Annotated in this window: 59 protein-coding genes, 1 tRNA gene and 2 riboswitches (1 of these 62 running past the window's edge); of the genes, 18 read left to right on the top strand and 42 right to left on the bottom strand. The window is 37.2% G+C overall.

What is annotated here, in order from left to right; all coding sequences use genetic code 11:
* The 6 genes from ACMX9J_RS23775 to ACMX9J_RS23750 form a co-directional block, all read right to left on the bottom strand.
* Positions 1-237: the 5' portion of a carbon-nitrogen hydrolase family protein gene (locus tag ACMX9J_RS23775; protein WP_013055260.1), read on the bottom strand. 1,302 nt of this gene lie to the left of the window's left edge; only the first 237 of its 1,539 coding nucleotides appear in the window; its start codon is at positions 235-237; its stop codon lies off the left edge, out of view.
* 360 nt (positions 238-597) lie between these two features.
* Positions 598-1,368: a L,D-transpeptidase gene (locus tag ACMX9J_RS23770; protein WP_033580668.1), complete on the bottom strand. Its 771-nt coding sequence runs from the start codon at positions 1,366-1,368 to the stop codon at positions 598-600.
* Between the two features lie 189 nt (positions 1,369-1,557).
* On the bottom strand, positions 1,558-2,352 hold the full coding sequence (locus ACMX9J_RS23765; protein ID WP_033580669.1) for a SurA N-terminal domain-containing protein: 795 nt from the start codon (positions 2,350-2,352) through the stop codon (positions 1,558-1,560).
* Positions 2,353-2,611: 259 nt separating this feature from the next.
* Entirely contained in the window at positions 2,612-3,604 is a 993-nt protein-coding gene (locus ACMX9J_RS23760) for a Gfo/Idh/MocA family protein (RefSeq protein WP_028412595.1), read from the bottom strand.
* 168 nt (positions 3,605-3,772) lie between these two features.
* Positions 3,773-4,000, bottom strand: a complete 228-nt coding sequence (locus tag ACMX9J_RS23755; RefSeq protein WP_047751692.1) for a hypothetical protein — start codon at positions 3,998-4,000, stop codon at positions 3,773-3,775.
* A 30-nt stretch (positions 4,001-4,030) separates the two neighbouring features.
* A complete protein-coding gene (locus ACMX9J_RS23750) occupies positions 4,031-4,423 on the bottom strand; it encodes a YhcU family protein (protein WP_013081630.1) in 393 nt (130 codons plus the stop codon).
* Between the two features lie 155 nt (positions 4,424-4,578).
* Here ACMX9J_RS23750 and ACMX9J_RS23745 point away from each other — a divergent pair, with 155 nt between their 5' ends.
* Positions 4,579-5,490 (top strand): RluA family pseudouridine synthase, encoded by a 912-nt coding sequence (locus ACMX9J_RS23745; protein ID WP_047751693.1) that lies wholly within the window; start codon positions 4,579-4,581, stop codon positions 5,488-5,490.
* A 37-nt stretch (positions 5,491-5,527) separates the two neighbouring features.
* On the opposite strand, the gene ACMX9J_RS23740 is transcribed toward ACMX9J_RS23745, so the two are convergent.
* Positions 5,528-7,546 carry a methyl-accepting chemotaxis protein gene (locus ACMX9J_RS23740; protein ID WP_416226273.1) on the bottom strand — a complete coding sequence of 673 codons (2,019 nt, stop codon included), beginning with the start codon at positions 7,544-7,546 and terminating at the stop codon, positions 5,528-5,530.
* Between the two features lie 141 nt (positions 7,547-7,687).
* The gene (locus tag ACMX9J_RS23735) at positions 7,688-8,563 is read right to left on the bottom strand and encodes a cation diffusion facilitator family transporter (protein ID WP_028414323.1); all 876 of its coding nucleotides are present in this window, start codon (positions 8,561-8,563) and stop codon (positions 7,688-7,690) included.
* 332 nt (positions 8,564-8,895) lie between these two features.
* Here ACMX9J_RS23735 and ACMX9J_RS23730 point away from each other — a divergent pair, with 332 nt between their 5' ends.
* Positions 8,896-9,852, top strand: a complete 957-nt coding sequence (locus tag ACMX9J_RS23730) for an L-lactate dehydrogenase (RefSeq protein ID WP_416226272.1) — start codon at positions 8,896-8,898, stop codon at positions 9,850-9,852.
* Positions 9,853-9,914: 62 nt separating this feature from the next.
* Positions 9,915-11,495, top strand: a complete 1,581-nt coding sequence (locus ACMX9J_RS23725; protein ID WP_416226271.1) for a lactate permease LctP family transporter — start codon at positions 9,915-9,917, stop codon at positions 11,493-11,495.
* A 97-nt stretch (positions 11,496-11,592) separates the two neighbouring features.
* Here the strand turns inward: ACMX9J_RS23725 and ACMX9J_RS23720 are convergent, their stop codons facing one another.
* Positions 11,593-12,585: a zinc-binding dehydrogenase gene (locus ACMX9J_RS23720; RefSeq protein WP_154974264.1), complete on the bottom strand. Its 993-nt coding sequence runs from the start codon at positions 12,583-12,585 to the stop codon at positions 11,593-11,595.
* Between the two features lie 414 nt (positions 12,586-12,999).
* Here ACMX9J_RS23720 and ACMX9J_RS23715 point away from each other — a divergent pair, with 414 nt between their 5' ends.
* The gene (locus ACMX9J_RS23715) at positions 13,000-13,530 is read left to right on the top strand and encodes an IseA DL-endopeptidase inhibitor family protein (RefSeq protein WP_033580675.1); all 531 of its coding nucleotides are present in this window, start codon (positions 13,000-13,002) and stop codon (positions 13,528-13,530) included.
* 340 nt (positions 13,531-13,870) lie between these two features.
* Here the strand turns inward: ACMX9J_RS23715 and ACMX9J_RS23710 are convergent, their stop codons facing one another.
* The gene (locus ACMX9J_RS23710) at positions 13,871-14,140 is read right to left on the bottom strand and encodes a hypothetical protein (RefSeq protein ID WP_028414328.1); all 270 of its coding nucleotides are present in this window, start codon (positions 14,138-14,140) and stop codon (positions 13,871-13,873) included.
* A 127-nt stretch (positions 14,141-14,267) separates the two neighbouring features.
* On the opposite strand from ACMX9J_RS23710, the gene ACMX9J_RS23705 reads away from it, so the two are divergent.
* Complete coding sequence (locus ACMX9J_RS23705) at positions 14,268-15,410, top strand: AI-2E family transporter (RefSeq protein ID WP_013081622.1); 1,143 nt, start codon at positions 14,268-14,270, stop codon at positions 15,408-15,410.
* A 35-nt stretch (positions 15,411-15,445) separates the two neighbouring features.
* On the opposite strand, the gene ACMX9J_RS23700 is transcribed toward ACMX9J_RS23705, so the two are convergent.
* Positions 15,446-15,841: an SET domain-containing protein gene (locus tag ACMX9J_RS23700; RefSeq protein WP_028414329.1), complete on the bottom strand. Its 396-nt coding sequence runs from the start codon at positions 15,839-15,841 to the stop codon at positions 15,446-15,448.
* Between the two features lie 335 nt (positions 15,842-16,176).
* Between ACMX9J_RS23700 and rarD the strand changes: the two genes are divergently transcribed.
* Both rarD and ACMX9J_RS23690 read left to right on the top strand, forming a co-directional pair.
* Entirely contained in the window at positions 16,177-17,103 is a 927-nt protein-coding gene (rarD, locus tag ACMX9J_RS23695) for an EamA family transporter RarD (RefSeq protein ID WP_367033225.1), read from the top strand.
* 63 nt (positions 17,104-17,166) lie between these two features.
* Entirely contained in the window at positions 17,167-17,937 is a 771-nt protein-coding gene (locus tag ACMX9J_RS23690) for a TatD family hydrolase (protein WP_367033226.1), read from the top strand.
* Positions 17,938-17,969: 32 nt separating this feature from the next.
* Here ACMX9J_RS23690 and ACMX9J_RS23685 read toward each other — a convergent pair whose 3' ends face one another.
* The gene (locus ACMX9J_RS23685) at positions 17,970-18,107 is read right to left on the bottom strand and encodes a lmo0937 family membrane protein (protein ID WP_013055244.1); all 138 of its coding nucleotides are present in this window, start codon (positions 18,105-18,107) and stop codon (positions 17,970-17,972) included.
* A gap of 188 nt (positions 18,108-18,295) precedes the next feature.
* Here ACMX9J_RS23685 and ACMX9J_RS23680 point away from each other — a divergent pair, with 188 nt between their 5' ends.
* Together ACMX9J_RS23680 and ACMX9J_RS23675 are read left to right on the top strand one after the other, a co-directional pair.
* Positions 18,296-18,739, top strand: coding sequence for a YfmQ family protein (locus ACMX9J_RS23680; protein WP_028414332.1), 444 nt, complete (start codon positions 18,296-18,298; stop codon positions 18,737-18,739).
* 142 nt (positions 18,740-18,881) lie between these two features.
* Positions 18,882-20,183, top strand: coding sequence for a CitMHS family transporter (locus tag ACMX9J_RS23675; RefSeq protein WP_416226270.1), 1,302 nt, complete (start codon positions 18,882-18,884; stop codon positions 20,181-20,183).
* A gap of 314 nt (positions 20,184-20,497) precedes the next feature.
* On the opposite strand, the gene ACMX9J_RS23670 is transcribed toward ACMX9J_RS23675, so the two are convergent.
* The 5 genes from ACMX9J_RS23670 to ACMX9J_RS23650 form a co-directional block, all read right to left on the bottom strand.
* Complete coding sequence (locus ACMX9J_RS23670) at positions 20,498-21,025, bottom strand: GNAT family N-acetyltransferase (protein ID WP_416226269.1); 528 nt, start codon at positions 21,023-21,025, stop codon at positions 20,498-20,500.
* A gap of 69 nt (positions 21,026-21,094) precedes the next feature.
* On the bottom strand, positions 21,095-22,636 hold the full coding sequence (gene nikA, locus ACMX9J_RS23665) for a nickel ABC transporter substrate-binding protein (RefSeq protein ID WP_416226268.1): 1,542 nt from the start codon (positions 22,634-22,636) through the stop codon (positions 21,095-21,097).
* Positions 22,637-22,780: 144 nt separating this feature from the next.
* Positions 22,781-22,971, bottom strand: a riboswitch (cobalamin riboswitch).
* A 2-nt stretch (positions 22,972-22,973) separates the two neighbouring features.
* A complete protein-coding gene (ftsZ, locus tag ACMX9J_RS23660; protein ID WP_014461739.1) occupies positions 22,974-23,978 on the bottom strand; it encodes a cell division protein FtsZ in 1,005 nt (334 codons plus the stop codon).
* A 359-nt stretch (positions 23,979-24,337) separates the two neighbouring features.
* Positions 24,338-24,727: a tautomerase family protein gene (locus tag ACMX9J_RS23655; protein ID WP_028414336.1), complete on the bottom strand. Its 390-nt coding sequence runs from the start codon at positions 24,725-24,727 to the stop codon at positions 24,338-24,340.
* Positions 24,728-24,894: 167 nt separating this feature from the next.
* Complete coding sequence (locus ACMX9J_RS23650; RefSeq protein WP_013081614.1) at positions 24,895-25,053, bottom strand: hypothetical protein; 159 nt, start codon at positions 25,051-25,053, stop codon at positions 24,895-24,897.
* 260 nt (positions 25,054-25,313) lie between these two features.
* Between ACMX9J_RS23650 and ACMX9J_RS23645 the strand changes: the two genes are divergently transcribed.
* Positions 25,314-26,267 carry a TRM11 family SAM-dependent methyltransferase gene (locus ACMX9J_RS23645; RefSeq protein WP_098112827.1) on the top strand — a complete coding sequence of 318 codons (954 nt, stop codon included), beginning with the start codon at positions 25,314-25,316 and terminating at the stop codon, positions 26,265-26,267.
* A 37-nt stretch (positions 26,268-26,304) separates the two neighbouring features.
* On the opposite strand, the gene rluF is transcribed toward ACMX9J_RS23645, so the two are convergent.
* Positions 26,305-27,021: a 23S rRNA pseudouridine(2604) synthase RluF gene (gene rluF, locus ACMX9J_RS23640; protein WP_014461744.1), complete on the bottom strand. Its 717-nt coding sequence runs from the start codon at positions 27,019-27,021 to the stop codon at positions 26,305-26,307.
* Positions 27,022-27,297: 276 nt separating this feature from the next.
* Here rluF and ACMX9J_RS23635 point away from each other — a divergent pair, with 276 nt between their 5' ends.
* Positions 27,298-27,831, top strand: a complete 534-nt coding sequence (locus tag ACMX9J_RS23635) for an MFS transporter (protein WP_258524428.1) — start codon at positions 27,298-27,300, stop codon at positions 27,829-27,831.
* 56 nt (positions 27,832-27,887) lie between these two features.
* On the opposite strand, the gene ACMX9J_RS23630 is transcribed toward ACMX9J_RS23635, so the two are convergent.
* The 4 genes from ACMX9J_RS23630 to ACMX9J_RS23615 form a co-directional block, all read right to left on the bottom strand.
* Positions 27,888-28,235: a hypothetical protein gene (locus ACMX9J_RS23630; protein WP_028414339.1), complete on the bottom strand. Its 348-nt coding sequence runs from the start codon at positions 28,233-28,235 to the stop codon at positions 27,888-27,890.
* Positions 28,236-28,262: 27 nt separating this feature from the next.
* On the bottom strand, positions 28,263-28,508 hold the full coding sequence (locus ACMX9J_RS23625) for a hypothetical protein (RefSeq protein WP_034268084.1): 246 nt from the start codon (positions 28,506-28,508) through the stop codon (positions 28,263-28,265).
* Between the two features lie 69 nt (positions 28,509-28,577).
* Positions 28,578-29,027, bottom strand: coding sequence for a hypothetical protein (locus ACMX9J_RS23620; RefSeq protein WP_028414341.1), 450 nt, complete (start codon positions 29,025-29,027; stop codon positions 28,578-28,580).
* Positions 29,028-29,462: 435 nt separating this feature from the next.
* Positions 29,463-29,951, bottom strand: coding sequence for a QueT transporter family protein (locus ACMX9J_RS23615; RefSeq protein ID WP_028414342.1), 489 nt, complete (start codon positions 29,949-29,951; stop codon positions 29,463-29,465).
* A gap of 9 nt (positions 29,952-29,960) precedes the next feature.
* A riboswitch (PreQ1 riboswitch) is annotated at positions 29,961-30,005 on the bottom strand.
* 195 nt (positions 30,006-30,200) lie between these two features.
* Here ACMX9J_RS23615 and ACMX9J_RS23610 point away from each other — a divergent pair.
* From ACMX9J_RS23610 to ACMX9J_RS23600, 3 genes are all read left to right on the top strand, one after another.
* Complete coding sequence (locus ACMX9J_RS23610; protein WP_034268087.1) at positions 30,201-30,611, top strand: Lrp/AsnC family transcriptional regulator; 411 nt, start codon at positions 30,201-30,203, stop codon at positions 30,609-30,611.
* Positions 30,612-30,994: 383 nt separating this feature from the next.
* Positions 30,995-31,861: a YitT family protein gene (locus tag ACMX9J_RS23605; protein ID WP_028414344.1), complete on the top strand. Its 867-nt coding sequence runs from the start codon at positions 30,995-30,997 to the stop codon at positions 31,859-31,861.
* A gap of 349 nt (positions 31,862-32,210) precedes the next feature.
* Complete coding sequence (locus ACMX9J_RS23600; protein WP_013055227.1) at positions 32,211-32,429, top strand: hypothetical protein; 219 nt, start codon at positions 32,211-32,213, stop codon at positions 32,427-32,429.
* A gap of 243 nt (positions 32,430-32,672) precedes the next feature.
* On the opposite strand, the gene ACMX9J_RS23595 is transcribed toward ACMX9J_RS23600, so the two are convergent.
* The 7 genes from ACMX9J_RS23595 to iolG form a co-directional block, all read right to left on the bottom strand.
* A complete protein-coding gene (locus ACMX9J_RS23595) occupies positions 32,673-33,461 on the bottom strand; it encodes a 5-deoxy-glucuronate isomerase (protein WP_034268093.1) in 789 nt (262 codons plus the stop codon).
* 134 nt (positions 33,462-33,595) lie between these two features.
* Entirely contained in the window at positions 33,596-34,621 is a 1,026-nt protein-coding gene (locus ACMX9J_RS23590; protein ID WP_033580685.1) for a LacI family DNA-binding transcriptional regulator, read from the bottom strand.
* Positions 34,622-34,681: 60 nt separating this feature from the next.
* Entirely contained in the window at positions 34,682-35,578 is an 897-nt protein-coding gene (gene iolE / locus ACMX9J_RS23585) for a myo-inosose-2 dehydratase (RefSeq protein ID WP_028414347.1), read from the bottom strand.
* 84 nt (positions 35,579-35,662) lie between these two features.
* On the bottom strand, positions 35,663-37,597 hold the full coding sequence (iolD, locus tag ACMX9J_RS23580; RefSeq protein ID WP_034268096.1) for a 3D-(3,5/4)-trihydroxycyclohexane-1,2-dione acylhydrolase (decyclizing): 1,935 nt from the start codon (positions 37,595-37,597) through the stop codon (positions 35,663-35,665).
* 112 nt (positions 37,598-37,709) lie between these two features.
* Positions 37,710-39,167: a CoA-acylating methylmalonate-semialdehyde dehydrogenase gene (locus ACMX9J_RS23575; RefSeq protein WP_154992373.1), complete on the bottom strand. Its 1,458-nt coding sequence runs from the start codon at positions 39,165-39,167 to the stop codon at positions 37,710-37,712.
* Between the two features lie 73 nt (positions 39,168-39,240).
* On the bottom strand, positions 39,241-40,248 hold the full coding sequence (gene iolC, locus ACMX9J_RS23570) for a 5-dehydro-2-deoxygluconokinase (protein ID WP_033580687.1): 1,008 nt from the start codon (positions 40,246-40,248) through the stop codon (positions 39,241-39,243).
* A 79-nt stretch (positions 40,249-40,327) separates the two neighbouring features.
* Positions 40,328-41,350: an inositol 2-dehydrogenase gene (gene iolG / locus ACMX9J_RS23565; RefSeq protein ID WP_028414351.1), complete on the bottom strand. Its 1,023-nt coding sequence runs from the start codon at positions 41,348-41,350 to the stop codon at positions 40,328-40,330.
* A 424-nt stretch (positions 41,351-41,774) separates the two neighbouring features.
* Between iolG and ACMX9J_RS23560 the strand changes: the two genes are divergently transcribed.
* On the top strand, positions 41,775-43,055 hold the full coding sequence (locus ACMX9J_RS23560) for an MFS transporter (protein ID WP_033580688.1): 1,281 nt from the start codon (positions 41,775-41,777) through the stop codon (positions 43,053-43,055).
* Positions 43,056-43,116: 61 nt separating this feature from the next.
* Here the strand turns inward: ACMX9J_RS23560 and ACMX9J_RS23555 are convergent, their stop codons facing one another.
* Together ACMX9J_RS23555 and ACMX9J_RS23550 are read right to left on the bottom strand one after the other, a co-directional pair.
* Complete coding sequence (locus ACMX9J_RS23555) at positions 43,117-44,115, bottom strand: LacI family DNA-binding transcriptional regulator (protein ID WP_028414353.1); 999 nt, start codon at positions 44,113-44,115, stop codon at positions 43,117-43,119.
* Positions 44,116-44,252: 137 nt separating this feature from the next.
* Positions 44,253-45,587, bottom strand: coding sequence for a prolyl oligopeptidase family serine peptidase (locus tag ACMX9J_RS23550; protein ID WP_033580689.1), 1,335 nt, complete (start codon positions 45,585-45,587; stop codon positions 44,253-44,255).
* Positions 45,588-45,857: 270 nt separating this feature from the next.
* On the opposite strand from ACMX9J_RS23550, the gene ACMX9J_RS23545 reads away from it, so the two are divergent.
* Entirely contained in the window at positions 45,858-46,067 is a 210-nt protein-coding gene (locus ACMX9J_RS23545) for an alpha/beta-type small acid-soluble spore protein (RefSeq protein ID WP_016762907.1), read from the top strand.
* A 233-nt stretch (positions 46,068-46,300) separates the two neighbouring features.
* Here ACMX9J_RS23545 and ACMX9J_RS23540 read toward each other — a convergent pair whose 3' ends face one another.
* The 4 genes from ACMX9J_RS23540 to ACMX9J_RS23525 all read right to left on the bottom strand — a co-directional run bounded on the left by ACMX9J_RS23540 (position 46,301) and on the right by ACMX9J_RS23525 (position 50,029).
* The gene (locus ACMX9J_RS23540; protein WP_028414355.1) at positions 46,301-46,528 is read right to left on the bottom strand and encodes a hypothetical protein; all 228 of its coding nucleotides are present in this window, start codon (positions 46,526-46,528) and stop codon (positions 46,301-46,303) included.
* A 75-nt stretch (positions 46,529-46,603) separates the two neighbouring features.
* Positions 46,604-47,095 (bottom strand): general stress protein, encoded by a 492-nt coding sequence (locus tag ACMX9J_RS23535; protein ID WP_154990767.1) that lies wholly within the window; start codon positions 47,093-47,095, stop codon positions 46,604-46,606.
* Positions 47,096-47,269: 174 nt separating this feature from the next.
* Positions 47,270-48,721, bottom strand: a complete 1,452-nt coding sequence (gene cls / locus ACMX9J_RS23530; protein WP_028414357.1) for a cardiolipin synthase — start codon at positions 48,719-48,721, stop codon at positions 47,270-47,272.
* Positions 48,722-49,198: 477 nt separating this feature from the next.
* A complete protein-coding gene (locus tag ACMX9J_RS23525) occupies positions 49,199-50,029 on the bottom strand; it encodes a GNAT family N-acetyltransferase (protein ID WP_047751708.1) in 831 nt (276 codons plus the stop codon).
* Between the two features lie 147 nt (positions 50,030-50,176).
* On the opposite strand from ACMX9J_RS23525, the gene ACMX9J_RS23520 reads away from it, so the two are divergent.
* Both ACMX9J_RS23520 and ACMX9J_RS23515 read left to right on the top strand, forming a co-directional pair.
* Positions 50,177-50,350 (top strand): hypothetical protein, encoded by a 174-nt coding sequence (locus ACMX9J_RS23520; protein ID WP_196299074.1) that lies wholly within the window; start codon positions 50,177-50,179, stop codon positions 50,348-50,350.
* A 161-nt stretch (positions 50,351-50,511) separates the two neighbouring features.
* A complete protein-coding gene (locus ACMX9J_RS23515) occupies positions 50,512-51,048 on the top strand; it encodes an SH3 domain-containing protein (RefSeq protein ID WP_416226266.1) in 537 nt (178 codons plus the stop codon).
* Between the two features lie 53 nt (positions 51,049-51,101).
* Here the strand turns inward: ACMX9J_RS23515 and ACMX9J_RS23510 are convergent, their stop codons facing one another.
* From ACMX9J_RS23510 to ACMX9J_RS23480, 7 genes are all read right to left on the bottom strand, one after another.
* On the bottom strand, positions 51,102-51,224 hold the full coding sequence (locus ACMX9J_RS23510) for a YjcZ family sporulation protein (protein ID WP_074682883.1): 123 nt from the start codon (positions 51,222-51,224) through the stop codon (positions 51,102-51,104).
* Positions 51,225-51,453: 229 nt separating this feature from the next.
* The gene (locus ACMX9J_RS23505; RefSeq protein WP_028414360.1) at positions 51,454-52,215 is read right to left on the bottom strand and encodes a M15 family metallopeptidase; all 762 of its coding nucleotides are present in this window, start codon (positions 52,213-52,215) and stop codon (positions 51,454-51,456) included.
* 208 nt (positions 52,216-52,423) lie between these two features.
* Entirely contained in the window at positions 52,424-53,467 is a 1,044-nt protein-coding gene (locus ACMX9J_RS23500; protein WP_416226265.1) for a LysM peptidoglycan-binding domain-containing protein, read from the bottom strand.
* Positions 53,468-53,747: 280 nt separating this feature from the next.
* On the bottom strand, positions 53,748-55,520 hold the full coding sequence (locus ACMX9J_RS23495; RefSeq protein WP_416226264.1) for a PHB depolymerase family esterase: 1,773 nt from the start codon (positions 55,518-55,520) through the stop codon (positions 53,748-53,750).
* Positions 55,521-55,768: 248 nt separating this feature from the next.
* Positions 55,769-56,266: a GNAT family N-acetyltransferase gene (locus ACMX9J_RS23490; RefSeq protein WP_013055206.1), complete on the bottom strand. Its 498-nt coding sequence runs from the start codon at positions 56,264-56,266 to the stop codon at positions 55,769-55,771.
* Positions 56,267-56,850: 584 nt separating this feature from the next.
* Positions 56,851-57,456, bottom strand: coding sequence for a hypothetical protein (locus tag ACMX9J_RS23485; protein ID WP_033580913.1), 606 nt, complete (start codon positions 57,454-57,456; stop codon positions 56,851-56,853).
* A 138-nt stretch (positions 57,457-57,594) separates the two neighbouring features.
* Positions 57,595-57,671: transfer RNA gene (locus ACMX9J_RS23480), tRNA-Met, on the bottom strand.

Below are 57,671 nucleotides of genomic sequence, written 5' to 3'. Positions count from 1 at the left end.
GTACTCATCAAAGTTCACAATCAAGCTTGAACAAGATCCGATAATTTCCCCGTCGTACTCTGCACATATTTGTCCTTCTGGAAAAATGGCCAGATGACTTTCAAGCTGTTCTTTTTTCCACGGATCCATTCCGGGAAATGATAGCTTTTGAAGTGCTAAAATTTCATCTATATCGTCCGGTTTGATGTTACGAATAATCATTTTTTTCTCGAATTTTGATAAGTCTATTGTAGACATACGCTCAAACAACCCTTTCTCTCTCTTCATTAGGCAATTAGTTTCCCTGTTTTTTATTATAATAAACATTATTAAAAATTCAAAAAATGAGGTTGAGACATAACGAAATAAATCCAATCTAAAGACGAAAAAATGGATTAGCTCGTATGGATAGCTTGTGACACCGCTGTTGACTTCCGTGCAAGACTTCGCTTTCCGCGGGCGGCCGCAGGAGTCTTCACCCTCCCATCAACTGCTAGAAGGAACGAAACAGATGAAATCTGCGTTCACCATAATAAAAAAAACGAACCAAGAATCAAAATTCTGATCAATGGTTCGTTTTTCACTTAGGCTAAAATACTTTTGTCCCAGCCTCATTTTCTATTTGCAAATATCTAATTTTATGGATGTTTTTTTATTAGGATAATTTTCAATAAATCCTGGTCCTAAAGAGACTTTAATGCCATCTATTTTATATACATTATAACGTTCACCGCGATTTAACGTACGAATCTTTACCCATTTTCCTTGTTCTTCTTTTAACAAAACCATCGGTGATTGAATCGTTACAAAACCAATTTGGCCTTTTGAGAGCTTTTTCGTTTTACAAAGATTCTGGGCAACTGGAGTACTGCTTATTTTGTATTTATTTTTCATAGCGATTGAATCAAAACTTTGAGAATGAAATTGACCAATAACCACTTTTGTACCGGTTTGAACGCGGTCAAACAGCCAGCGTACCTCTTCATCATACATACGAATGCACCCTGAACTTGCGTAGGTCCCGATAGAACTTGGATTATTATTTCCATGAATAGCGTACGTGGTGCCATACGTTCCGCGCGCATTTAATCCTAGCCAGCGATCACCTAGTGGATTCCTAGGATCTCCTCCCCGAATGTTGTCTTTATAATAAGGCCGGTTTTTAATTTTATTCACAATGCTAAAAGTACCCTCTGGTGTATAACTCATCTGCCTCCCTGTCGCAACTTTGAACGTCTTTACTAATTTTCCTCCATTATAAAAAGCAAGGGTGTTAGTAGATTTATTAATGATAATAAGTTGATTTGACGCCGCAGAAGCATTGCCTGTCAGACCCATCCCTGCGAGTAAAAAAACAAGCCCAACAAAAAAAACAGCCACCTTTTTCATTTATCGACTCCCCCAATTTCTCTTATATCTATATAAGAAAAGTATAGGATGAAAGGCAAACCATCAGAACACTTTTTACCTTATAAGTCAAAATACATTAAAATCTTTCACGCACCCCTTTTTACTGACAAGAAGCAATAAATGTACATAACAAAAAAACGGCCCTTTAAAGGGCCGTTTCATTTGTATTTAAAGCTTCACTTCAACTTTTGCATTTTTCTTAAGTTCTTCAACTTTTTTCTGTAATGCTTCTTGTTTCTTTTGTTGTTCAAGCTGCTGCTTAATTTGAGGCTTTACGTCTTCAAGCTTTGGCATTTGAGATTGTTCTTTACTGCCGCTTGCTTGACTTTGGCTTTGTTTTGCAAATTGATCGTAATAATCTTGAATTTCCTTATCTGTTACTTCAGGTGTTTGGATATCTTTATCTACGTACTGCTGGTATTTAATGCTGTCAGCCAGCTCAGACTTTAATTGTGATTGAGTGATTCCTGCATCTTTTAAAGCCGCTTTGAACTGTTTATCTGTTTTGAACTGCTTTTTCGTTTCTTTTAACTTTTTATTTACTTCTTCATCAGTTGCTTTATAGCCTTTGTTTTCAGCTTCTTGCAATAGCAGCGTTTGACCTACTAAATTGTCAATTGTTTGCTGCTTTACTTGTTTAGCTGCTTCTTTAGAAGTTGGGTCTTGTCCCATTTGTTGGTACTGATTTTGTGATGTAGCCAGGGCTGCATTATATTCTTCACCCGAAACTTTTTTACCGTTTACAACTGCTACGGTTTTCTTTTCATCTACTTTTTGTTTATCTAATTTCTTCTGCATTTCTTTTGCTTGCTTTTCCTGCTTTTCCTGAGCCTCTTTTTGCTTCTCAGTTTGTGCAGTTTTTTGATCATCGTTCTTTGATTGCTTTGCATCATCGTTTGAACCACAAGCTGTTAAAGCTGCAGCAATTAACCCAATGAGCAATGTATACATCAGTTTTCTCATGATTAATCTCCTTTCATAATCCCAAACGATTATTAGCTATTCGAAAAAATCATCTAGGGGGCATTGTATATGATATAGGCGTAAAAAGAAACCATTTAGGCTAATTTTAAACATATGTAATAAGATTGAAACGTTTTGTAATCTTATGAAAGGTAAATGCTTTCGTTTATACGACCTGTCTAATCATAACATTATTTAGTATGATTTACATAATTTGCAGTAAGCTATTCATCGTACATTCTTTTCTTTAAAGCTTTCTTTACATTAAAGATGACAGTATTTGATCACATAATCTCATCGTTTTTACATTGTCGCTCCCACTGGAAAGAGGTTCTTGGTCATTTGTACAACACTCAATAAAATGAGCCATCTCTCCAACAAAACCACGAAGGTAAAGATCTCGATAAGCTCCCGACATCGGTGAAGCAGAAGGTGTAAACACACGATCGTTTTCTTTTAATGATTTCCACGGTAATTCATCAAAAGTCTGGGATTCGTGAATAGTTAATGAATTTATTTCGTCAACAAAAGCAAAGCCATCGTCAAATGTCACTAATAAGTTTTCACTTTCTCGAGACCATGCTGTCATGCCAGTAAAATACAGGCTCCCTACAGTGCCATTGTCAAACTTCAGCGAAATACTATTTGAAATATATTCACCATGATTATTTCTGAACCCTGTCACGTGAACGACTTCGCCGAACAAGTGACGGACGAGATCAACAATATGTATGGCAGCAAGCTTCATAAACTGCTCTTCATCTTTACAAAAAGGGGTACTGTCTACAGCAAATCTTGCTTGAAATGAACGGACACTTCCTAGGCTACCTTCTTCAATTAATTCTTTTAACTTCATATAACAAGGCGCATAGCGCTTCATAAAACCTACCATAACTTTTACGCCAGCTTGCTTAGCAGCATCTGAAATCTCTTTTGCTTCTCTTTCATTCATCCCCAAAGGCTTGTCCACATAAACATTTTGTCCTGCTCGAATGCAATCCAGCACCAAAGCAGGATGATCTTCAGGCTGTGCCACAACCACTACTCCATCGCACTTTTCTTGCTTTAGCATTTTCTTATAATCATCGTACGGCGTACCGCTGCTCCCAAATCGTTGAAGAGCAGTTTTTGATCTTTCGATACTGCGTGTGGAAATTGCTTTAATTTCTGCTCCCGCTTCAATAACAGAGGGGTAAATGTTCGTTGATGCGTGAAAGCCTGCACCGATAAAACATAATTTTGCTTTTGTCATGTTTTCGCTCCTATTTATTTTTTGATGGATTTATACAAGTTTGACCATATCACAAGCTCTTTTTGAATGTCCAATAGAAGTCTGAAATATATGATTAAAAAGAGGCCGGTACAGAACTAAATGAATCCAACCTAAAGACGAACAAATCAGATACATGAACTGAACCGCTTATGACACCGCCGTTGATTTCCATGCAAGGCTTCGCTTTCCGCGGGCGGGCGCTGAGCCTCCTCGTCGCTTGCGCTCCTGCGGGGTCTCATCTGTCCCGCTTTTTCCGCAAGAGTCTTCGCCTTGCCCTTCAATCAACTGCTGGAAGGACGAAACAGATGAAGTTGTATTCACCATAAAAAAAACGAACCACTCATCAAACTTGCTGATCAATAGTTCGTTTTTCACTTAGGCTAAAATACTTTTCTCCCAGCCTCTTTAATTTATGTATGAATTATAAAACGATTCATACGAATACGTAATCAAATTGTTTTCTTTTGCAAAACACTCAATGGAAACAGGAAATAAAAACCCGTATTTTTTTAAAATTGCAATATTTTTTTCGAATTGCTCGCAGTCGCTTTCTTCAATCGGCCGATGTTGAATCGCTTCAATTACGGCAATTATTGTCTGAAGGCTACTAATGACTTGCAATGCTTCATCGAGTAAGCCATTATATAAATGGTCTGTACAATAATCTGGATTTAATAATTCATCAGGATTAAGCTTATCTACAGATACATACCGAGGTAACAAGTCATAGCGAAGCTGTTCAGTCAACTCTTCTATGTAATTCTCCATTTCTGGCGGAGCTGCTTGGGCAATTTTCATGGTTACCCCCCCTTTTTTCTCTTAACTTATGTCTCTTTATTTAGCATAACATAAACATAAAACGAGAACTTCAGGTAGTTATTTCCTCCTAATTATTTACAAGTTCTTTTTAAAGATTAAAGGATATTTACTAGTATGTAAGGAAGGGATTAAATATGAGTATACACGGCCAATGGCTAGAAGATAAAATCGCAAAAAATGATGCAGGGCAAACAATTGAAGATTATTTAAAAACGAAATGGCGTATTCCTAAAAAAACGCTGCATCAGTTTCGGATGAATAAAAATGTGCTTATAAACGGTGAACCTTTACCATGGAGGAACACTCTTAAGGAAAATGATAGAGTGTCACTCCCTTTTTTTGAAGCAGAACCTGATGAAATAACACCTTACAATGTTAATATAGAGATTTTGTTTGAAGATGAACACGTGCTAATTGTAAACAAACCAATAAACCTAAATACTCATCCTTCATCAGAGCAGGACCAAAAAACTCTTTTAAATGCTGTAGCTGCTTATTTTCAAAAAATAGGCCTCAAAACAAAGCCTAGACACGTTCACCGTTTGGACAGCGATACATCAGGTGCTATCTTATTCACGAAGCATTTTGTAGCAAGTTCTGTGTTTGACCAGCTGCTGGCTGAACGTAAAATTAACCGGACTTATGTTGCTCTTGTCCAAGGACTCATGAAACAAGAGCAAGGAATCGTTAATGAACCTATTGGACGCGATCGCCATCACGCTACGAGAAGAAGAGTATCTAGAACGGGACAAGCTGCCAAAACATCTTATCGCGTGTTAAAGCGCAATATGGCAAAAAATGAAACGCTTATTGAACTTTCGCTCGAGACCGGACGCACTCACCAAATACGTGTTCATATGAGTCACATCGGCCATCCATTACTTGGTGATACGCTTTATGGCGGAAAGAGATTAAAAGATCAGCAGCAAGCTTTACATGCCATTAAGCTTTCTTTTATACACCCGTTTACACATCAGCGCGTGTCAGCTGTTGCACCTCCAGATCAGCAGGTTTTTTTACCGTACAGCAACTTGTTTTCCTATTAAATAAAAAAGAGCGCCAATATGTTATTGGCGCTCTTTTTTATTTAATTTTAAATTGACGAATCAAGTTCGCCAATTCTTCACTAATCTCTTGCAAATGTTCAGCCGATTGAGAAACAGTAGAAATAGCTCTAATTTGTTCTTCTGTAGAAGCCGTAATTTCTTCCGTTCCTGCTGCTGATTGCTGTGCAATAGCTGCTATACTTTGAATGGCCGCTACCACGTCTTCCTTATGCTCATCAATGCTGTCCATGCTGCTTGTTACATGTTCGACAGCCGCTGCCACCTGCTCAATGGTAGTAGCAATTTCACGAAAAGCTTGTTCTGTGTCTCCTACCACAAAGTCTTGAGATTTTGAAAGTTCTTCTGTCCGGTTGCATTCTTCACGAGCAGCCGCGACTTCCCCTTGAATCGCTGCAATCGTGTGGCGAACTTGTTCAGTAGCCTGAGAGGACTGTTCAGCAAGTTTTCGTACCTCTTCAGCTACTACCGCAAATCCTTTGCCATGTTCTCCTGCACGAGCTGCTTCAATACTAGCATTTAGTGCAAGTAAATTTGTCTGATCTGAAATGCTATTAATTGTAAAAATAATAGATTCAATTTCTTTCATCTTACTTGTTAACTCTTCCATTACCGTTTGAACACCGTGAATCGTCTGAGATGATTCGGTAGTTTGGTTGCGAAGCAGCTGCATTTGTTTTAAGCCTTTTTCATTGATGGTTACAGCTTCAATCGTCATTTTATTAATCTCGGCGTTTTGTTCAATGACTTCTTCAATTTGTGAAGATAAACTCATCGTTTTGTGATTAGTAGAGTCAGCGTCAGAAGCCTGCTGGGTGGCGCCGCTGGCAATCTCATGGATAGCCCGGCCAATTTCTTCACTGGATGCAGTTGCTTCTTCAGATACAGCACTCAAGTCTTCAACAGACGTTTTTACTGTCTCAACAGACGTCTGAACCGTGCCAATCAATGTTTTCATTTTAGCTACCATATCGTTAAATAAATGAGTAAGTTCACCAATTTCATCTTTTGACTTCGTCTGAACCTGAACTGTTAAATCGCCAGCTGTTACTTTGGCTACTTCGTTTTTCAAGCGGCGAATTGGATTCGTAATGATTCTTGAGAAAAAGATGGTTAACACCACTGATAATAAGATGCCAATTAACGCAATCCAGACAATCACATTCAGTAAATGATGAGCGCTTGAGAGCATTTCATTATAAATAAAGGCGTTTCCTATCTTCCAATTCGTTCCTTCGAGAGTATCATATGCCATCACTCTCTCTTCACCTTGAAAGGTATACTTCATGAAATCTTTATTCCGGTCTGCTTCGTACATTTTTTTCATAAATGGCTGATTCATTAAATTTTTTCCAGCTTCTGTTGGATGAACGAGCGCTGTGCCATTTTGATCAAATAAAAATGCATATCCACCGTGATTTACTTCTGCTTTACCTACAATGTTTTTTAATGCATCTAAGTCTAAATCAGTAGCTATAACGCCCAACACATTTTTAGTATCTGAATCTAAAATAGCCTTTGCAATCGTCACAACCGTCTTTTTCGTTGCTGCATCTTCATATGGATCCGTGTAAATTACTTGATTAGGTAATGCCATTGCTTGTTTGTACCAAACTCTTGAAGTCGGGTCATAACCTGATCCGTACTCTTGCTTAGGAACAGAATACATTCCCTTATTTTTAGTGCCTATGTATTCAAGTGCCAGGTTTGGATATTTTTCTTTAAACTGCGTAAACTCTTTTTGAACCGTATTCCATGTAAAATACGGATTTTTCTCTTGGTTTGTTTGATTTCCTTCCTGCTTAACAAAATTAACAATTACGTCATTTTCACTATACGTCAGCAAAGAACGACTATACATGTCTAAGTACGTATGAATCGTTTCTTTTAACTCTTTCACTTGACTTTGAGACTGAATCTCTACATCTTTTTCTATTTGTGTTTTGGTAAATTGATAAACAGCCCCTGAAACAACTAATAATAAAATAGCTATAAAAATACTAAAAAATACTACGAGCTTTGCACTTAACCTCTTCATTCCCTCACCCTTCTACAAAAATCTTTATATTACTAATAACGGCTTTTCATTTTCATTTTTGAAGAAGTTTTTGTGATTTATTTCAAATTTCTCCAAAAATAAAACCAGCCCATCCTTTCATAACGAAAGAACGTGCTGGTTTTATTTTTGCTTTTCGTATGCATCAGGTTCAATATGAACAAGCGTATCTTTAATCTGATGCTCATCGTTCATCATATGTTCAATTTGATCAGCAATTTCATGGCTTTTAATAACATTTAAATGGGGATCTACTTTAACAGTTACATCAATCACGACTTGATTACCAAGCTTGCGCGCTTTCACATCTTCTACTTCTTTTACACCTTCTACAAGCCCAATGCTTTCTTTGTAGTGCCCTAACTTTTCTTCATCAAATCCGTCCGTTAAGGAGTGAGCCGCTTCTTTAAAAATCTCGATGGCTGTTTTACAAATAATAATTCCCACAGCAAAAGCAGCTACCACGTCCAGCCAGGGCAGGCCGAATTGTGAGCCGAAAATTCCCACAACAGCCCCTATACTCACAAGTGCATCAGACAAATTATCTTTAGCAACCGCATATAAAGACTGGCTATCAAGTTTTTTAGCAAGCTTAATATTATACCGGTAGACACCACCCATAACAGCAGCCGCTCCAAGACCTACCCAAGCAGCCAGTAAATTAGGCGCTTCAGATTTGTCCATAAATAATGACTGACCCGCGTCGACCAATACTTCTAGTCCGATGACCATCATGATAAAAGAAGCAATAAGTGAAGAGATATGTTCCGCTCTGGAATGTCCATAGGGATGATCATTATCGCGAGGTTTTTTAGAGATTTTTAAGCCGACTAAGACGGCAATTGATGCAATAATATCTGTAACATTATTAAGACCGTCGGCTTTTAAAGCAGAGGAAGCGGTGACACCCGCAATAATAAGTTTACATGCTGATAAAAAGATATATGATAAGATACTAACCCAAGCGCCTTTTTGGGCTTGCTCATAGTAGTTCTCCATCCCTTCCACTCCTTTATTCAAAATAAGCAAACTTAGTGTAACAAATGGATTTCGTGTGGGTCTATAGAAACATTATTGGCTGTTAACATACAAATAGAGAATGTTAAACTCTTTAGCTTTCTGCAAAACAAGTTGCCTTTACTCAACACTTTAAACGTTTAAGATCTTTCTAAATGTGGCACTTCATGTAGAAGAACCCTTTTTTAAATCGCCCTGTAAAATTGTTTACTATTTTTTTAAGGGTGTGATTTTTATCACAGCCGAGGGTATTTATTCTTGTTACACTAACATTGTGAAAAACATCACAAAATAAAATTCAAAGGATGATACAAATGAAAACACAATTTACACCAAAGACACGAAAAGTTGCCATTATCGGAACTGGTTTTGTTGGCTCAAGCTACGCTTTTTCAATGGTGAATCAAGGTATTGCCAATGAATTAGTGTTAATCGATATGAACAAAGAAAAAGCAGAAGGCGAAGCACGCGATATCAATCATGGAATGCCATTTGCCACACCGATGAAAATCTGGGCTGGAGATTATAAAGACTGCGCTGATGCTGATTTAGTAGTTATTACAGCGGGCGCTAATCAAGCTCCAGGGGAAACGCGCTTAGATCTAGTTGAAAAAAACGTTAAAATTTTTGAATGCATTGTAAAAGATATTATGAACAGCGGATTTGACGGCATCATTTTAGTGGCAACAAATCCAGTTGATATTCTCGCACACGTTACACAAAAAGTATCAGGATTACCAAACGAACGAGTAATTGGTTCAGGAACGATTCTTGACACAGCTCGCTTCCGCTACTTGTTAAGCGACTATTTCGAAGTAGATTCTCGCAACGTCCACGCTTATATTATGGGGGAACATGGAGATACGGAATTTCCTGTTTGGAGCCACGCGCAAATTGGCGGTGTGAAGCTCGAACATTTTATCAATACTGCTGCTATTGAAAAAGAGCCGGATATGCAGCATCTATTCGAACAAACACGCGATGCGGCTTACCATATTATTAATCGAAAAGGAGCGACTTATTACGGAATTGCGATGGGACTTGTACGCATAACCAAGGCTATTTTAGATGATGAAAATTCTATTTTAACGGTATCTGCTTTATTAGAAGGACAATACGGTATTTCTGATGTGTATATCGGCGTGCCGGCTATCATTAATAAAAACGGCGTGCGCCAAATTATTGAATTGAATTTAACTCCTCACGAACAGCAGCAGCTCGAGCACTCTGCTAGCATTCTTAAGCAAACTCGCGACAGAGCTTTTGTGTAACATCAAAAGATTTTTGCGGGGGACTCCCCCGCTCCCTTGTTTTAAATATGTAGTAGAGGTGTATGAATATGACGTGGACTCAAGTATATAATCCGTTAAATAATATTTGGCTTTCTGCACTAATTGCACTCATCCCCATCATCTTTTTCTTTATTGCTTTAACTCTTTTGAAATTAAAAGGACACATTGCTGCTGGTATTACGGTACTTCTTTCTATGATTATTGCTATTTATTTTTATGATATGCCTGCCTCAATGGTCTTAGGAGCCACAGGCTATGGGTTTTTGTATGCACTTTGGCCCATCAGCTATATTATTATCGGCGCGGTGTTCTTATACAAGCTAACTGTCAAAAGCGGACAGTTTACTACCATTAGGCAATCTATTATTTCAATAACCGATGACCCCCGCTTGCAAATGCTGCTTGTTGCTTTTTCCTTTAATGCTTTTTTAGAAGGAGCAGCAGGATTTGGAGCTCCAATTGCCATTACAGCAGCGCTTCTAGTTGGACTTGGATTCAAACCGTTAAAAGCAGCGGCGCTATGCTTAATTGCTAATACAGCTTCAGGAGCTTTTGGCGCCATGGGGATTCCTGTCATTGTCGCAGGACAAGTATCTGGCATTGATCCAAAAGAAATTGCTCATTTTCTTGGCACGCAGCTTCCGATTATTTCTTTTCTTATCCCTTTTTTACTTGTCTTTATTATGGATGGGATAAAAGGATTAAAAGACGTATGGAAAGCAACGAGCATCACAGCCATTTCCTATGCACTGACGCAGTATTTAACTGTTACATACATCGGCCCTGAACTTCCAAATATCACATCTTCTATTGTGAGTTTGCTTGCTCTTGCTTTTTATATTAAAAGAACAAGCCCGGCAGCAGCTAAAAGCTTCAGCCTGTCACCAAAACAAATTTTAAAGGCTTGGTCTCCTTTTATTCTATTAACGATACTCGTTACGGCTTGGAGCATTTCTTTTGTCAAAACGGCGCTTGAACATCTGAACCTGCTTATTAACGTCCCATTTTTACACAATCACGTAATTAAAGCAGCGCCTTTAGTAAAAGATCCTACGCCTTACGCTGCTGTCTTAAAAATAGACTTATTTGCAGCAACAGGTACGGCAATTCTTATCGCTTGTATCCTTTCAGTTTTCTTGCTTAACGTATCGGCAAAAGTGGCACGGACCACTCTTTTGGAAACCGTAAAAGAACTATCAAGACCTATTATGACGATTATGATGGTCATTGCTTTTGCTTTTATTTCAAATTATTCAGGACAGTCCTCTACACTTGGATTGGCACTCGCTACATCAGCTGCTTATTTTCCATTTTTATCTCCATTTCTTGGCTGGATTGGCGTATTTCTAACGGGGTCTGTCGTATCGAATAATGCGCTGTTCGGCAACTTGCAGCTAACTACTGCTCAGCAAATTAATGTCTTGCCAATTATTCTCGTAGCGGCTAATACTGCCGGCGGCGTAATGGCTAAAATGCTTTCTCCTCAATCAATTGCTGTCGCTGCTGGAGCAGTAGGTTTAGCCGGAAAAGAGGGTGAACTGTTTAAATACACGCTCAAATACAGCATGGGATTTTTGATACTAGGAGGATTTGTTACCTTTTTATTGGCTTGGTGGTTATGATAAAAAACTGCTAAAAATCCTGTTATTACCTTGTTTCTTTCATTTAAACAAACGTTTGATTATATAAAAAAGTCCCCAGTTAGCGCCGGGGATTTTTTTATTCTGAAATAAGTAAACCTATATTGCCAAATTGTTTTCCTTTATCTAATCGTTCGCAAGCTGCAGCTGCCTCTGACAGCGGATAGAATCTATCGACGATTGGTTTAATTTGATGTTTCTCTATAAAATCCATCATGTCCACAAATTCTTCCTGACTTCCCATAGATGTGCCAAGTATATTGAATTGAGGATAAAAAATAGTTCTTAGAGGCAATTCAACTTCATTTCCAGAACTCGCACCAAAATTAACAATTCTTCCATTTGGCTTTAGTATTTCAAAATACGTCGGAAATAAAGCTGCCCCCACACTATCAAGTATGATATCTACTTTTCTATCGTTGATTTCTTCTTTTAGGTTACTTCCACTGTCTAATGCATAATCAGCTCCGTACTCTAGGGCTTGCTTTCTTTTTTCATCACTTCTAGAAGTAACCGTTACGTCAGCTCCGATAGCTTTTGCGAATAACAAGCCATAAGTCGCGACTCCGCTCCCTATACCAGGAATAAGTAGATGTTCTCCTTTTTTTAACTGTCCTTTTGTAAAGAGAGCTCTATACGCAGTTAAAGCTGATAATGAAAGAACTCCCGCTTGTTTCCAAGATAGATAAGGCGGCTTTTGCACAACATTATCCGCTTTTATGATTACATACTCTGCAAACGTTCCATTCGATGGACCACCTAAAATTTTAGGCGTAAACGGAATGTCCTCTATACGATCCCACTCCAGACTTGGATTAATGATCACTTCTATTCCAATTTTTAAACCTTTTACGCCTTCTCCCACTTCTTCTATAATACCTGCACCGTCTGAACCGGGAATAAACGGCTTATCTCCTTTGCCTCGATTATTCATAACAAATAAATCTCTCCGGTTTAAACCTGCTGTTTTTAACCTTACTTTTACTTCTCCTCTTTCAGGGGGCATCTCCTGAAGATCTCTGTAATTCATGCCTGCTATACCGCTTTTCTCACTATGTATAATGACTTTCATGATTTCGCCTCCTCTTAATCTACTCTACTAAAAAGCTCAAAACCGCAAAAGAAATATGCCCAAAAAAAGGAAAATAAACTTTTAAAATCGCTTTTTCACCGTTTTATCTTTATTTTTCTGTATCCTAAAAGTATTCAGCTTCTTTTATTACAGTTTTGTTACAAAAAAGATTATTTGTAACAAAACGAATATAAAATAGAAAAATCGGTTTAAAAATCCTGATAAATCAACATTTATCCGCAATTTATTTACTATATCTACTTCAGAAACTAGTAAAAATCTAAAAAAATTTAAGAAAAAAAGACAAAACACTTTCTTTTATTACAGATTTATTGTAATATAAATGTAACAAAAGAAATATAAAACACATAATTGTTACATAAATAAGGTTAATTAATTAGGAGTGAGTTAGAAATGAAAAAAATTGGACTAGTTTTATCATCAATCGCTATTTTCTTTACACTAAGCACTGGAGTTACAGCACAAACAACATCTTCAACACTAACGGATGCAAATGCTGTCAAAATTGCAGCTAGTGCCAGCAATCATTTCTGGAGTGCTCTGCACGGTTATAAAAACAAACCATGTACAGAACGTACATTTGAATATAAAGGAACTGAGTACGTGTACCTTTGCCCTGAATTTGATACAAAAGCTGAGCTATCAAGCTACTTATCTGAGACATTTACAAATAGTGCAGTAGAAAAAGGATTAACAAATTACGGCTATATCACATATAACGGCAAACTTGCACATCCAATCGGCGACGGATTCAGCATGTTAGAGTGGTCAAAAGCAAAAACAAAGCTTGTGTATCAAACAGCAACAGTTCGCTCTTATGAATTCACAGTTCCAACTGTAGATGGCGGCAGTGTAAAACGAACTGTCACATTCTATAAATCTAATTCTCAGTGGAAAGTAAATAAATTTGACGCTGTTCAATAATAAAAAAAGCAGGCCTGCTTGAGCAGACCTGCTTTTTTCTTTTTGATCGATAACATAAATAAAACTTCTACTTACAGCGCTCTAATAGCTGTAAATAGAAGTTGAGATCACAAGTTTAAGTAAATCAATTTTTGTCGAATCCTGTAGAAACATTGATAAGTTACGTTTTATATTACAGGCTAAACCGCTTGTTGTCAACATGATTTAACAAAAAGATAAATCGACATATACTAAACATATCAAAGACTTTTTGATATCGCAGTTGGCAGACATTATTCTATACATATATCAATGCAAGCAAGAAAGAAGCGCTCTTCATTTCCCATTAAAAATAAAAACATTAGCTTGGATTTTGTTCATGTTCCTTTGGGTTATCATGTACAGGGTGCGCCCCTGGGAATAACCTTTGAGCTTTTTCATGAAGGTTTTTGTTTTCATAATTAAATGCGCTATACGTTCGCTGCCCTTCTTCCCATGAAGTAGATTTCCCCAGTTTTTGATTAACCGGAGAGCCGAAGGGACCGTCTGGAAATTCTTCAGCGGTTATATACTCGTGGCTTTTTTCTACTGTAGAGAAATCACGATACGAGGGCTGTTTGTCTTCTTTCAATGATTTCACCCCTTCTTTCTAGAAGATTTTCTACTAGTATGCACACTTCTTTGTAAAAAACCCTCTTAAATTAGTCTAAATCAGGGTATGATAACTATACATTTACTTTTTAAAGGAGTTGAACAGCTTGGAACCTAGACCTCAGAAAGGAACTTTTTTCCGAGAAAAAATCTTAAATAATAAATTTGTTGTATATACAATTATTATTTTTATTCTCAGCATGACTATTTTTTCGTTATCAAAAATCGGATTTATTTTAATTCCTATCTCTATTTTTATTAAAACAATCGCACTGCCGATTATCTTAGCAGGAATTTGCTTTTATTTATTTAATCCGCTTGTTGACTTTTTAGAACGAAAAGGTGTAAAACGAATTATTTCCATTCTTGTTTTATACATAGTGATTATCGGCGCATTAGCCATTATTATTTCATCGGTTATCCCGCCTCTAAAAAATCAAGTTGACCGTCTTATTGATAATATCCCAGAGCTGACGCATGACGTTCAGCATGCGGTGACGAACCTTTCGAATAACCGATATGTCGAACAGGGTCTTCAGTCGGCTAACACGGACCTAGATAAGATTTCAAAAGATGCATCAAAACACTTGAGTAAATATGTTTCTGGATTTTCAAGCGGTATTGTGAACTTTGTCGGCACCATTACAGAAATTATATTATCGGTTGCCGTTTTACCCTTTATTCTTTTCTACTTATTAAAAGATGGGAAAAACTTACCTAATTACATTGTAAAACTGCTTCCAAACCGCTCTCGTTCTGAAGCTAAATTCATTTTAGCAGACATGAACCACGCATTAAGCGCATATATTCGCGGGCAAATTTTTGTTGCGATTTGTATAGGTGTACTGCTTTTCATTGGCTATCTGATTATTGGGTTAGATTATGCATTACTTCTAGCGATTATCGCCATGGTAACCAATGTTGTCCCTTACCTTGGTCCTATTATCGCCATTATTCCAGCCATTATTATTGCGTTTATTACGTCTCCTTTCATGCTTGTAAAACTGGCCATTGTCTGGGCAGTTGTTCAATTGCTTGAAGGCAAAGTAATCTCTCCACAAATTATGGGAAGAAGCCTGGATATTCACCCGATTACGGTCATTTTTGTCATTCTAACCGCCGGAAACTTATTCGGAATCATCGGTATTATTTTAGCCGTTCCTGGATATGCGGTTTTAAAAGTTATTATTACGCATATTTACCAATTCATCCGTTTGAACTCTACTATGTATCCAGATAAAAAAGCATAATAAAAAGCCCATCGATTTTCGATGGGCTTACCTTTTTACTTTTGTTCTTCTTCATCTTCACGATCAAACCAAAGGAGCTCTTGATCATCTTCATCTCCATTATAGTTGATGAGAATTTCTTCTCCTGCTTGGATATCCGTATATGCATAAAAATCAAAGGTATGATTGTCAAAATTAATTTCATACGTAGCATTGGGTGTATACGAGTGATTAAACAGCATACCGTATCCCAAAAGAATAGCCGTATGATTCACTCCATATTCAAAAGCATAATCCGCTAGTGTTGTTTTCTCAATAAAATCATGCTCTTTATTAGGATAAGCGATAACAGGAGCTTCGTGAATAAGCGTTCCTTTTTTAATATCTTGCTTAGCAAATACACCTCTGTTAAATTCTCCGTCGCTTATCGTAGACATTTTTATTTCGATCATATTCGTCACCTATATATTCTTTCCTCTAAGATTTTCTTCTTCCCTAAGCTTGACAGTTTATAATGGGGAAATCAACTGTTTTTCATAACCACTTGAATATAAGCTGAAGGAACGCTTATCATACGCACTTGTGTAAACACTTACCTTGTTAGAAACACGCAATTTGATTTTATTTTAGACATAGAAAAGCAATGACCTGGCGCATAGCGCTTTTTTGAGCCATTCAACATGTGAAGAATCGTTTTTCTCTGTGATATAATCGTTTATGCTGCTTTTTTATGTTAATCTATGACTTTTATTACTGATTTTATCTTATGTTAGAAAGAAGGTTTCACATGAACTTAAATCACGACAGAGATGGTGTGATATATGCAGTCCTTTCTTATCTTATGTGGGGGCTCACGCCAATTTATTGGAAGCTGGTTCACCACGTAGCACCAGGTGAGATTTTAGCTCAGCGCGTTTTTTGGTCTTTTATTTTTATGCTTATTCTTTTATTGATGACAAAGAAATGGCGTACATACATTACGTTTATAAAAGAAATAGTGAAAAAACCATCCTTATTCTGGTCCCTTTTTACTGCGTCTGTACTTATTAGTGCAAATTGGGGCATTTTTATGTGGGCTGTCATTAATGGAAAAATAGTAGAAGCGAGCCTTGGACAATATATTAATCCCCTAACAAGTGTTTTATTAGGTGTTATTTTCTTAAAAGAGAGATTAAGCGGGGCTCAAATTTTTGCATTTATACTAGCAGGAATCGGCGTCTTAACGCTTAGTCTTCATTATGGTGTGGTTCCTTGGATTTCGCTTAGCTTAGCTGTTACCTTCGGATTATATGGTTTGGCAAAGAAAAAGATTAAAGCTGATTCAACGATTGGATTAACTCTTGAAACGATGGTCATCTCCCCTATTGCATTAGCATACATAGGCTACCTTACGTTTCAATCACACTTGCAGTTTTTTGATTCTTTTTCAACAAGTCTTTTATTAATGGGCAGTGGAGTAGTTACAGCTTTACCACTCCTATTATTCACAAAAAGTGCTAAAAAAGTATCATTATCAATGCTTGGTATTCTTCAATATATTTCACCAACCTTGTCTTTGCTAGCAGGAGTCATTCTATACCATGAAGCGCTAACAAAAGCTCATGTTATTGCTTTTAGTTTTATTTGGTTAGCTCTTATTGTTTATACGTTTGCATCTATTACCAAACGGGGGAACGCAAGTAAAAAGCAAATAAAGAATGAGATGAAAGCCTAGCAGAATTATACATTTTTTTACGTATCATCTCTAAACAAATTGGGGCTGGAAGGAATGGGAATTATGAAACAAATCATTGACTCTCATATTCATCTCGATCAATATGATCAGAAAAGTTGGAAAGACATAATTGATCACGACCCTTCGTTACAAGCTCTTATTTCTGTATCTTCTACTCTACACTCTTGCCAACTTAATCAAAAAATCAGCAAGTTGTATTCCTGCGTGAAACCCGCCTACGGATTTCATCCTGAACAAATGCTGCCTTCTTCAAATGAATTAGCGGAGCTGTTTGCCTGGATTGATCAAAACAATGAAGAAATGATTGCGGTTGGTGAGGTAGGTCTACCTTATTACTTAAGTCAGACATATACTCTTTCTCTAGAGCCCTATTTGGAGCTGCTTGAAGCTTTTATTATTCATTCAAAAAAGTGGGGAAAGCCGTTAATTCTTCATGCTGTATATGAAGATGCTGAGATCGTATGCGACTTACTAGAAAAGCATTCCGTGTCTAAAGCTCACTTCCACTGGTTCAAAGGAGCTAAAAAAACAGTTGAACGAATGACAAACAACGGCTACTATATTTCCGTTACACCCGATATTGTGTATAAGCCTAAAATCCAAGCCCTTGCCACGGATTATCCTCTTGACTACTTGATGGTCGAAACAGATGGTCCGTGGCCATTTGAAGGACCTTTTCAAAACCAGACAACGGTTCCATCAATGATACATCAATCCGTTCAGGAAATAGCACGTCTCAAAAGGGTTTCTGTAACGGAGACATATGATTTTTTATATCGGAATACAGCTCGTTTTTATAATCTCTCCACATAAAAAGCCTTTCCCTAAGGAAAGGCTTTTTATATCTAAATTCGTTTCACAAGTTTTACGATCAGCACAATCACTGCAATGACAAGAAGAATGTGAATGATGCCGCCGCCAATATGAAAAACTAATCCTAATAACCAAAAAATAAATAAAAGTCCAATAATCGTCCACAACATAATTTTTTCTCCTTTTTTTATATGTAGTATTTGTTATAATTTTATATTTCCCTAAATGTGCATAAATAAACGCATTTCATATACATCTTTTCACTAAAGAAGGTTCACATAATGTACAAAAAGCAATAATGTTCTCTGTGGTAAAATAAGTATGTAATCTTATTTAATTTAAGCGGAGATGATTAACTATGACATGGATTGTATTACTTTCCATCATTCTTGTAAGTGCACTCAAAATATTAATAACGTGTCTTCCAACTCCAGTGGTCAAATGGCTTATGACTAAATTTCAGTTACACCCAACACTTGATGATCAAAACGCTACTGTCACAGTTGATGGGAAACATTTAGAAGGCAAAGACAAAATGCAAGTGATTGATTATTTTAATAAAGCAACATTTTTAAAACAATATTATGTCCATGAAGGAAATAAGGACTATTATAAACACCTAGAAGACAGTGAAACTCCACTTGTTATCGATACGAAAAAAGGGAAAAACGATGTTCGACTATGCGTATACAGCTATCATGATCATGTCGACGTCGTGAAACAATACAAAAAGAAGATTATCGCCTACAGCCTGCTGTCTGATCACCTTCAAAAGCAGTCCATAACAGCTGACCTAGCTTAAACCAGTCGCCTACAAGGCGGCTTTTTTAGTTTTTAGTTTTAGTTTGAAGTTACCTTATTTAAAAATACCAAACTTTAACATTAATTCTAATGCTATAATATAAATTAATAGAATTTTCTAATTTTTTAAGAGGTGATGGATAATGCTTTCTTTGTTAGGGTTTGGAATGATTGCGACTTTTCTATTTCTTGTCATTAGTAAACGCTTGTCCGTGGTTGTTGCTTTTATTTTTGTCGCTATCCTCTTTGGTGTAATTGGAGGTTTTAGTGCTGATATGGGCGATATGATGATGAATGGTATTTTAAAAGTAGCTCCTACGGCCATTATGATCGTTTTTGCCATTTTATATTTTGGACTAATGATTGACGTCGGTTTATTTGATCCTATGATTTCTCGTATCCTAAACATTGTGAAAGGCGATCCCTTAAAAGTCGTAATGGCAACTGCCGTTATTACAATGCTTGTTGGCTTGGACGGAGACGGCTCTTCTACATTTTTAATTACAGTTTCCGCCTTGCTCCCTTTGTACACAAAACTGGGAATGAACCGACTAATACTGGCTTGTGTTATTAGTTTAAGCGCAGGTGTTATGAATATGATTCCTTGGGGAGGTCCTCTCGTAAGAGCCGCAGCAAGTTTACAATTAGAAGTATCAGATCTATTTACCCCTCTTATTCCAGCTATGGCAGCGGGATTGATGTGGACTTTATTTTCAGCATACTTACTCGGAAAGAGAGAAAAAGCGCGCTTAGGAACCATTCATTTAAAAGGTGCATCAATGGCTTTTGCTGAACAGCTTTCAGTTCATGAAATCCCTGGGAAGCCACCTAGACTCTTTTGGTTTAATGCCTTATTGACACTGTGCTTAATGACTTTCTTGATCATAGACATACTTCCTATTCCAATTTTATTTGCTATTGCTTTTGCCATTGCTTTATTTGTTAATTTTCCTCATCCAAAAGAACAGCAGGAAAGAATCTTAAGTCATGCAAACAGCTTTGTAATGGTTAGTACATTGGTTTTTGCAGCCGGAATTTTTACAGGCGTTTTTACGGAAACAAAAATGATGGATGCCATGGCAAATACTATTGTCAGCCTAACTCCTGAATGGCTGGGCTCTCACCTTCCCTTAGTTGTAGCAATAACGAGCCTTCCTCTTAGCTTTGTATTTTCACCTGATGCTTATTACTTTGGCATTTTACCTGTTATTAGCCATACAGCAGCTAATTTTGGTGTAGACCCTGTAGAGATAGGACGAGCAGCTTTATTGGGACATTCCACAACTGGGTTTCCTCTATCTCCTTTAGTACCCGCTACTTTCATTCTGATTGGGCTGGTTGAAGTAGATTTCGGCGAGCATCAAAAGTTTCTTTTCAAGTGGGCCTTTGGGACAACTATTATCATGACAATTACAGCCATTTTAACGAACGCTGTTTCCCTTTAGACTTCTACTATAAAAAAAGGAAGCCGACTACCATAAGGCAATCGGCTCACACATGTAGGATATTGATTTAACACTAACAAAGTACAACACAACAGTAGTAATTATATAATATATTTCATTATTTTGAAAGCGATTTCATATATATTTTTAAAAATATTTTGTTACTTGTTTTTTATAGAAAAGAACCACGTTTCAGCCAATTCGAAACGTGGTTCTTTTCTGTAAGGACTTGCCCTACAGGCTATAAATGTAAGTTACGTTCATTATAGCATGAGCCCATATACAGATTCCATGGTAATTACTGTATGATCTCGTTACTTTACGACTCGTTGTATTTTTCTGTCCATGTGCAGCGTATTCCATGGTTCGTCCTGTTCAGCTAGCCTTTTGATAAAGCCTTGTGAAGCCCAAAAAGGAATAGCGCCAGGTAAGAAAGGATGAGTATGCAGATACAGCGTGTCATAAAAATGACTTTGGGCAAATTGTTCAACTGCTTTTAACAGCTGCTGTCCAATGCCTAGACGCCGGTACGCTGGATCGACATAGCATTTTACAATCTCAGCTGCAGTTCTATGTTCATATCGCTCTTTTAATGCATGAAACCGTCCATCGTAAGCGTATAAACCAATGGTTCCAATTACTTGTTGATTTTCCGTAACAGCTGCAAAAAAAGCAGCGTCTTTCGCTTGAACGTAATGTTCATTAAAATGAAGCAAATCCACAGGAAGCTGATTTTTTTCCAGCATAGGAAATAGCTCATTCCGCATATTCATGACAAACTGAATCACTTCAGCATCCTTTTCTTTTACTTCTTTAATTTGATACATTTGTACTTCTTGCACGTTTACTGTCACATCCTTTTAGCGATCATTGTATACTTTTTCTTTTCTCTGCTTATGCTGCAATGTTAACTACGGCGTTACGTCTAAGTGCTGAGTCAGCATATAATACTCGCTTGGATTTGTTGTCCAGTTTTTCACTTTTTGATTATAAGCAACAACAATGTTTGGATGTACAATCGATGACGTCAGCATTTTTCTATTAATCAAAGCGGTTGCTTGTTTGGCTAACTGATCTCGTTTTGCGTCATCTACTGTTGAATTTAACTGTTCTATCATTTTTGTTAGCGTATCATCATTAATCCGGCTGGCATTTAAACCACCGCCGGGCAAATAGTTCGTACTTAAATAATAGCTGGCATCTCCTCTAGGTGCTGTGATAAGGCTGTACAATGCTAAATCCCAATCATCTTTTGCCATTACATATTCATCGCTATCTTCAACTAGGTGAATCTTAATAGTAATTCCTAACTCTTTGGCATTAGACTGTATAAGCTGAGCAATTAAAGGCAGTTCTGGCAAAGAACTGTATGTGACAAGAGAGAGCGATAGTGGCTTTCCATTTTTGATTGCTTTGTCATTTTTGATTTGATAGCCTGCTTTCTCTAAATATTTTTTAGCAGATGTCATACCTCTTTGCTCATTAGCAGTACTATCAGCAAAAGGAAATTGGGGTAAAAATGGACCTCCAGCCGCTGCCGCTTGATTGTTCATGATGCTGCTAACAATTTCTTTTCGGTTCAATAAGGTATCGATAGCTTTTCTTACATTTTCGTCTTTTAATGCGTCATTAGTTTGATTGTAAAGCAATAAATGGGTGCGCACACTAGGTACTCCACTTACTTTAAAAGACGGATCTGTTTGTAAAGTGCCCAAGCTTTCTAAAGGCGGGCGATAAATAATATCGGCTGTTCCAGATTGAAGAGCAGCAACTCGCGCATTAGCATCTTCGTTAAATCCAAAGATCGCACTTTTCAATTTCACTTTTCCACCCCAATAATTTTCATATCTTTCTAATTTTACTTGATTTCCTTGATCAAAAGACAAGACGCGAAATGGACCCGTACCAATGGGCTTCTTAGCTATATTAGAAGCATCAACATCTATAATAGCTGTATTTGGATGCACTAATTCAGAAGGAAATTTAGGCATTGTTTCTTTTAATGTAATTGTCAGCGCATGACTGTTCGCTTTCATTTCTTTAATATTTAAAGCGTTTTTCATCGCATAACTTTGGTCTATCGTTCTTTGAAGAGAAGACTTAACGGCATTTGCATCCAGCGCTTTTCCATTTTGAAACGTGATGTTCTTTCTTATCATAAATGTCCATGTAAGGCCGTTATCTTTCGTTTCCCACTTTTCAGCAAGCCAAGGCTTTATTTTTAAATCGTCGTTGATTTTAACAAGCGTCTCCCCTACTCCCCCACGAACTGCTGTATAATTATCGTCCGTATGAGGATCAAGCGTTGCAGATGTAAAATTAAATAAAAACGTCACACTTTTATCCGTTTTCTTTCTTTCTTTTATACTTACGCTCTCTTCATTAGGAGCGCAAGCAGTGAGGCAAAGTAACACGAGAAATATCATAGATACAAGTTTTTTATTATTTATCATTCATTTTTCCACCTTCTATTTTAATACACAAAAAAAAGCACTTCTAAAAAGAAGTGCTTGCCTTCACAACAAATTCAGATAAACGTATCCCTTGTTTATCGTATTTTTGATTCTGCCAAAACACCTCCCTATCCTCGTAGGTTATTGTGTGCTGCGATTTATGGCAGGTCTCCTGGCTTCAAGTCATTGCCTTATACCGCCTTCCCGTCTCTAAATAGACAGTGGCTTTTTGACATAAGGCTCCTTGTTACAGTGGCGGGACCGCTCCGGATTTTCACCGGATTCCCTTTTAAGGCAATTGAAAAACAATTGCCACCATAAAAGCTGGTTATTTAATTTAGTAGCGTGCTCTTGAAACTCTAGAAGTGGAAGCTGATGGTGAAATATCTTCATCATCAAATCCAGTGGCAATAACGGTTACCATCATTTCGTCCTTTAAATCTTCATTAATCACAGATCCAAAAATCATATTTAAGTCCTGATCAGAAGCGGACGTGACAATATCTGCTGCTTCCTGTACTTCGTAAAGACTCAGGCTGCTGCCGCTCGTAATGTTCAGCAGCACGCCTCTTGCTCCATCAATCGATGCATCTAGCAGCGGACTAGAAATCGCTTTTTTCGCTGCTTCAATTGCTCGATCTGATCCCGAAGCTCGTCCGATACCCATAAGCGCAAATCCTTGATTAGACATAATTGTTTTTACATCAGCAAAGTCAAGGTTAATCAGCCCCGGAACAGCGATTAAATCTGAAATACCTTGAATACCTTGGCGAAGAACATTATCTGCTTCACGGAATGCTTCAAGCATAGGTGTCTTTTTATCAACGATTTCAAGCAAGCGGTCGTTTGGAATGACAATAAGGGTATCTACCGATTCATTCATCGCAGTAATACCGCCTACTGCTTGCTTGGTACGTTTATTTCCTTCAAACTTGAAAGGGCGAGTAACTACTCCAATTGTTAAAGCATTTAGTTCACGGGCAATTTGGGCAATAACCGGAGCTGCTCCAGTACCAGTGCCTCCCCCCATGCCAGCTGTTACGAATACCATATCTGCGCCTTGCAGTACTTCTTGAATTTGCTCTCTGCTTTCTTCTGCAGCTTCTCTTCCTACTTCTGGATTAGCTCCTGCACCTAATCCTCGCGTTAATGCCGCACCAATCTGCATTTTCACATCTGCTTTAGATAAATTAAGCGCCTGAGCATCCGTATTAACGGCGATAAATTCTACCCCTTGTACACCATGTTCAATCATACGGTTAACGGTGTTATTTCCTCCACCGCCGACTCCAATTACTTTAATTCGCACTAATGGCGATACATCTGCATCAAATCCAAACATTCTAAGTTCCTCCTCAATGATCAAAATTACTTTCTCTTATTATCCGAAAAAACACGTGAAGAACCTTTTACTCCTATGTTTAACGCGTAACTGTTCTTTTGTTTTACAGATTTTATACATTTCTCTTTTAACCTTTAAATCTTTACATCTTTATGTAAAATTATTGTTGTTCTGAAGTTAGTACGCCGAACTCTTTTTTGGTTTTCCCACTCAAAACGGCATATAAGCTTATTGTATCATTCATTTGACAGATGTCTGTATTTAATTTTGAGTAAGATGTGACTAAGAGAATAATATTTTTATAGACAAAATGAGAAAAAGCCCTTAGAAATAAGGGCTTCTCTAGATAATAAACCATTTTATAATTTCCCAGTTAAGAATTGAGCTTCTCCCATACCAAAGCTCCAGTCAGCATTACCGTTTTCAACAATTGAAATCATAATGTCGCTTGGCTGAATTCCGCAGCTTTCTCCCAGCTCTTTTACAATTAATTTGTAAAGAGCTTGTTTTTGCTCTTCTGTTCGCTGTTTGCTCGTCACACTTATAATAACCAAATCCTTGCTTCTTTCAAAGCCAAGACCTGTATCTTCAATAATCATTTCATGAGCAGGATGCTGATGTACAATTTGATAACGATCGCGTTCTGGGACGCCAAAGGCTTCTAGCATCGCTCGATGAGTAGCGTCTAGTAATGTTTTTAACTCTTTTTCGTCTCTTCCTTCTATTACATCAAATCTAAGTAATGGCATACTAAGTAACCTCCAGCTTTTTGTCTAATGTATTATTGCTTTATCATATCACAACTATCATTTGTAAAAAAAAGATATGCTATTCACAATGTGCTCTCTAGTGAAAGAGACCTCAAACTCTTCAATAAAAGCTGAACCTAATAAAAAGAAATGAGCAGCATAACGGCTCATTTCATTAGTACAAAAATATTTATAATAAGAGCTAAAATACATACAGATACAATGGCAATGAGTACGTTCATCACAAGGTTTTGCGAGGATGTTTTAGCTTGTTTTTTCATATCAGCCCGACTCATCTGTTGCTTTTCATGATCACTTTTAGACATCACGTAGCCTCTCCTATTCATCAAAATGTCAGCAGTGTATAAATGATTTTTGAGAAACCTTGATCCAGTTCTTTTGTATAAACAGCAGCACATGCAGGTTACCATCAGTTATTTTAGCATGTTTTGTCAAATAAGTGGACTATGTAGCGCTTCAATTTAGTATTCACAGCCAAATATATTTAAATTCGTTGCTTTTCTCTTCTTTTCTCGCTATTGTTTGAGAAGAAGGATAATTAGATACGATAAAGGATGATACGATATTGAATAACCATACGCAGCTGCCTCAGTATATCTACACATACGCATGCAGCGAAGAGGAACTCTCACTATGTCAATTAGAGAGACGCTCTCTTTTTGAAATTGAAACTGAGAAACCTATCATAAAAAGCGCCGTTAAACTTGATCCAAGCAGAAGCCCTTTTATCAAAGAGCGATTAGATATTATGTATGAATCAGATGACCTTGCAGATATTTGCAAACAAGTAGAAGATATTGACCTTGGAAATCAAACATTTAAACTCATTTTTATGAAAATTAATGACTTGGAAAAAGATCAAAAAATAAGCTATAAAGGTCAGCGTGCGATTGAACGTGATGTGGGTTGGCATTTTGTAGCAGAAGCAGACTTGCATAACCCTGACCATTTGTTTGGAATTGTTCCATTTGAAGGACGCTGGTATTTTGGAAAATATCAAAAAAGCGAAGCTGTATGGCTGCATCATTTGAAGAAACCGCGTGAATACTCTACGGCACTCAGTACCCGCCTTGCAAGAGCTGTAGCTAACATTGCCGTTCCAAAGCCTGAAGGAATCAAAGCGATTGATCCATGCTGTGGTATTGGTACAGTCCTCGTAGAAGCTCTTTCAATGGGCATTGATATTGTAGGACGCGATATCAACCCACTTGTGACCGACGGATCTCGTGAAAATATTGCGCATTTCGGCTTAAAGGGTGATGTCAAAACCGGACCGATTTCGGATGTTACCACTCACTATGACGTAGCGATCATCGACATGCCTTACAATCTCTACACCCACGCGACGCCTGAAGATCAGCTTTCTATTTTAAAACACGCTCGCCGCTTTGCGGATAAAGTAGTCGTGATTACAGTAGACACGATTGACCATATGATTCATGAAGCTGGCTTTTCTATTTCAGATCGCTGCGTAGCGCGCAAAAGCGTATTTTCTAGACAAGTAGTTGTATGCGAATAAAAAAAGACACCAGTCTAACAGGCTGGTGTCTTTTGATTTACCACTCTTTAGGTTCATAGTCTAATTCTTTGAATAGCTGCGTACGCTCTTTTTTCGTTAAATCTCTCCATTGCCCAACAGGCAAGTTGTTTAAGTGAATATTCATAATACGCGTACGCTGAAGTCGGTATACTTCATATCCGAGCACTTCACACATACGGCGAATTTGACGATTTAAGCCCTGTGTTAAAATAATTTGAAACTCGTACTTAGACAGCTGTGTCACTTTACAAGGAAGCGTTTTTGTACCTAAAATTTTTACTCCCTCAGACATGTTTTTGATAAACTCGGGTGTAATCGGCTTATCTACTGCAACAATATATTCTTTTTCATGCTTGTTTTCTGCACGTAAAATTTCGTTAATAATATCGCCGTCATTTGTAAGTAAAATTAAGCCGTCTGAATCCTTATCTAGTCGTCCGACATGATGAATACGCAAAGGGTGATTGACTAAGTCAATGATGTTTCCCTTTACTTTTTTCTCACTCGTACTTGTAATGCCGACTGGTTTATTAAGTGCAATATATACATTATTTCGAGCAATCCGAAGCTGTTGGCCACTTACTCGAATATCATCGCCAGGCTTAACTTGATCTCCGATTTTTGCAACCTTTCCATTAACGGTTACTCTTCCTTCACTAATTAACTTATCTGCCCCGCGTCTTGACGCTTTGCCAGATTCGCTAATAAATTTATTCAGTCTCAGGTGAATCACAACCTTACATTTAAAAATTTTAAAATTTGTCTCTTCTATTAGAAACCGATATGTGTCAATTTCTATACCGTCCCTATCGTAACATGCTATACGCTTCTCGTCTTCTTTTAATTTCATTACTTGACTATATTTTTTTAACAGCAATAGAAGTATAGATCCAAAATACTTTGTAATCTTATTCTTAACATTTCAAGCAATGCTTACACCTGTCAAACTAACGTCAATCTCCACTTCTATGCAAGACCTAAACGTCTAGATTGACTGATCAGTATAGAGTTGCTACCATCAGGTTTTCTTATGCTTCCAGGAGGAGTAACGCTGGCTCTAACAGCTATGGTCGGAGGAAGTTTGTTTGATAAAATTGGATTTAAACCGCTGCTTTTAACAAGTTTAATTCTTTTAACGTTTATTTTAAGTTTGTTCACTACCATTTCAAGAGAAACAACTACGATGACTGCAGCTATTTTATACGCTGCCTTTACAATTGGCGTAGATTTAAGCATAGGACCCGTAATGACGCTTGCTTTAAATCAAGTACCTAAACCTCTTCACGCTCACGGTTCAGCCATTTCAAATACGATTAACCAAGTTTCAGGCGCGATTGGACCAGCTTTGTATACAAGTATTATGACTATGGCTTCTCAGCACTTTATTCAACAATCAAATAAAGCGAATAAAACGCTGTTACAAATAAAAAGTATGACAAGCGGGGTCCATACCGTCTATTATGTAGCCATCGCTTTCGCTATCGTTTCGTTCCTGCTCGCTCTTACGTTAAAGAAAAAAGACCAGCAGCTGGAGACGCAATAAATAAGAAACTAACAAGAGCTGCTCAAGTCATGAGCAGCTCTTGTTACATGCCGAATTTATATTACAAATGTAAAAGCAATCATAGATACTATGAAAGCAAGAATAATAATACCTCTCTTTTTTTCTGTTTTCCATGCTTCAATAGCGCCCGCGATACCACCAATGACTAAAATAAAAGTACCTATAATGTGCAGAGGCAGCAGCGATAATACTCTACCTAAACTCGCCATCACTCCTCCAATCAATATAAAGCCTGTTGTTATAATCGATTTTAATGATGTTAAGTCTCGTATAGCTTCTTGTTTTTCAGTCTTACTCAGTTTAAAGTACTCTATTATACTAAAAGCAGCGGGTGTTCCCCATAAAATAAAGAAGCTAACTAATCTATCCGTGTCTACATTCACTGTTTATTCACCACCGCTATTAGTTTCTTATACACTTTTCCTAACCCATTTTTTAGAGATAAAAAAAGCGGCTGTAGCTGCTACAGCGGGAAGGATAAAAGCAAAGCTACCAGAATAACTGCCAAACGTTACTTTACTTGATAATCCTTCGATTGAGCTCCACATAGTCGAACTTTCTGGAACATATAAGAGCGTAAGAATCATTCCTGATAGCAGTTGAAAGCTACCCAAGAAAACGATGAAACTAATGATAAATAGTCCATATCTCTTCAATAAAATCTCCCCCTTGATTTATATACGATTTCACGCTTCATAAGTTCCATCATTTAACAAATCCATGTATTATTCTCGCTTCAAAGATCCTCCAAAAGAAAATTGATGGTAGTCATCGATCTTATTCCAATATCCTATGCACTTTACGTCAGGCTCATCAATAGCTAACGCTTCTTTATTAATTCCTTTATAAGGAAGAAATGCAGTCAACTTTACCTTTTGTTTTGGCTTAATATTTAACTTATTGCCTTCTGCTAACACCTTAAATTTATTTTCAGAATAACCGTTTTTTATTTTTAGTGGATACGATAAAAATACGTCGTTTTGTTTGATGGTCAAATCGCTCTTGTTTACGAATTCCAATTCATACGAAATCCCTTGCTTCATCTTTTGTTCTTTGATGACGTTAATATGGATCTTTTCTAGTTCTCTTAAAGGAACGTTGTCTTCTTCTTTTGAACACCCGGCAAATAAGATAGCTAACACTAATAAAACAAGAATTCCTAACTTTCTATTCAAAAAATAATCCCCTCTCTCGTAACAAAGATTATTTTACAATTATAACTCAAAAAAGTTATTTAATGGTAAAAATACACAATTAAAAAAGCAAACCTTGTCGGTCTGCTTTTTTAATTGCTACGCATAGGTAATGTGTTGTTGTGCGAAAAATTTTTCGATAAGGAGTTTGCCAACTATATGTATATCGTAACAAAAGAAAAAAGAACGCGCTGTGAGATTTGTCACTTCTTCTTTCAAAATAATCTAATTGAATACTCGCTATTGCGTTACGCAAAAAGAGCAGAACGCAATAGCGACCTGCTCTTTTTACATGCTAGATATGGGTAATTTGTCCATGCGTGAAAAGCTCTTCAATAATAAGGGGTTTATCACTACACTTATAGAATAACAAAGAAAAAAAGATGCGGCTGTGAGATTTATCACAGCCACATCTTTTTATCCAACTAGCTTATTAAATTGTACACGTTTATTAATTGCCGCCATAATTGGTGCTCCAACAAGCATAACCACAAACTCACCAACAGCTGTTGTTAACCATGTAAAGAAAAATGGTAAATCAAATGCTAGGTGCAGTTCAAACGCAATAATAAACATCGTAAACGTAAACACAAGTGTATTAATAAGCATACGAGCCCACATATTTTTAATGTAGCGCATAGAAAAAATGGTAATGAGTAATGATAGTACAGATTGTCCTACCCCAAACACCAGATCATAAGCGACCATTGGTGAAAAAAACAAATTCGTCAGAAATACCCCTAGTACAATGCCGTACACGTACTTTTTATTAAATACAATCAAATGATTGAACATTTCTGATATACGAAATTGGATATTGGTGAAGCCAAACGGCTGAATTAACATGCTAACAGCAATATACATAGCTGCTAAAAGACCGTTGACGCAAAGTGTTCTTATATTCATCTTACTATTCTCTCCTTAGTTTTTTAACGTGGGATGGTTACGAACCACGTAAACACTCAAAGAATCATACAGCAAGCTTAAGCTTTCGTCAATCTAGCTGTTTGCAAACTACTGCTGCTTTCATGTCTTCCATATTGACTGCTCTTTTTTCTTACTTTTCTTTAGTATAAAATAGAAGACGTATCCGTATACATAGGTGACATAAAGTAGTTAACCCTTTTGATTTGAAATACGAAAGGATTTGTAGCGATGTTAGATAATACAGATAAGCGCATACTAGAAGAGCTATCAAAAAATGGACGTATGAAGATGAAAGAATTAGGAGAAAAAGTGCATTTAACCGGACAAGCCGCTTCTGCTAGAGTATTAAAGTTAGAAGATGAAGGCATTATCAAAGGCTATACAATTAACATTGATGAACGAAAACTTGGCTACACCGTCCATGCATTTTTAAATATCTATACGCAGAGCATTCATCACCACCCCTACCTTACATTTGTAGAAAATCAGAAGAAGTACGTTATCAACAACTTTAAAATTAGCGGCGATGGCTGCTACTTACTAGAATGCAAATTTCATTCAAATGAAGAACTAAATGATTTTTTGACAGAGCTAAATCAGCATGTGAATTACAAACTTTCAATCGTCATTAAAAAATAAATTTTTTTAAAAAATAAAGGTATATTAATTTATGAAAATGGTAATCCTAATAACGTATTCCCCCTATTCCAATAAATTTGAAAATCCTTTGCGCCGTCGCAAAGGATTCTTTTTTTATGTAGGAAACCGCCTTCTATTTTTTGAAAAGTTGAACATCTCTCATAGCGTTGACATAGCGGTCAGAGGTTTATATAATCGGTGACATCGAAGCATAGAAAAGCAGACTCAAGACATTATACACGTATCGTAATTCTTCGTCTTAGAAGTTGATCAGTTTTATAACTAGACAATTTCTAAGACGTTTTTTATTTTATCATTTGTGAAACACTAGTAAAAACAAGATTCCACGTGAAAATATCCTAATGATCAGGGAGGTTTGCATATTGAAAACAATCTATAAAGACATCATTTTAATTATTGCCGGAGCGCTTTTAGTTGCTGCATCCATTGATTTTTTCGTCATTCCAAATAAATTAGGTGACGGAAGTACGGTTGGTATTGCTCTTGTTTTATATTATTTATTTCATATCCCTACAAGTATCAGCACATTTCTTGTGAACCTTGTATTCATTGCCTTAGCTTATAAATTTCTAACTAAAAAAACCATTCTCTATACGATTCTAGGAGCTGTCATGACGTCCGTTTTCTTAGGTCTGGTCAGCTATATTCCTTTTCACGTTCACGACATGATTTTAGGAATTGTATTCGGGGCTTTACTAATGGGAACAGGACTGGCACTCATTTTTATCGCGGATGGATCTACCGGCGGCACAACTCTTTTAGCTTATTTATTAAACTACACAAAAGGCTACAATATCTCGAAAAGCATGTTCTACATGGACAGCGTCATTATTTTAGCATCGGTTTTTGCTATTGGCGTCAACAATACCCTCTATACTTTTATATTCGTCTATCTTTGTGCTAAAATCGTCGATGTTGTTATCGAAGGTTTCCACAACAAAAAAGCAATGACGATTATGTCTGATCAGTACAAAGACATTGCGCAAGTTATCACCAGTGAATTTGGAAATGCAGCTACCATCTTTTACGGATATGGCTACTACGCCAACAAAGATAAACGCATTATCTACGTTGTTATTAAAAAGAACGAGTTATTAAAAATTAAAAAGAAAATCCAGCAAATTGACCCGAATTCTTTTATTGTCATCCACGAAGTAAAAGAAGTTGTCGGCGGAAAATTTGGATTTATCGGCAATTCGCCTCATGAAACAAAAGCCGCTGCTAAATAAAAAAATCCACCAAGAGGTGGATTTTTTTATGAAAAAACCGTTAAGAAAAACGAAAAGATCCCTGCTAAAAAGTAAACTGACCCTAACGCAATTGCTCCTGTAACGACCGTAAATACACTTAATCCGATAGCCACCTTCATTTTCATCCACATCCCTTTTTAGATTAGTAGTATAAGTATGTCCAAGAATAGAAGATTTATAACTATGCCACCCTATTTATTTCATATATCGATGCAACAATTGTCTATTCAATGTGTTCTAAAACCACCCCTGGCGGCATAATGTATAGGAAGGATTTCATATACACATCTTTGTATCACACATATCATATGAAATTAGGTGAGATAAAATGGTGGCTGTCCACTTTTTTGAAAACAGAAAGCTTCTATTAAGCCAGCTGAGGGAAAACATTCCTTCTACGGGTGATGATTTAAAGATTAAGGGACGAAAAGGAACCGTCGTGCTTGTGAATGACATCGATGAAAAAAATGTTCACGTGGAAGTTGCTTTAGAAAAAGTAGTGAAAAAGAACTTAGCGTTAGATAATGCTAAAAAGAAAAGGAGATAAGCGGCTACGCTTATCTCCTTTTTTTGATTGACATACGATCTCTTGCTTCTGTTTAGAAAAAAAAGAGACTCCTAAAAAAGGAATCTGCCAAAAAGAGCGATATCATCGCCTGAATATTAATACAAGCTATACTTTAACATATAAAAACATATTTTACAAAAATAAACTATTATTTTACGCATAATTATTTTTTTATTCGAGGCTTTTCAACATTTGAAACCCATTTCGTATAAAGAGTTTTATTTATTTTTCAGGCCAAATTTTTGCATCCGGCTCTAATAACCACTTATGCTCTTCTTCCATAATACGGTCTGTCCATGGATTATTGTCAAGATGGCGAATCATCCAGCAGAAGTACATCGCATAGCCGGGAGCCGTTGCTTGAGGATGATCTAATTCACCTGGAATTGTAATAAAACTATTATCAACTACACGGTATGCATCTTCTCCAACCATTGCACAGCCAAATCCTTGCGGCTTGTCAAAACGATAGTAATATACTTCAGGCTGATCATGATGATGAGGCGGATAGCTCGACCATCTTCCTGGATAAGAAATAACTTCTCCAATAACAAGGTTAGAATAAGGAGCGTTATTATAATCAAAGATTGTCCGAATGACACGCTGAGCGGTACCTTCCCATACTCCTTCACCAGCTACTGTATTTTGACAGTCTTCAGGCGTATATAATTTTGATGAAAATTCTTTTTCATTATCCGTTTTTTGAACTAGTACTTCACTATTGGCAAGCGCGGTAATTTTAACCTCCACATTTTTCGAAACGTGCAAACACCAAGGCTCTTCTTCAAAAAGAGACTCACGCTGAATTTCTTTCGAATGTCCTTCCCACTCTAGCTTTACCTTTCCTTCTAGTAAAAGAATAGCCGTTTCATTGCTGCTGTCTAGTAAAGTTTCCTCTTTTCCTTGAGACATATTATAAATCCCAATATCCATCAGCATATCTTTGTGCTGACCGGCCATTTCTGTAAGTACGTTGTATCCTTTATTTAATTCACCTAATTTACCTAGCATGTTTAACTTCCTCCTTTATGTAGTAGCACAATCAGAATTTACTAATCACTCATTTTTTCTTCATAGACTTTATACATTCTTTTGAATATGTGACTGTGAAGAGTTTTTATTAACAGCAATACTCTTGATTGTATTCAATTATTTGCAGATGCTGTGGCGTTTCTTCGTAACGGAGCCGTCGATTTCCGGACAATCAATTTCGGCTCAAGAAGTAAATGTTCTTTATGCATCGTTGAGTATTCCATTTCTCTAACCAGCAAATCCACTACGTTTACAGCCATTTCTTTTGTCGGTTGTGCTACCGTCGTCAACATGGGCGTGATGGTAGTAGAAAGGACGGTATTATCAAAGCCAATCACTGATAAGTCATTCGGCACATCAATGTTGAATTCTTTTGCCGCTTGTATGACGCCAATAGCCAGTAAATCGTTACAAGCAAAAATAGCCGTCACTTTCTCCTTCATTAAAAAAATTTGCTTAGCACTTTCATATCCTTTTTGAATACTTGCTTCGGTCGTAATAACGTGCTGAGGTAACACAGTGATTCCATTTTCTTGCATGGCATCTCGAAAAGCATCTAAACGGGCGTGATTACTTTTTGCATTTTCTGTAATAATCGCAATTTTTTTATGATGCAAAGATAGCAAATAATCAGTCGCCAAATAGCTTCCCTTATAGTCATCCACTGTCACTGTATTAACAGATATGTGAGGGATTTCTGAAGCAATAACGCTAATGGGTATATCTTGCTTCAGCATATTTTTTAAAAGATTAGCATTGCGAAAAGCAGATGCTACAATTAAACCGTCGATTCTCTGACGAATTAACAGCGATAGATATTTTTTCTCTTTTTCCGCATCGTTATCGGTATTACACATTACAACATGGAAACCTCGCTCATGACTTCGGTCTTCTATGCTTCTTGCCAAATCGGCAAAAAAAGGGTTGGAGATGTCGGGTACGAGAAGCCCAATCGTTTTAGTAGGCTTTCCTGTTAAAGCAGATGCTACGACGCTTGGATGGTAATTCAACTGCCCCATAACCTCAATTACTTTTTGTCTTGTTCTTTCACTAATGTGACCGGTTTGATTGATAACTTTTGATACGGTGGAAATTGATACACCTGCTTCTTCAGCCACACTATAGATGGTTGGCTTCATTTCATCTCCTCCTTTCCTTTCATAAACATATAAAAGGCGTAAAACCTTTTACAATAGAAATTAAAGACCGCTTTTTTCTTTAATAAAGTTTCTTGCTTTTAACGCATATTCAAAAGGATTAGCAAGCGCTGGATCCTGTTCTGCTTCTACGACAAACCAGCCGTTATAATCAGAAGCGGCCAGCGTAGTAAATACTTCATCAAATTCAATAACTCCGTCGCCTGGAACAGTAAAGGCTCCTTCTTTTACCGCTTGCAAGAAGCTCAGGTCTTGTTGTTTGACTCGATCAACTACTTCTTGGCGAATATCTTTTAAATGAACATGCTTAATACGATGAAGATATTTTTTTAAGATATAAAGAGGTTCTTCGCCTGAAAAAACAAGATGACCGGTATCAAATAGGAGCGAAACAAGCTCTGGATTGGTAAGCTCCATTAGCTGCTCAATTTCTTCTGTTGTTTGGACGCCTGTTCCCATGTGATGATGATAGACAATATGCATATCTTTCTCTCTTGCTAGTTTCCCAAGATAGTGCAGGCCTTCTATAAGGCTGCTCCACTCTGTTGGCGTGAACACGGGCTTTTCTTTGAATAAAGGTACATCCATCATCCCTTGAATGCTGTGTCCTTGTTCAGATACAACAATTACTTTTGCTCCCATTTCGTATAAAAAATCGCGATGTTCAATAAATGGCGTCACCGTTTCTTCCAGCGGCTTTGTCGTTAAAAATGTACTAAACCATGCGCTTGCAATTTCTAAATTCCGAAGTGATAATGCCTTCCTTAAGATCGAAACATTTCGCGGATATTTGTTTCCTACCTCACTTCCTTTAAAACCGGTTAAAGCCATCTCACTGATACACTGTTCAAATGTATTTTCAGCTCCTAGTTCAGGCATGTCATCATTTGTCCAAGCGATTGGAGCAATCCCCAGTTTGACCGTGTTTTCCTTGAACATGTCTTCCTCTCCCCTATATCAAATTGAAAACGCTATTATATTCACCGAATGTTTCCCCTCAACATCGGCCATTTCTCTTGCTTGTTAATAGCCTCTGGCCATTTCAAGATTTTTCACTTTATCCTTATAGGCTTCTTGTACATGGTAATTTTCAGATACCTCTGCTACTCCTACATGCCACCACGATTCATAACCGTTTGTCATAGTTTTGGGTAGCACTTTAATATCAATTAATGTAGAAGTCTCTTGTTTTTGTGCATCTTCCATTGCCGTTTTTAGTTCTTCAAGAGAGCTTACACGATATGTTTTTACACCGTAGCCTGCGGCGCTGGCTGCAAAATCAATTTTCATCACGTTTCCGTTTAATTTTCCTGTTTCATCGTTTCGATAGCGAAACTCTGTTCCAAAACTCCCCATTCCATTTGACATTTGAAGATTATTAATACATCCAAATCCGGAGTTATCAAACAGTAAAATATTTATCTTTTTTCTTTCTTGAAGGCTTGTAATGAGCTCTGAATGCAGCATTTGATAGCTTCCATCTCCAACCATCGCATACACTTCTTTAGCTGGTTCAGCCAGCTTAACTCCAAGTGCACCTGATACTTCATATCCCATACATGAATATCCATATTCCATATGATAGGTATTGGGTTTATTAGACTTCCACATTCTCTGTAAGTCACCTGGAAGACTTCCAGCTGCACCAACAATGACGGAGTTGTCATCAAGGAGCTTATTCACCTCTCCAATTACTTCTGTTTGCGTTAATTGAGTACCAAGTGATTCTGCATATTCAGCTAAGCTTTCATCTAAATGACCTTTTATTTCTGGAATAAAATCTGCCCCTGTAAAACGTATGCTATGTAGACGCTCTAATTCTGCTTCCCATGCGTCTTTTGCACTTGCAATTTCTGTCGTGTAACCAGACTGATAGCCAATTGACATGAGCTCTTTCCTAAGAGCAAACAACCCTTCTTTTGCATCAGCTACAAGCTTCACGGCATCCAGTTTATTTGCATGAAATTCAGACGTGTTAATAGTAAGAAATTGCACGTCGGGATGTTGAAAAAGCTGTTTAGATGCTGTTGTAAAATCAGTAAATCGAGTGCCTACTCCAATTACTAAATCCGCATCTTTAGCGATTGTATTAGCAGCTGAGTTTCCTGTTACACCTATTCCGCCAAGATTATAGCGATAGTCGCTTTCAACGGCACTTTTCCCAGCTTGAGTTTCTCCAAATGGAATATGGAACTCACTAGCAAATTGTTTTAACTCTTTTGCAGCTTCTGAATACCGAACGCCTCCTCCGCAAATGATGATTGGCTTTTTCTTTGTTTTTATTGCTTGAATTGCATCTGCTAGACTGTCCCTAGTCGGAAGGCGACGCTCAATGCGGTGAACGCGCTTTTGGAAGAAATAAGCTGGAAAGTCCCATGCTTCTCCCTGCACATCTTGAGGCAAACAAATAGTTACAGCTCCCGTATCTGCAGGATTCGTTAACACACGTATCGCATTAATCATAGCTGTCATCAATTGTTCAGGGCGGCTTACGCGATCCCAGTACTTACTCACTGGACGGAAAGCATCGTTTGTAGAAATAGATAAATCATATGACTGTTCAATTTGCTGCAAAACAGGATCAGGCTGTCTAGTTGCAAATACATCGCCGGGAAGCAACAAAACTGGAATGTTATTAGCTGAAGCTGTTGCTGCCGTTGTAACCATATTTGCCGAACCTGGTCCTACTGAAGATGTGCAAGCCATAATCTGCTTTCGATGTTTTTGTTTTGCAAAAGCCATCGCTGCATTGGCCATTCCTTGTTCATTACGTCCTTGATATACATCTAGATTTCCTGGGTCTTCTTCCAAAGCTTGCCCAAGACCTACTACATTTCCGTGCCCGAAAATTGTAAAAATCCCTTTAATAAACTGATGCTGCTTTCCATCAAATTCAACATACTGCTGATTTAAAAACTTCACTAATGCTTGTGCCGTCGTCATTCTAACTGTTTCCATGCTTCTTTCTCCCTTCTAATACTAGATTGCGATTTTAAAAAAGGAAGCATAAGGAATATCTTTAATTCCTGATACCTCCTTTTAAAATGGAATGCGATTTTTAATGAATCACTTACCAGCGCGTTGTTACCATTTTCTTTCTTGTATAAAACTCCACGCCGTCCGTACCATTTGCATGAAGATCACCGTAAAAAGAATCTTTCCAGCCAGAGAATGGGAAGAATGCCATAGGTGCCGGTACCCCTACATTTACTCCTAACATACCAGATTCAATATTTTCACGGAACTCACGTACGCTGGCGCCGCTATCTGTATAAATACAAGCACCGTTTGCAAATCGAGAGTTATTAGCTACTTCAATAGCTTCTTCTAATGTTTTCACACGTACAATAGACAGCACAGGTGCAAAAATTTCATCTTGCCAAATTTTCATTTCTTGCGTAACATGATCAAAAATCGTTGGTCCGACAAAGTAGCCCTTGCCATTTACTGCTGCATCTGTGCGACCGTCACGAATAAGCTCCGCTCCTTCTTGCACGCCTGATTCAATATAGCTGAGCGTACGCTCTTTATGATTTTCACGAATGACTGGTCCTAAGAAGACGTTTTCTTCTAAGCCGTCGCCAATTACAATATCATTTGCTTCCTCTACTAATCTTTCAATTAGCTGATCCGCAATTTCTTCTTGTACAGTAACAACAGATGCTGCCATACAGCGTTCACCTGCTGAACCAAAAGCGGCTCCGATAATTTGTTTTGTTGCTACGTTCAAATCTGCATCATTTAATACAATTGAATGGTTTTTAGCACCGGCTAAAGCTTGAACACGCTTTAAGTTTTCCGTACCTTTTTTGTACACGTACTCAGCTACAGGCTGGGAACCTACAAACGAAATAGCTTTCACTAATTTATGTTCAAGAAAACCGTTTACCACATCATGCGCGCCGTTTACAATATTTAATACACCTTTTGGCAAACCAGCTTCTTCAAACAGCTCAGCTAATCTTGCAGCTAACAGCGGCGTACGCTCAGAAGGCTTTAACACAAATGTATTGCCGCAAGCGATCGCAAGCGGGAACATCCAGCAAGGAACCATCATTGGAAAATTGAACGGTGTAATTCCTCCAATGACGCCAATTGGATAGCGGTACATGCCAGACTCAATATCTGTTGCAATATCAGGAAGCTGTTTCCCCATCATTAACGTAGGAGCTCCTGCCGCGAATTCTACGCATTCAATTCCACGCTGCACTTCACCTCGCGCTTCGTTAAAGCTTTTTCCGTTTTCAACTGTCACTAACTTTGCTAATTCATCCCAGTTATCTACTAATAGCTGCTGATACTTGAATAAAATTCGTGCACGTTTAGGCACAGCTGTTTTTGCCCACCCTTTGAACGCTTCATTTGCTGCTTGCACCGCTTGATCTACGTCTTCTTTTGTAGAAAGAGGTACCTGTGCGATTAATTCACCTGTTGCTGGGTTATACACAGGTTCCGTTTTTGATGCAGCTGATTCAATCCATTGTCCACCAATATAGTTTTTTACTGTTTTTACTGCTGTTTGCGTCATAGAATATCTCTCCCTTTATCTGATTTTAATAAGCTTCTATTCCTTTAATCTCTCAAGATTTTCCCTTTGTTTATTAGGCTTCCTGCAAAACTTCAGTTGCTGTCTCCATAAAGTTGAAGAGCTCAACGCTTGTCGGCATAGCATCTGAACAGCTGTGTCTTGAAATGACAATCGAAGCGGAGGCACCCCCCAATCGCATTGCCTGTGGAATTTCCAGTCCTTGCATCAATCCATAAATAAAGGCTGAAGCATAGGAATCACCAGCACCAAACGTTTTCAGAACTTTTGTTTTAAATATTCCTCCACGGTGAGACTTACCATCTCTTGTATAGGCAATAGATCCTTCTCCACCATGCTTAATCACGACGATTTGAGCATGGTGAGAAAACCAGCGCTCTGCTGTTACTTGATCATTAGATTCTTCATAATTTAAAAGTTTTTCCATCATGTCAAACTCTTCTCGCGTACCAATAATCACATCTGATTTTTCAGCAGCTAAATTAAAATAGACTGCCGTTTCAGCTTCCGATTCCCATGTATATGGACGATAGTCAATATCAAAAAACACTACAACTTCATGCTTGCGTGCGTATTCTAATGCTAGAAATACAGCTTCACGAGAAGGACTTTGTGCAAGAGCGGTTCCAGATATTAAAAGAGCCTTTGACTTCTTAATATATTCTTCTGATACTTCTGTAGGATCTAGTTTTAAATCCGCTACGTTATCTCGATACATTAAGATGCTGCAATCTGTAGGGCTCTTGATTTCCGTAAAAGCAAGCCCCGTTACAGCCCCTGTTTTATCGACAGCAATACTATCTGTATTAATCTTATTTTTTTGAAGATACCCAGTAATGAAGCGGCCCATTTGATCATCTGATACTTTTCCGATAAAACCGGTTTTTAAGCCTAGCCTTGCTGCTCCAATCGCAATATTAGCTGGAGAGCCTCCTACATATTTAGTGAATGTTTTAGTCTCTTCCATTGGACGCTGTGTTTCATTTGCATTTAAATCAATACATAAGCGACCGATAGCGATAAAATCTAACTCACGATTTTCTTTAAAAACAAGCGGATTCATCTTTACTCCTCCTTAGTTAAGCGCTTTCCTAAAAAGGCGAAAAGAGCAAGATATTCTCTTTCAGCCCACATTTCTATCATTAATTCACTGCGTATTTTTTATGTTCAATCTTCACTGGCTGCCCTGATAGTAAAGATTTTTTTGCTGCTTTAGCAATTCGTTCTGCCTGTAATCCATCGTTACCTGTACAAATTACGCTTTGATTTTCCATAATTGCTCTTGCAAACTGTGTTACTTCATCTATATATGCTTGTGTATAGCGTTCAAGGAAGAAATATAGCGGCTTCTCTTTCACTACACTTTCGCCTGTTGATATTTCTACTGTAGTTGGACGGCAATTATCAGCAGTAGCGGAACCTTTTTCACCAAAAACTTCAAGGCGCTGGTCGTAACCGTAGACAGCTTGACGACTGTTATCAATCACGCCTAAAGCTCCGTTTGCAAATTTTAATGACACAATTGCCGTATCTATATCCCCTGCTTCTTCAATAGCAGGATCGATGAGCGTCGTCCCGTAAGCCGATACTTCAATTACTTCACTGTCCATTACATAACGAGCCATATCAAAATCATGAATCATCATATCCATGAACAATCCTCCTGAAGCGCGGACGTATTCTGGACTCGGAGGCTGAGGATCTCTGGAGGTGATTTTTAAAATGTGCGGCTGCCCTACTTCTCCCTGCTGTACAAGATCATGCACTTTTTTAAAGTTGGGATCAAATCGTCGGTTAAAGCCAACTTGAAGCTGTACGCCGTGTTCTTTTACTACTTCTAACGCTTGGATTGTTTCTTCTACTGAAAAACTAACGGGCTTTTCACAGAAAATATGCTTTTTCGCTCGAGCAGCTTCTTCAATAATCGATGCGTGCGTATTCGTTGGCGAACAAATGAAAACGGCATCAATTTCTGAATCTGCTAATAAATCTTGATAATTTGTTGTTAACGTTGAAATTCCTTTACTTGCAGCCCACTCGTGCAAATGATCTACCACTACGTCTGAAACCGCTTTAATTTTTATTTGCGGCATTAATTTTAAATTATCAACATGTAATTTACCTATTCGTCCAGCACCAATTATTCCAATTGTAAGAATCCCCATCTTATTTTCCCCTTTAATTAAAAGTTAAGAAAACATTCGCTCAAACCTATTTTTAGGTTAAGCGCTTTCCTATTTCCAATTATACATACTGTTTTTTGAAATGCAACATTTTTTATAGATTATTTAGAATATTTGTTTTTTATTCATCTGATTGTACAGTATGAAAAACCTTATTTTTATCTATTTATGCTTAAAATTAAGAGAATTCTCTATATTTAAGTATTCTTATAATAAGGGCAAGTTATTATAATCTTATCTACTATTATTTCCACTGTCGAAATAATTTAATTGAAAATTAGATATATTTAAAATTTTAATTGACGTTTAAAAAATGTAAGCGTATACTTTTTATCAAATAGATTAAGCGCTTAACCAAATTAGTTTGATGTTTTCAACAAAATAATCGATCTGGTGGTGTGGAAAAATGAATGAATTTATTTCCAGAAAAACAGCTCTTGACAGGATTGGGATCCCTTCTCATTTAACGTGGGGATACATAGGTATTATTGTTTTTATGATTGGCGATGGCTTAGAACAAGGATGGTTATCTCCTTATCTTGTAGAAAGAGGTTTAACCATTGAACATGCTGCTTTACTTTTTACCGTTTACGGTATTACGGTCTCTATTTCTTCCTGGTTCTCCGGCGTACTGGTTCAGCTGTGGGGTCCTAGAAAAGCAATGGCATTCGGCTTGATATCCTTTATTATTGGTTCAATTGGATTTATAGGTATAGGACTTCATATTATGAATTACACAATTATATTAATTTGTTATGCTCTTAGAGGATTTGGCTACCCTTTATTTGCTTACTCATTCTTGGTCTGGGTGTCTTACCGCACGCCCCAGGAAATGCTTTCAAAAGCAGTAGGCTGGTTTTGGTTTGTCTTCCAGCTTGGTTTAAGCGTAATCGGAGCTTTTTATTCCAGTTACATGGTTCCTAAAATCGGCGAAATTGCTACCTTGTGGAGTGGTTTACTTTTTGTTTTGATCGGCGGAATCTTTTCAATTATCATGAATAAAGACAGATTTACCGTTCAAAAAGTAAGCGATAACAAAACAAAAGAATTAATGAAAGGGATTACAATTGCATTTGAGAACCCTAAAGTAGGAATCGGTGGAGTTGTAAAGATTATTAACTCCGCTGCTCAATTTGGATTTGTTGTCTTCTTGCCAACCTATATGATGAAACACGATTTCACAATGAGCGAATGGCTTCAAATCTGGGGCACTCTGTTTTTTGTGAATATGGCTTTTAATATTATTTTTGGTATTGTTGGAGATAAATTTGGCTGGGTAAATACAATCAAATGGTTTGGTGGAGTAGGATGCGGAATTGTAACACTCGCTCTTTACTATGTACCTCAATTCGTAGGACATAATTATTGGGTAATGATGATTGTCGCATGCTGTTACGGTGCAACACTAGCAGGATATGTCCCTCTTACAGCGTTAGTGCCTTCCTTAGCTCCGGAGAATAAAGGAGCTGCGATGTCCGTATTGAATTTAGGATCTGGACTTTCTGCTTTTGTAGGCCCTTTAATTGTAACTATTTTCATAGGTCTTTTAGGCACGGGCGGCGTAATCTGGATCTTTGCTTGCCTATATTTCTTTGGAGCTTTTTTAACGGGTTTCCTTACAATTCCAACAGAAACAACAGTCAAAGGCGAAACAATAAACGAAGTCAAAAATCCGGTCTCTCTATAAATATTATTAAGTAAAAAAGCTGCATGTGCCCAGGCACATGCAGCTTTTTCTTTTCTCTGTTTTATAGCTTTTTTACCGACGCACGTTCTACTAGTTCTGGAATAATTGTTATTCGCTGCTTTGCATGCTCTTCTTTTTTCATAGACTTTAACAGCTGTTCGAACGTACTAGTTGCCATCTGCGAAATAGGTTGTTCAATCGTTGTCAAACCAGGCTCAGCAATATCGGCATAAATTGTATTATCAAATCCAATTACCGACAGATCTCCTGGAATTGAAAGCCCCTGCTTTCTTGCCTCATTTATGAGGGATATTCCAATTAAGTCCGTACATGCAAAGACTGCTGTCGGCCTATTAGGCAAAGAAAGCAGCTGTTTACTTGCTCTTCTGCTATCTTCTACTGTTGAATAACAGCTGATAATGGACTGATTTTCTAGTGATAAATTTGCCTCTGTGAGCGCTTGTTTAAATCCTGCTAATCGCCCCTCACTGCTTTTTCTATCTTTTTCAGTGATAATCGTTACCGATTGATGACCTTTTTCTATTAAATACGTACCTGCGATATATCCTCCGCGAACGTTATCAATTGTCACTACATGCGTTGAGATAGAAGGATGATCAACTGAAAACAATACAAGTGGTACATCATGCTTCACAATTTTCTTTACGAGCTTCGTATCATTTAGTTCGGTTGCGATAATAATTCCATCTACTTGCTTTTTGAATAAAAGATCTATGTATTCATGCTCACGTTCTGTTTGATGATCCGTACTGCATAAAAAAAGCGTGTATCCCGCTGCTCTGGCACTATTCTCAAAAGCTCTTGCTACCTCTGCGAAAAAAGGATTAGAGATGTCAGGAACTAGCACGCCAATTGTGTATGTCTTTTTCCCAGTTAACGCAGCTGCAACACTGCTAGGCTGATAATCTAATTCCATCATTACTTCATTTACTTTTTTTATCGTTTTTTCACTAATACGGCCTGTCTGATTGATTACTTTGGATACAGTGGCTATCGATACCCCTGCTTTTTTCGCAACATCGTAAATGGTTGGTTTCACTTTCACTGTTCCTTTCTTCGTGATCTCTTTCCTTATTTTATCACGAAAGTATTCAATCGTTTATTTTAGATATATGCTTTAGCTTTAAAAGAGACATAAAAAAGCTGCTCTACTTGAAACAGCTTTTTTATAAATGATTAATTGTTGTTCAACGATTGCTTGCTCATCCATTCCATTATGGTTGTTGTAGCTCCATTTATTTTAGCGTTGGGTTCATTATTATACAGATATATCCAAGATGAATGCCCGTTATACTGATAGGGCGAACCATCATTATTTTTGTATAAACCCGTGGTGTCATGCACATCTTCAAATAGTGATAAATAAGCATTATTTGCATGGCTTTTCACCAAACGTTCATAAGTTGGAAGAGTGTTAATCGTTGGTGGAAGAACCGTATCATTTTTAGCGGCTACGAACCAAATAGGCGTTTCTTTCATCTTTTCAAGATCTTGATCCGTAATTAATCTATCATTTAGTCCTTCACATACTGGAAATGCTGCTGCAAAATAGTTTGGATAATCACGAATCATAAGCATAGTCATATATCCGCCGTTAGATGCTCCTCCGATATAGATTCTATTGGGATCAATATCAGGATTTTTAGCAACATATTCTTGAATTAGTGCCATCAGTGATTCTTTATAAATCGAAGTTCCATCCGCTTCACCTGTATAACCATCCATCCATTTCGTTGGCGCTTGAGGTACTAAAACGTAGGCGCCTTTAAAATAAGCCTGAGTTTCATTTGTGACAAAGCTAACAGCTTTATTGGCAGATAAGGGAATTGTTGCATCTGTTCCTCCCTCTCCTCCTCCATGCAGCCAAATAATTAACGGATTCTTTTTCTTATCTTTTTTCGGCGCGTAACTTGCGTATGCCAATTCCATATTATGATATATACCTTTTTGAATGGTAAAATCATCTACGAGCTCTCTTTTCTCTCCCTTAAACTGTTTCACTACAAGCCCTGACAACTTTCCTTTTTTTGTTACGATATCTTTTTGCTGGGTAATGGTATATTGACTGTCTATCCATGCATTTAACCCTGTACCATATTCATCATAATTTAGTGGTGCTCCTAATGAAACAGCTGGTCCAACTTCCATTTCTAAAACTGCATATTTTCCAGTATGTACGGCTGGTTGTCCATCTTTATCGGATACATAGGCTTTTTTTATTGTACGATCTCCTTGTTCCAATAAAGACGGTTTTAATCGACTATCACTTCGAGCCACATGCACCTTAAACGTTTCTTTTGTAAGTGAATTGGTTGGAACAGGTTCACCTAAGTCAATAATAATTTTTGTGATCACCGCTCCCCAGTCATATATCTCTGTCACTGTACGATAAGATGTAGCTTTTTCGTGCGCCTGTTTCGCAAGCGCTTCTTTCTCATAAGAGAGTACAATGCCAATTGCTAGACTCCATGTAACAGCCAATAGTACATATTTTTTTAATGTTTGATACATGATGGACTCCTCCTTTTAAATTAGAATAGGAATATTAACATTCTCATTCTATTTCGAATAATATGTAACCGCTTACTTACTTGTGTTCTATTTTACGTGACCTCTCTCTCTTTCTACACATAATTATTTTCCGTTACCTAGTGGAAAACTTTGTAACTATATTCCAATAAGCATATTCTATAAGTCCTTGAAAAAATTTTTTTATTTTATGTATAAAAACTATCTATTAATCAAATCATAATCTTAACCTTATAAAAGGAGTTGATTATGATGGCAAACAGCAGAAATAAGAGCAGCAACGAATTAGCAGTACACGGTGCTCAACAAGCAATCGATCAAATGAAGTATGAGATCGCTAGCGAATTTGGCGTAACTCTTGGTCCTGACACAACTGCACGCGCAAACGGCTCAGTAGGCGGAGAAATCACAAAACGCCTTGTGCAAATGGCTGAACAGCAACTTGGCGGCGGACGTTTCTAAATCACTATCATAAGCAATACGGCTGGAGGAAGAGCGAATGACCGTTCTTCCTTTTTCCCATTTTTATATAATGTCTTATCGCGTTCCTTCTCATCTATATGTATCTAAAACAAAATCACTACCCCCCATAACGTTCACATCCCGTTATATAAGATTCTCTTTCTCTCACAATAGACTGTGTATAATAAAACATAAAAAGAAGTTCCTTTTATAGGAACTTCTTTTATCTCACTTTATAAATGTGCAAGCTCTTCAGATATCTTTTCGGTCTTTGCTTTGAGCTGTTCTTGCTGACCTTCTAAATCAGCGATTACAGCTAACACTTCTGTATTGGTCGGTTCTTCTTCATACTGTTTTAACGTAGCGACAAGAGACTGTGAAACTTTGATGAGCTCTTGATTAACTTCTTGCTGCTGTTTTAAATAGTCAAGTTCATATTCCGTTTTTTCTAGATTTCTCATCGGTCCCCTTCCTTTCGTTAACTAGCTTTTATTTAAGAACGCAGTCTTTTATTATCTTATTTAGTTCCTTCAACATTACCTTATTTTATTTTCGTGATTGCCGTATAACATTTTTTCATTCATTGGGTCAGCTGATTTTTCAGCAGGTGTCACGGTTTGTCCTAGAGCTGAATTGTGTTTATCATGCTCAACTGCGTCTACCATCAGCAAAACTTTTCCGTTTTTAAGATCAGATACATACGAGGAAGCTTCCGCAGCAGGTACACCATATTCGGTTAATTGATTTTCGATTTGATTAACATCTTGATCCATTTTTTCTTCAGACGAAGTAAAAGCATTTTTTATTTTCTCCATAAAGGATTGATGGTGCTTTGAGTGTTGATCTGTATCAACTGTTTGCACATCGATTCCTGCAGAACGCTCAATCACTTCTGTATTTTCATGATGAGGACCACTGTTTGTCAAAACAGAAAGTGCACTGTCCGGATATCCCTGTGTTTTTAAATTTCGAATCGCTGTAATAACGGCCTCTTCTGAATCATACGTACCTACTACATTTTTTGTCATTTTCTATTCCTCCTAGGTATTATCATTTTTTAGCTTGTTATAGTATTAATACCCTTGGATTTTTTGGTAAAACTTTTTAACTTTATCTCTAGCTCTCCTTACAAGGAGAAACCAATAAAACAACAGACCTGAATCTAAAAATTCAAGTCTGTTTCATGATATCAATGATTTTTATTATAAAATTGGTGACAGTAAGCGAGATACCGCTTCTTTAAATTTTATAAGAAGAGAGCGCTCTTTATATCGTTCAAACGTTAATTTTGAACTGCATTGCACATCTTCAAGAAACAGGTTCTGCAACTTTTTGGAAATAGGCTGGTCATATACAACTGCATTCACTTCAAAATTAAGGCTGAAACTTCGCGGATCGATATTCGTCGTTCCTACAGAAGACACTTCATTATCTACTACAATCGTTTTAGCATGCAAAAAGCCTTTTTCATAGAGATAAATATTCGCACCGTATGCCAGCAGTTCCCCTACATGAGACCACGTAGCCCAATAAACAAAAGGATGATCAGGTTTGTTTGGAATCATAATATGAATCTCTACTCCAGATAATAAAGCAATTTTACAAGCATCCATAAAGCTTGCGTCAGGAATAAAGTAAGGCGTTTGAAGGTATACACTTTCTTTGGCCGACATAATCAATGAGATATACATGTTTTTCAGGTGCTGGGTAGTCGAATTGGGACCGCTTGCTACAATTTGTACAGGAACTGTTCCAGAATGAGTTTCTGTACGATGCAAAAATTGTTCCAGTTCAATTGGCTGCTTTGTTGCTTGATGCCAATCTAAAATGAATCGCCCTTGAATATCGTTCACTGACTCTCCTTTAATGCGAAAATGAGTGTCTCTCCAATAACCCATTTTTGGATCTAACCCTAAATATTCATCTCCTACGTTAAATCCTCCTATGTATGCTACTTCACCATCGATAATACAAAGCTTTCGATGATTTCGATTGTTAATCCGAAAATTAATTAAGCGAAGAATTGAAGGGAAAAATGCCTGTGCTTCGCCGCCATATGAAATGAGCTCCTTAAAGAATGATGGCGTCATTTTTCTAGATCCTACTTCATCATAAAGAACGCGAACCTTTATGCCTTCTTTTGCTTTTTTTGTTAGCTCATCTCTTAATTTTTTCCCAAGATTATCTCGTTGAATAATATAATATTGAATATTAATTTCTTTTTTAGCATTTCGAATATCCTCAAACAATGCCTCAAATTTTTGATTACCGTCACTGAAGATATCAATTTCGTTGTCGATGCGCACAAGTGACTTAGAAGAATTTAAATTAGTGAACAGCAATTTATTATGTTGGATTAATAAATCATTTCGATATTCATGGGTCGCTTTAAGCTCTTTTAATTGCTCTTCCACTGAAGATCTTAAATATTCCCGCTCATCAGATGACAATTTATAAAAGTTTTTCTGTTTTAGCTGTCTTCCAAAGAATAGATATACAATAAAACCGACAATTGGTATAAAAAATAAAATAAGAAGCCACGCCCATGTAGATCCTATATCTCTTCGTTCAATGAAAATAAGAATACCGGCTAATAAAATATTAATAGCTGTTACAACAGATACACTTAGTGTAAAGATATGGGCAAATTCCATCCTTTTACTCCTTTCTTTCTATTATATCGCTTTATTAACTCATTCCCTTTTTTAACCTTCTCATTCACTTTACTATACATAACACAGATGTCTTCCTTTTTCATCTTTAGGATCCAAATTTTGTTGTTTTTTCTTTTTTGCTACACTAAACATGTGAAATATTCCTTTTTATTGTGTATTAAAAACAAGGGGGGAGATAATTTGTTTTTTTCGTTTATTTTTCTTAGCCTCATCAATGTATTTGTCAGTATTAGCCTGGGGTATACGGCTTATCAATTATTTAGAAAAGCATTTATTGGAGGTATTCTTACGTGTATCCTTGCTTGCAGTGCTCCGATCTTATTTGTATGGCCTTCCCTGTTTTTATCAACGGGCATATCACTTTCTCTCTACTTTCTCATTATTTACTCAAAAAAGCACATATCATCTAATATGTAAATAAAAAACACGAAAATCTAAGATTTCCGTGTTTTTTATCTACAAGCTGTATACGTAATAATCCTGCACGTGATATGAATCGAAGCCGCATGTTTCGTAAAGTTGCAAAGCGCGTTTGTTTTTTGCTTCAACCTCAAGAAATACATCATACCCTAGCTGATGCTGCTGTAAAACGACTTGTTTTAAAGCAGCCTTTCCTATTCCTAATTTTTGATAGGAAGGTAAAATACCAAATCCATAAATCCATGCTTCGCTTTTATCATAAGATACCCTTAACTTTCCAACCGCTTGACTATTGTACTCTACGATAAAATGATTTTGCTGTTCTTCCGTTTTCGTTTGTTCATAATAAGCAGCTGCTTCTGTTAAAGACATACCAAAGCATTCCACATCAACTTGCATTTCCATTTTCATATCGGTATCTGACTGGGAAGAGCGAAGCGTAACAAAGGGATTATCATCTTCTAATTCTTTTTTCGCCCACTTCATTTGATATTCCGAAAAAGTAAATGAACATGGAATCTTCTTTAAGAACTCCCTGCCTGAAATCGAATCGCCAGGAGCATTTAATAAAATCTCTGTATACTCACGCTTCTTACACATATGTAAAGCTTGAGAAAACAGCTTTGAAAAAATCTTTTTTCGGCGATAGCTAGGATCGACCATTCCGCATATTTCTACTGTATTCCCAAACCCATAAAGACCAATAAATCCAACAAGCTGATTATTTTCATAATAAAAAAAATCGTTAACTTCATTTTGTTTTCGACTTCGTAACATGTCAAAATTCAGCTTCAGCTCTATTTTTTCTTCTTGTTGGCAAATAGACTGTAGCTTTTGTATATCTTCTAGTACATGTTGTTTTAACATACGTATCCTCCTGCATCTCTCTTTTTATTATAAGTTCGGCTTTGTTTAACTTTTTCCTTTCATCTTTAGCGCAATGACCGAATAATTATAGGGTAAAGCACGATCAAAAAGCGTATAGAGTAATTAAACTAAATAGGCGGGGTGCTTATGAAAAAGACCATTTTAATAAGTTTTATTGCACTAGTTGCTTTAACCATTATTTATTGCCTGCAGAAAGAATTTATTTTTGCTTTAGCTTTGTGGAGCATTTATGGGACAGTATTATCAATTTTTGTATATTTTTCTTTTCATAAATCAACGGAAGATCGCGAGGATGAGTAACAATAGCGCTATTAAAAGGTCTGTGAAATAAACCTTTTTACAGACCTTTCGTAAATTTACAACTAGGATGCATGTTGGTAACAATTTAGAAACAAGTATTCTTTATTCTTAGTGTTATAGAAAAAGATATAACCTATTTCACTAAGGAGTTGGATATTCGCATGAAGACAATTACAAAATCTATATCGGTTTTTGCATTAGCAGCTGGCTTTACTTTTTCATCTCTATCTGGAACACTGCCATTCACTCACGAGCAAACAGCAAGTGCAGCAGAAAAAATAAACGCACCGTTCAGCGTATATGAAGTGACAGCAAACGTACTCAATATACGTTCAAAACCTAGCACTCAGGGAAAAATTCTTGATACATTAAGAAAAAAAGATCAAATTGAAGTAGTCAAGTTTGTAAATGCAGACTGGGCTGCCATTAAAATAATTGGCGGCACCGGATATATCAGTACTTCCTATTTAATGAAAGTCCCTACTACTTTTCATACAGCTGCTAACCTTAATTTACGCACAGGGCCTAGCACAAGCAACAAAGTTGTAACAACTGTTCCTAAAGGAAAAAGCGTCAGCTTCTTAGCTTGGGGCTACTCAAAAGATAACAAGCTTTCATTTGATTGGGCTTTTGTAGAATACAACGGCTTTAAAGGATATGTAAGCACTTCGTACTTACAGTTACCTAGTTATAGATAAAAATAGATAACTCCCTTGAATTATTTCAAGGGAGTTTATTTATGGACACCTTATTAATAGTGCCCTGCCCATGAAGCACCGATGATGATTAGTAAAATAAATAGCACAACGATTAACGCAAAGCTACTTCCGTGACCTGCTCCGTATCCATAACCATAACCTCCGTAAAAACTCATTTTCTTTCACCTCCCTTTTTTGTAGAATATGTGAAGGGAAATGAAAACGAACATGAGTATTCTTTATCACAAAATTCATTATAATTTATAAGCGTTAACTCTTTTACTAGTAAGGCATAGGATATAGCATCCCGTGGTTCATCTCTACATCTTTCCCTCGTTCCAACTTTTAAAGTAAGGGTATATTCCAGCAATACAAAAAAAGAAGAGTTTATATAACTCTTCTTTTTTATTGAACTGGATTATCAACTTGCATGTAGTCATTATAATATTCTTCTAACGTAATTCCTTTTTTATACACTTTAGAGGCAAGTTCTTTTCCGACAAATCGTATATGCCACGGCTCATATTTATAACCTGTAATCTGCTGCTTTCCCTCTGGATAGCGAACAATGTATCCATATTTATATGAATTTCTTTCAATCCATTTGGCTTCAGGAGTATCTTTAAAACAATCTTGAGCCGCACACTTACCTGTGCTGCTTGATACATCTATACTTAAACCAGTCTGATGCTCACTGCTGCCTGGATGGGCGCTATAATGACTGGCTGCCGCTTCTCCATCTTGCTTTATGTACGCTTGATAAAGAGATTCCTGGCGAATTTGAGAACGATAAGCGGAAACACCGGCTAGGTAAATCCCTTCTCGTTCAGCAGCTGAAAACATTCTTTCTAACGCTTTTGCTGCTTCTGTACGCATTTGTCGCTTTTCAATTTTTTCTTTAAATATAAACCGAACGTCCGGGTATACAAGGTCAGCGGGTTCATAGTGATCAGGAAGAAGATTTTGTTTATTTACTAGCACGGCAATGGATTCGGGGTTCCCAACAACTTCTATGCTATTTTGCTTCTGTTTAGAAGAAGATAAAGGATTATGATCAGACGTGTTCAAATGATCGTCGTGCCGAAATAATCCCTGATAGCCTAGATACGAGAATCCTGCGATCACACCCAGCACTATTAGTAATGCTATTTTTTTATAAAATTTCATATTTCTATACTCCTGACATAATTTAAGCTTTTTAAGACACTCAAACATTGTATATAAATTAAGAAATAATTACTAATATAACAAACTAATTCCTACTATAAATTTCAGTATGCCCCGACCTATTTTTTTCAAACGTTTATTTCAAGCATAAAAAAAGAGATGTCTTCTAAAAGACATCTCTTCTTACTTCTATTCTATAAGACTAGTATTAGTCGATAACTGTAATTTTAACTGATCTTCTGCCCCAGTCTTGTGCAGCACTATCTGAAGAAACGAATACGTCAATTCGATTTCCTTTAATTGCGCCACCCGTATCTGCCGCTACAGCTTGACCATAACCTTCAACGTATACTTTTGAACCTAATGGAATAACGCTAGGATCAACCGCAATTACTCGTTGATTTGGATTTGATTTTAAATTTACTCCAGTAGCTGTCGTACCACTGCATCCAGCACAGTTAGCTGTATAAGCTGTTGCTTCAACAGTCATAGACTTGCCGCTAGCTTGCTGTTGAGACTGCTGTTGCTGTTGTTGCTGAGCTTGTTGTTGTTGCTGTTGAGCTGCTTGTTCTTTTTGTGCCTGCTCTTGGGCTGCTGCTTGAGCTTGCTCTTGTTCTTTTTGTGCCTGCTCTTGGGCTGCCTGTGCTTGTGCTGCTGCTTGAGCTTGCTCTTGTTCTTTTTGTGCTTGCTCTTGTGCTGCTGCTTGAGCTTGCTCTTGTTCTTTTTGTGTTTGCTCTTGTGCTGCTACTTGAGCTTGCTCTTGTTCTTTTTGTGTTTGTTCTTGGGCTGCTTGTTCTTGCTGAGCTTGTGCCGTTTGAGACTGCTGCACTTGTGGAGCTGCCTTTGCTACTGGCGCACTAGCTGTTTGAGATTGAGCTGCTTGTGCCGCTTTAATTTTAAATTGTTCTCCAGGGAAAACTAAGTCTGATGTTAAACCGTTCCATTCTTTAATTTCTTCTACTGTTACGCCATAATGTTGACCGATTGACCACAAAGTGTCACCACGTTTTACAGTATGTACGATTTCTTTTATGCTAGATAAGTTTAGTGTCTGATTTGGATAAATTAGTGTTGATGTTAAGTTATTAGCATCTTTTAGCTCGTCTACGCTCACATTATGATTTTGAGCGATTTTCCATAAAGTGTCACCTTTTTGTACTTCATACGTTCCGCTTGTAGAGGCAGATGCTGCACCTACAAATCCTGCTGAAAGAATTGCCGTTGTCCCTAGAGTAAATACAAATTTCTTCATTTTCCGAATACCTCCTTATTTACTCAATGACTGAATGATACCACCTGTTCATTTCACTTCCATTACAGGAATATTTTACTTTTATTACGGATTTAATTAATTTTAAACATTTTCTTGTAATATTTCTGACAATTCATTTTTGAATAATGATTAAATTTCATCAAAATCATGTCAAAATTTGAAGAAAACTCTATAAAAAGTTGGAGTTGTATTCGGTGATAAAAGTAACTTATCAGCAAAAAAAAACCTTCTAAAAGCTAACTGCTTTTAGAAGGTTTTTTTACTTATATGAAACAGTTAAAGTTGGAGCATATGCAGGATTGTCGCCCCCATAAATTTCAACTACGTCACTTAAAAAGTCCGCTGAACCTGAGCTTGACAAGCGAAACTGAGTTTTGCCGTTCCTATTCATATATCCCAAAAGTGAGGAAGGAAGTTGAATAGTTGTATATCCATTATCGAGTGAAGGCACTGACATTTGGAAGGCCGCTGAAATAGATGGTGAGGCCTGGTAATCTATTTGTTCTAAAGTACTGCTAGTTCCAAATACACCGCTTTTAATATCGCCTTTCAAAGATGAAATATTACCAGTTGAAGATTTGCGATAAATTTTCAAAGATACATCCGTAATACTTGCATCATCAGGTAAAGAGCTTGTATCAAAAGATAAAATGGTTCGGTATGTGTCGGTATTGTACATTCCCTTATCCCCAATTTTATGAATAGAACTACTCATACCGTCAGCTGATAAATTTCCGATAAATCCATCTTCAGCAGCAAGCGAAGAAAATACTGAGGATTTCTCTGAAGTTCCAGAAATTTGATAAACTTCCGTCTTTACTCCCTCTTGATTACCCGCAGCGTCTACACTAAAAAATTTTATTGTTTTGCTAGAGTTGATGCTAATAGGCTCAGAATACTTTAGAGAATTAACAGTTGGTGTACTTCCATCTAATGTATAGTAAGTGGTGGCGGGTTCATTGGGTGATAATGTGACAGAAACAGAACTTCCATACGTTCCTCCCGCTGGTGAAGCAGCTGTAACCGGCGGGGATATATCTCCTGGATTAGGAGCGTCACCATTCTTCGGATGATTTTTAAAAAAGTTCCAACTTAATTTAGTTGCATTTGGCCCTTTAGGATCTGTATAAGAACCGGATGTACTTCCCCCTGACCAAGCATGCCCCATTCCTTCTATCATGTACTTTTCCATTACTGTTTTTCCTGCTGTATCTTTGTAAATATATTGCGTATAGCTTCTTCCACCAGATACTGTACCTGGTAAAGTTTGATCTGCCGTATCATCAATATTGTTATTATCCAGTCCATCAGACGCTCTATCATTTGTTTGAGCCCATTGCGATAGTATTTGATGCGCATTTATAGGCGCAACAGTGTAGTCAGCTGTCCCATGAAACAAAATAACCGGAACCACTCGCTTATGCTCTCCCATGGCTGAATAGGCTAAATCTCCTTGTTGGATAGGATTAGGACCTCCACTGCTCATTGCTGTATAAGCACCTGTTACACTAGTGGCTGCTTTATATTCTAAGCCCGCCCCAACGCTGATAGCCGCAAATATGTCTGGATAAGTAGCTCCCATAATAACACTCATAGCTGCACCAGCAGATAGCCCTCCAACAAAGACTTGGTCGGCATCTATTGAATAACTGCTTTTTATTTGATTAACCATTCCAGCAATTAACGCTGGTTCACCGCTTCCCCTTGATTGATGAGCAGTATCAAACCAGTTCCAACACTTATTTGAATTAGCAGAAGAGGGCTGTTCTGGATAGAGGACAAAGAACTTCTCTGTTTCTGCCAGTGCATTCATTTGTGTTCCTGCTGCAAATTGATCAGGGTCTTGAGTACAGCCATGTAGCATAACTACTAGAGGTAAGGCAGCACCTCCCTGATAACTGCTAGGTACGTACAGTTTGTATGTTCTTCCGTTATATGTTTTAGAGGTAAAACTTCCTGCGGCTGAAGAAGATACAGCACCTAAAGATAAAAAAAGCATAAAAATCATCCCTGCTATAAATAATCGTTTCATCTTCCTGCTTCCTCCTTATATTGATATGGTTATACTTAGCAGCAAACGTACATATCGGTATGGTATGGAAATGAATAAGAGTTACTAGTAAGATGATAGCAAGGTTTTATGTAATAAAATTTATATTGACTGCACGATTTGCCTACAGTTATGAGGACAAATAAAATCATTCATCTCCAAATAAAGAAAACTCTTACATAAAATTGTAAACGATTGTGTCGATAAATACTATAAAAAAGACATACCTTTTAAAAATAGGCCGGTATGTCTTCTATGGATTGCTTACTTAAGTATTCATATTGTGACTCGCTGCAATTTACCATAGCAATGGATTGAGGATAACGCTGTAAATGAGAAGGGAGCTCCTTAAACCCAAACTGATGATAATATTCAGGAAGAATATCGCTATAAAGCATAAAAATAGCGCTGCGCTTCTCTATCTTCATCTTTTTAAAAAAGTCTTCAAGCATATCTCGGCCATACCCCATTCGTTGATAAAGCTGATGAACAACAACGGACCCAATACCATGCAAAGCAAACTTTAATCGAGGAGTTTGTAAAAGAAGCAAAATAAATGAACCAATAATTTGATTCTCTTCATTTACATATACATACCGAATTCCATATGTTTCTTCTTTTTGATTATCTCTAACATACTCTTTGTACGTCCTGCCTTTAGGCCATGCCGCATATCCCATTTGATAGACTTCTGCCAATTCTTCAGACTTTATTTTTCTTAATAACATGAACATCCCCTCTTTATTTATAATCCCATACGTCAGCAGACATTTTTTATAGAGTTAAAAATAGTTCCTGTATGTATATATTATACTTCATCCTACGGAAGCTTTCTTGCTCGGAGTACTATTAACAGCTAATATGTAGGCTGCTTTCTCAAAAAACTAGAAAGATTCCTGATAGTTGTTCTTCACCCATATCAGTCATATATGTAAAGATACTCTTTATCATTCCATAAAAACATAGAGATGTAAATATATTTCCAGCTTCACTTAGCATTCATTATGTATCACCTATCAAAAAAGAGATTGGGCCATAACGAAATGAATGCAATCTAAAGACGAACAACCCGGATAAATAACCTGGGATGCTTGTTCCGCCGCTGTTGCTTTACGTGCAAGGCTTCGCTTTCCGCGAGCGGGCGATGGAGCCTTGCCCTCCAACCAACAGCTAGAAGCACCTCCTACTGAAACCTACGTTCACCATGACCATTAAAAAACACGAACTATCTATTTTTGATAGATAGTTCGTGTTCAACGTTAACTAAACTGCTTTTGTCCCAGCATCTTTATAGTAAAAGTAATCATCATTTTTAAGCTTTTTCGTTCTCTACATACTCCACTAGATGAAAGAAAAAGCGATATGTAAGAACAAGAGCTTCACCTATTGACATTTTTTCATCAAACTCTTTTATAGCATCTAACTCAATATTCACATCCCATAATCCATCTTTATCATTAAATAAAAGCTGGACGCTTGTTGGGCCGTCATTAAGCTCTTTAGCAAAAAATTGTTTTAGTACAGAACCGAATTTTTTTTGCATATGTAACCCCGTTAATACTTTATATGTGCCAAACACATCATCCACTTCAAAAGAACATCCATCAAGCTTAATAAATTCAAACCATTTTGATTCTACATATAGAAATTCACTTCTGTGTTCTTTCAAGTAAGAAAGAGGAGTATCTAAAAACGAAAGAGGAGATTCTTCTGCGATCAGCTCGTCCGTTTCTTTATCTACTCTTTCGATATAAGAATCTTTAAAACGTGAAGATGCCTCTTTTTCTTCTATCATCAGGTTTTGCGGCACCAACTCTTTTTGCAACGCATATTCCTTTTCTTCTTGATATAGAGATAAAGATTGACCTTGAACGTTCATTTCTTTTTCAATATAAGTTTGAATATTACTTTGTAACATAAAAAACCTCCTGATTAATCTGCATCACTATCTTATATCATAACCTAAACAAGTGTTTATAAATATAGCCAAACAAAAAATCCTTAGGCTATGCCTAAGGATAGTAATAATATATTCAAGTATGTATAAAAGATAATTTGGTTGCGGGGACAGGATTTGAACCTGCGACCTTCGGGTTATGAGCCCGACGAGCTACCGAACTGCTCCACCCCGCG

Source organism: Priestia sp. RMT2NF4 (assembly GCF_047872835.1).
Lineage (GTDB): Bacteria > Bacillota > Bacilli > Bacillales > Bacillaceae_H > Priestia > Priestia zanthoxyli.
The sequence above is the reverse complement of the archived record's forward strand: the minus strand, read 5'-3'. Positions and strand labels throughout refer to the sequence as shown.

Excerpts from the sequence above, each read along its gene's own strand:
- ACMX9J_RS23510 (WP_074682883.1), bottom strand. The coding sequence starts at position 51,224 with ATGAGTTTTTACGGAGGTTATGGTTATGGATACGGAGCAGGTCACGGA.
- ACMX9J_RS23540 (WP_028414355.1), bottom strand. The coding sequence starts at position 46,528 with ATGAGAAATCTAGAAAAAACGGAATATGAACTTGACTATTTAAAACAG.
- ACMX9J_RS23595 (WP_034268093.1), bottom strand. The coding sequence starts at position 33,461 with ATGCTAGGTAAATTAGGTGAATTAAATAAAGGATACAACGTACTTACA.
- ACMX9J_RS23650 (WP_013081614.1), bottom strand. The coding sequence starts at position 25,053 with ATGTCTAAAAGTGATCATGAAAAGCAACAGATGAGTCGGGCTGATATG.
- ACMX9J_RS23550 (WP_033580689.1), bottom strand. The coding sequence starts at position 45,587 with ATGTATCAAACATTAAAAAAATATGTACTATTGGCTGTTACATGGAGT.
- ACMX9J_RS23655 (WP_028414336.1), bottom strand. The coding sequence starts at position 24,727 with ATGCCATTACTTAGATTTGATGTAATAGAAGGAAGAGACGAAAAAGAG.
- nikA (WP_416226268.1), bottom strand. The coding sequence starts at position 22,636 with ATGATAAATAATAAAAAACTTGTATCTATGATATTTCTCGTGTTACTT.
- ACMX9J_RS23730 (WP_416226272.1), top strand. The coding sequence starts at position 8,896 with ATGAAAACACAATTTACACCAAAGACACGAAAAGTTGCCATTATCGGA.
- ACMX9J_RS23610 (WP_034268087.1), top strand. The coding sequence starts at position 30,201 with ATGTTAGATAATACAGATAAGCGCATACTAGAAGAGCTATCAAAAAAT.
- ACMX9J_RS23535 (WP_154990767.1), bottom strand. The coding sequence starts at position 47,095 with ATGACAAAAAATGTAGTAGGTACGTATGATTCAGAAGAGGCCGTTATT.
- ACMX9J_RS23545 (WP_016762907.1), top strand. The coding sequence starts at position 45,858 with ATGGCAAACAGCAGAAATAAGAGCAGCAACGAATTAGCAGTACACGGT.
- ACMX9J_RS23515 (WP_416226266.1), top strand. The coding sequence starts at position 50,512 with ATGAAGACAATTACAAAATCTATATCGGTTTTTGCATTAGCAGCTGGC.
- ACMX9J_RS23520 (WP_196299074.1), top strand. The coding sequence starts at position 50,177 with ATGAAAAAGACCATTTTAATAAGTTTTATTGCACTAGTTGCTTTAACC.
- ACMX9J_RS23505 (WP_028414360.1), bottom strand. The coding sequence starts at position 52,215 with ATGAAATTTTATAAAAAAATAGCATTACTAATAGTGCTGGGTGTGATC.
- ACMX9J_RS23715 (WP_033580675.1), top strand. The coding sequence starts at position 13,000 with ATGAAAAAAATTGGACTAGTTTTATCATCAATCGCTATTTTCTTTACA.
- ACMX9J_RS23770 (WP_033580668.1), bottom strand. The coding sequence starts at position 1,368 with ATGAAAAAGGTGGCTGTTTTTTTTGTTGGGCTTGTTTTTTTACTCGCA.
- ACMX9J_RS23495 (WP_416226264.1), bottom strand. The coding sequence starts at position 55,520 with ATGAAACGATTATTTATAGCAGGGATGATTTTTATGCTTTTTTTATCT.
- rarD (WP_367033225.1), top strand. The coding sequence starts at position 16,177 with ATGAACTTAAATCACGACAGAGATGGTGTGATATATGCAGTCCTTTCT.
- ACMX9J_RS23560 (WP_033580688.1), top strand. The coding sequence starts at position 41,775 with ATGAATGAATTTATTTCCAGAAAAACAGCTCTTGACAGGATTGGGATC.
- ACMX9J_RS23690 (WP_367033226.1), top strand. The coding sequence starts at position 17,167 with ATGAAACAAATCATTGACTCTCATATTCATCTCGATCAATATGATCAG.
- iolG (WP_028414351.1), bottom strand. The coding sequence starts at position 41,350 with ATGGGGATTCTTACAATTGGAATAATTGGTGCTGGACGAATAGGTAAA.
- ACMX9J_RS23490 (WP_013055206.1), bottom strand. The coding sequence starts at position 56,266 with ATGTTATTAAGAAAAATAAAGTCTGAAGAATTGGCAGAAGTCTATCAA.
- iolD (WP_034268096.1), bottom strand. The coding sequence starts at position 37,597 with ATGGAAACAGTTAGAATGACGACGGCACAAGCATTAGTGAAGTTTTTA.
- iolC (WP_033580687.1), bottom strand. The coding sequence starts at position 40,248 with ATGAATCCGCTTGTTTTTAAAGAAAATCGTGAGTTAGATTTTATCGCT.
- ACMX9J_RS23740 (WP_416226273.1), bottom strand. The coding sequence starts at position 7,546 with ATGAAGAGGTTAAGTGCAAAGCTCGTAGTATTTTTTAGTATTTTTATA.
- ACMX9J_RS23600 (WP_013055227.1), top strand. The coding sequence starts at position 32,211 with ATGGTGGCTGTCCACTTTTTTGAAAACAGAAAGCTTCTATTAAGCCAG.
- ACMX9J_RS23575 (WP_154992373.1), bottom strand. The coding sequence starts at position 39,167 with ATGACGCAAACAGCAGTAAAAACAGTAAAAAACTATATTGGTGGACAA.
- ACMX9J_RS23680 (WP_028414332.1), top strand. The coding sequence starts at position 18,296 with ATGACATGGATTGTATTACTTTCCATCATTCTTGTAAGTGCACTCAAA.
- iolE (WP_028414347.1), bottom strand. The coding sequence starts at position 35,578 with ATGTTCAAGGAAAACACGGTCAAACTGGGGATTGCTCCAATCGCTTGG.
- ACMX9J_RS23485 (WP_033580913.1), bottom strand. The coding sequence starts at position 57,456 with ATGTTACAAAGTAATATTCAAACTTATATTGAAAAAGAAATGAACGTT.
- ACMX9J_RS23750 (WP_013081630.1), bottom strand. The coding sequence starts at position 4,423 with ATGAAAATTGCCCAAGCAGCTCCGCCAGAAATGGAGAATTACATAGAA.
- ftsZ (WP_014461739.1), bottom strand. The coding sequence starts at position 23,978 with ATGTTTGGATTTGATGCAGATGTATCGCCATTAGTGCGAATTAAAGTA.
- ACMX9J_RS23700 (WP_028414329.1), bottom strand. The coding sequence starts at position 15,841 with ATGATCGAAATAAAAATGTCTACGATAAGCGACGGAGAATTTAACAGA.
- ACMX9J_RS23745 (WP_047751693.1), top strand. The coding sequence starts at position 4,579 with ATGAGTATACACGGCCAATGGCTAGAAGATAAAATCGCAAAAAATGAT.
- ACMX9J_RS23685 (WP_013055244.1), bottom strand. The coding sequence starts at position 18,107 with ATGTTGTGGACGATTATTGGACTTTTATTTATTTTTTGGTTATTAGGA.
- ACMX9J_RS23735 (WP_028414323.1), bottom strand. The coding sequence starts at position 8,563 with ATGGAGAACTACTATGAGCAAGCCCAAAAAGGCGCTTGGGTTAGTATC.
- ACMX9J_RS23615 (WP_028414342.1), bottom strand. The coding sequence starts at position 29,951 with ATGAATATAAGAACACTTTGCGTCAACGGTCTTTTAGCAGCTATGTAT.
- ACMX9J_RS23725 (WP_416226271.1), top strand. The coding sequence starts at position 9,915 with ATGAATATGACGTGGACTCAAGTATATAATCCGTTAAATAATATTTGG.
- ACMX9J_RS23525 (WP_047751708.1), bottom strand. The coding sequence starts at position 50,029 with ATGTTAAAACAACATGTACTAGAAGATATACAAAAGCTACAGTCTATT.
- ACMX9J_RS23500 (WP_416226265.1), bottom strand. The coding sequence starts at position 53,467 with ATGAAGAAATTTGTATTTACTCTAGGGACAACGGCAATTCTTTCAGCA.
- ACMX9J_RS23765 (WP_033580669.1), bottom strand. The coding sequence starts at position 2,352 with ATGAGAAAACTGATGTATACATTGCTCATTGGGTTAATTGCTGCAGCT.
- ACMX9J_RS23760 (WP_028412595.1), bottom strand. The coding sequence starts at position 3,604 with ATGACAAAAGCAAAATTATGTTTTATCGGTGCAGGCTTTCACGCATCA.
- ACMX9J_RS23590 (WP_033580685.1), bottom strand. The coding sequence starts at position 34,621 with ATGAAGCCAACCATCTATAGTGTGGCTGAAGAAGCAGGTGTATCAATT.
- cls (WP_028414357.1), bottom strand. The coding sequence starts at position 48,721 with ATGGAATTTGCCCATATCTTTACACTAAGTGTATCTGTTGTAACAGCT.
- ACMX9J_RS23675 (WP_416226270.1), top strand. The coding sequence starts at position 18,882 with ATGCTTTCTTTGTTAGGGTTTGGAATGATTGCGACTTTTCTATTTCTT.
- ACMX9J_RS23720 (WP_154974264.1), bottom strand. The coding sequence starts at position 12,585 with ATGAAAGTCATTATACATAGTGAGAAAAGCGGTATAGCAGGCATGAAT.